The organism is Burkholderia sp. WSM2230, assembly GCF_000472445.1.
In the GTDB taxonomy this organism is placed as follows: Bacteria; Pseudomonadota; Gammaproteobacteria; order Burkholderiales; family Burkholderiaceae; genus Paraburkholderia.
On sequence record NZ_AXAJ01000001.1, the window covers coordinates 574,200 to 629,863 of the forward strand.

Below are 55,664 nucleotides of genomic sequence, written 5' to 3' on the forward strand. Positions count from 1 at the left end.
CGCGTTCATGCCGCTATTCGAATCGTCCTGATTGTAGGCAACGCGTGCGCCGCGGCATGAAGCGAGTGTATCGAACGGCGCGTCCGCGCGCGTGACGAGCACGCTCGCGTAATGTGCGCCCTCGCAGCCGGGAGCGTCGAAACGCGGCGTCGCGATCAACTGCACCTGTTCGCGCAGACCATGCATTAGCGGAAAGCCGCAGGTTTGCGACATCAGCAGATTCGGCCGGCGCCAGAAGCCGTGCAGTTCTTCGTCCGGCTCGACGATGCGGCACGCCGGCTTGACCATGCTCAGCACGTCCGCAAGCCACGCACGCCATTCGCTTTCGAGCGAGGGCGTGACGTTGTACATCGGCAGGGCGGCGATCCAGGTCATGATGCGAGGCTTGCATGTCTAATGGGCAGACTAATGCATGATCATACGGAATTCGTCGACGCCTAGCCGCACCGGCTCGGTCGGATGGAACGTCCACTTGCGCGCGGCCACCGTGAGAATCTCGCTTTGTGCGCCCTCGAACGCGAGCAACAGGTCTTTTTTGCGGGCGCTCGCCGCCCCGCAATAGGTGATGAGCGCGTCCGCGCTGACCTCGAAAATCTGTGCGCGGTCGTCGCAGCACACCCTGAACGCGACCGTTGCGCACTCCGTCACGCAGGGCCGGAACCCTTCGTCCACATAGACCGACATGGCGACCTCCTTTCGCGCGCGCGCCTGAGTCGTCAGCATGACAAACTGAAAGCCGCCGGTATGTGGGAGAGCCAGCATTCGCGAGAAATTGGCAGAGCACGCGCGGCCGCACGCCGCGGCGATGGTTTGCGCGAGACAAAATTTTGTAACCGAAGCGGCTTTTCTACCCGGTGCTCGACGGTTCGGGTCACGAGGCGGTGCCTACACTTGCCCTTGTTCTGAACCATCAAGACGGGAAGAAAGATGACCGAGACCAGTCAATTCAACAATGCGGTGCCTCGCAGAGCCCGGCAGTTTGCGCTCGCCGCCGCGGTGGTGGTGATGTTCAGTTTGCAGGGATGCGCGACTTCGCTCGAGACTTTCGGTCTTGGCGCGGGCGTTGGAATTGTCGGCGCATTCAGCCTGCTCGGTTGCGCAATAGGGTGCCATTGAAACGGACAGAGGCGCCAATTCCTTTCCGGGTATGTGAAATAACAATAGATGGAAATTCTGATTAATAGTTTGAAATAGAAAGGCTATGTAAAGCGAATCTGAAAAACATTCGGCAAGGAAACTCAATCGCCCGCCGCTTGACTTCGCGCCGTTGCGCTGGCTAAATCCACCGCGTTCGGTTCTTTCTTGATGCCTCCACGCAGGGAAAGTCGTTGCGCCGGACTCGGGGCTATGTGTTCGCACATAGCCCTTAATTATTTTGAGCATTAATTGGTAATAATTGGCTGTGTGGCGATTTGCAAACGCCTTTATTGAATTTTTTAATGATCAATGTATGCTGCGCATCCCTAAGGTCTTTTTAAACGCGAATAAAGGAACAAGGATGAAAAAAACAGCATTGACTTCGGCGTCTCTCGCGCTGCTGGTAGCGGCGGGGTCCGCGCATGCACAGAACAGCGTGACGTTGTATGGCGTGATCGACGCCGGCATCGGCTATGTGCATAACGCCAGTTCGAGCAGCAATCTCGCTGGCATGCTCAACGGCAATCTGAGCGGCGACCGCTGGGGCCTGAAGGGACAGGAAGATCTGGGCGGCGGCCTGAAGGCAATCTTCACGTTGGAAAACGGCTTCGACGTCGGCACCGGCAAGCTCGGGCAGGGCTCGCGCGAATTCGGCCGCCAGGCATTTGTCGGCCTGACGGGCGCTACGTGGGGCACGGTCACGGCCGGCCGCCAGTACGACCCGATCACGGACATGGTGCAAGGCGTCACGGCCGACAACTTCTTCGGCTCCGCATTCGCAACACCGGGCGACGTCGACAACAACGACAACAGCGCGCGCGTGTCGAACGCAGTCAAGTACGTGTCGCCGAATTACGCCGGCCTGCAATTCGAAGCGCTGTATGCATTCAGCGGCGTCGCGGGTCAGGCGGGCCAGGGCTATACGTACAGCGGCGCCGTGTCGTACTCGAACGGTCCGTTCTCGCTGGCGGGCGGCTACCTGCGCGCGACCAACGCATCGGCTACGGCCGCGCGTACGAGCTGGGCGAGCAGCACGACTGATTCGATCTTCGACAGCCACATCAACGACGGCTACGTCACGGCGAAATCGGTCAGCATCGCCCAGATCGGCGGCCAGTATGTGGTTGGTCCGGTCACGCTGGGCGCTTCGTATAGCAACACGCAATTGAAGAGCGACGGCTCGTCCACCTTCACGGGCACCGAGAAGTACAACAGCGGCAAGGCCTTCGTTGCCTATCAGGCGACGCCGGCACTGGTCGCGGGCCTGGGCTATGCGTACACCGCTGCATCGGGTGACACGTCGGCGCATTATCACCAGTTCAGCCTGGGTGCCGACTACAGCATCTCGAAGCGCACGGACTTCTACGCAGTTGCGGCTTACCAGCATGCGAGCGGCACGCAGCGTCTCGCGGATGGCACGACGCAGGACGCGCAGGCTTCGATCGGCTCGTATGGCTACAACGGTACCGATTCGCAAGCACTTGCAATCGTGGGCATCCGTCACAAGTTCTGATGCGACCAGTTCTGCTGTAGCTGCTGGCAAACGGATTTGTCAGCAGTGGAAAGAAACGACCCGGACGCATGCGCCCGGGTCGTTTTCATTGTGGCTACGAAAACTACAACGCCGCATCCGCACTCAAGCGCTCATTTCGCGGCGCAAGCAGATCGGGCAACTGCGCGAACGACTCGATTGACGCGGCGCATTGCAACGCCGCTGCGCCATCTGGTCCGCCATAGCCATAGCTCACGATAAACACTGGCATGCCCGCTGCGCGCGCCGCACAGACATCCACGGGCGAATCGCCGAGCAGAACGCTGCACTCGGTCTTTACGCCGAGCAGACGGCACGCATGCCACAGCGGTTGCGGCGCGGGCTTCATGCTGTCGATGGAATCGCCCGCGACCAGCACCTCCAGATAGCTCGCAAGCCCTGTCATGCGCAGCAGCGGCGCGGCCAGCGCCTCGGGTTTGTTGGTGACGCACGCGAGCCGGTAGCCGAGCCGCCGAAGCTCGCGAAGACCGGCGAGCACATCAGGATAGACGTGGCCGAAGCGCCCATTCGTTTCTTCATAGTGCCGATGAAATACCGCGAGCGCGGCTTCGCTGTTCACCTGTTCATCCAGTGTCGCCGCTTCTAGCGTGCGCCTGACCAGATTCGGCACGCCCTTGCCGATAAACCCGCTGACCGTGTCGAAGGGCAACGGCGCGTGGCCGAAATCGGCCAGCATGCGGCTCGCCGCTTCGACAATATCCGGCGCGGTGTGGACCATGGTGCCGTCAAGATCGATCAGCACAGCATGCGTTCGAGATCGCACCGACCCTTGCTCATGCGGCGAACCAGGCGGCTGCATGCTCATACTGCCGCCGCTTCGTGGGACCCATGGGACGCATGGCGATGCCAGCGGCGCAATGTGTCGAGGTCAACCCATGTCGGCCGTTTATTCGCGCTCGGGGAAGGGATAGGCGCGTCGGGATCGCCGAGATGAGGCAGCACGGCGAGCGCGCCCTCGAAAGAATGATGCGCTGTGTACGCTGTCGGCGTCACGACAGTCGGAACGAGTGCCGCACGCGCTGCGCTGAGCCCGTTGGCGGAGTCTTCGAACGCAATGCAGTCCGGGCCTTTCAGGCCGAGTTGCCGGAGCACGTCGAGGTGGACATCCGGCGCGGGCTTCTTTGCTTGCGTCGTGCCCGCATCGCAGATCGCGTTAAAACGGCTGCGCCAGGCCGGGCCGAATGGTCCGTGCAGCAGCGCGTCGAGATTCGCGGGCGTGGTGGTCGTCGCAATCGCCACGGGAATGGAGGCCATGCTCGCTTCGTCGAGCAGGCGCGCAATGCCCGGCCGCAACGGCAGGCCGCCGTCGCGCACGCGTGCCGCATAGTGACGGGTCTTGATCGCATGCACCGCGTCGATCACGCTGCTCACGCCGGGGCCCTCAGCTTCCTCCGGATCGGTGAGGCGCCAGTAATACAGCAAACGTTCCTTGCCGCCCGCCACCTCGAGCAGACGTGCGTACAGCGCTTCGTCCCATTGCCAGTCGAGCCCCGCCTCCGCGAACGCCATGTTGAACGCATGCAGGTGCGCGCTTTCGGTATCGGCAAGTGTGCCGTCGACGTCGAAGATCAGGGCTTGCATGGGCCGCTCCTCGTCCAGTTGAGCAGAGCCGGCTTCAGGCTCGTTGCCGGTGTGCAGTCACGATAGCGGAGCGGGTGTGCAATTTGAATTCAGAGATTCTTTGCGACTCGATAACGCATCGTTTAACGGTTCGATGAGCGCGGGCCGACCATGCCGGATCAATTCGGGAAAATCTCCCGCCGCTTGTCCGTTGTCAAACGAGCCCCCAATGAACTACTTTGCTTGAATGCCGGGCTTGCGCGGCGCAGCGCTTTCATAACGGAGTACAACAATGCTGGAGACACGGTTTCGGAACGCAACACGGGGACGTGCCATCGCTTCAGTCCGTATCGCGGCCGCCGTCACGGCGGCGCTCTGTGCGGGCTGGGCGCATGCCGCGGTGCCCATCGCCTATGTGACGAGCGAAAAGGCCGGCGTCGGTGTAATCGACCTCGACCAGATGACGCTGACACGAACCTTCGCGGTTGGCGCCGCGGGGCCGCGCGGCCTGAGTCTGAATGCGGACGGCTCGCGCCTGCTCGTGGCCAACAAGAACACCGGCGACCTTGCCGTGATCGACACGGCTTCGGGCGAAGTCGTGCAGCGTGTGAAGATCGGCAAGAACCCTGAGTTTGTGCGGGTGCACAACGGCTATGCGTATGTGACGTACGAGCCTGGTGAAGAGAGCGGCCCGCCCAGGGCGAACCCGCAGGCCGAAAAGCAGACGGGGCAGCAGCGCGACAAGCCGGCCAGTCCGGCCAACATGGCCAACAAGGCCGATCAGACCAACAAGGCCCATGCCGACGACGATGACGACGCCAGCAAGCCGCCTGCCGAGATCGCGCTCGTCGATATGAAAACCTGGCGCGTGGTGCGCTCGGTAACGAGCGGCCACGAAACCGAGGGCATCGAATTCTCGCGCGACGGCAAGCACATGCTCGTCACCAACGAAGGCGACGACACCGTCTCCGTCTATCACGCGCGCACGGGCGCGCCGATCCGGACCGTGAAGCTCGCGGCCGGTGGACGTCCGCGCGGCATACGGCTGTCGCCGGACGGCAAGGAATACGTGGTCACGCTGGAGTCGCTCAGCAAACTGGTCGTGATCGACGCGCACACGTTCAAGGTGCTGAAGACCGTCGATACCAGACTCGGCCCTTACGGCGTCGCGTATGCTCCGGACGGCAAGCGGCTTTTCGTGGCCGCGGCGCGCGACAAGACGGTGCAGGTATTCGACGGCCACAGCTACGAGCATCTCGCCGACTTGCCGGTCGGGCAGCGTTGCTGGCACTTCACCTTTACGCCGGACGGCGCGAAGCTGCTGGTTGCCTGCGGGCGTTCCGATTCCGTTTATGTGCTCGACGCGCGCAGCTATCAGCCGATCACACAAATCGGGCAATTGCCGCTGGCTTGGGGCATTGTCACTTATCCGCCTGGCGACGGCTCGATCGAATCGCGCTGACGGCTGTCGTTGCCGGTCATGCGCGACATGACCATGTATCGCTTCGTTGCATGACCGGCCTCATTTCCACGCATAGCGCAGACCAACCCAGAAACCGCGCGGCGCGCCCGGTCCGACGAACTGTTCGTTGCCCGGATTCGCGCCGTCGAAGGTATGGTTCGGGCCGTTGAAGAAGTTCTCTCCAAGCGTGCCGAAGCTCGCATAGCGCTTGTCGAGCAGATTGGTGACGCTTGCAAAGACCTGCAACTGTCTGGTGATCTGGTAGGACGTGTCGAGGTCGATCAGCAGATAGCCGGCAATCTTGCCGTTCACGTCCTGATTGTTCTCGTCGCCCTGTGCATAGATGCCGCCGCGCCAGGTGAGGTTCGCGCCGACCTTCCACTTCGCGGTGGCCGCATAGTCGAGCTGCAGCTTGACCGTATTCGCCGGAATGCCCGGAAGATGGTCGCCCGGCTTCACGCCGATGTTGCCGTTCGCACCCGCGCTCGAATTGCTCGGGCTGTTCTCGGTCCACGCGGACCGGTAGGTTGCGTCGATATAGCTGTAGCTCGCGGTCAGCGCGAGCGGACCGAGCTGGCTATGTCCCGACAGTTCGAAGCCTTGCCGGCGCGTACGCCCCACATTCTGAAAGAAGCCCCGATTGCTCGCCGCGCCATTGCTGGCGATGAACTCGATGTCGTTGTCGAGCGTGGTCCGGTAAACGGCGGCGCTCCAGGTCGTTGCCTGGCCGACCCGTCCGCGCGCGCCAATTTCAAAGGTCTTCGAGATCACCGGTTGCAGCGATGGGTCGGAAACGAAGTCGTTCGGCAGCGAGCAGGGCGCGGCGGGGTCCGCGCACGCGAGCTCGATTGCCGTTGGCGAGCGCATGCCTTCGTTGTACGTTGCGTAGGCAGTGAATGCCGAAGTCGGATTCCAGTTTATGCCGACAGCCGGATTGAAGCGCGAAAACGTATGGTGACCGTTCAGTTGCGGCTGGGTGCCGCTCGCGTCGCCGATGGTCGCATCAGCCCAGTTGTAGCGTCCCGCGAGCGTCAGCGACCATTGCTTCGTGAGCGATAACGTGTCCTGCAGATAGATGCCGTAGTTGCCGTTATGCGTTTTCGCCGCGGTTTGCTGCGTGAAACCGCCAATGCCGACTGTCGCGCGCGAAGCAGTAAAAACCGCGTCCTGCGACGATTCCGCGTAGCGCGAATTGGCAATGTCAGCCGACACCCCGGCGATGAACTGGTTCTCCATGCCGCCCAGTTTGCCGAGCAGCGTGAGCTGCAGACTCGCGCCGAAGCTGTCGGTGGAGACGACAGATTGCTCGTTGGTCGCCTGCGTGGTGTCGATGCCGCCGTTGTCGTCTATCGAGCCGAAGTTCGGGTTGACGTTGCTGCTCCGGTTGCTGTTGCGCAAGTGCCGGTAATACGCATTGCCGCTCAACTGGACGCTATCGTTGAAGTAATGTTCGCCTGAAAGCGTCACATAGCCCGCGCTGTTCAGGTTCTGGTCGGGATACGTATAAGGTTGCCTGGGATTGCCAAGGAATGAGCGCGGAATGGTCTGTGTGCCGTGCAGATCGTTATCCGCGCCGCCCGCCGACAACGACAGCGTGGTGTCCGCATCGGTATAGCGCAGCTTGCCGAAAATCTGCCGCACGCGGCTCGCATTCTGTTCGGCCCAGCCGTTGTCGTTCGCGACGTTGCCGGTCACGTAGTAATCCAGGTTCTGGCCGATCGTGCCACCCTGTTCGATCTGCGCCGTCTTGCGGCCCCATGAGCCGAGCGCCACTTCGGCCTCGCCGCCGGGGCTCGTCTTGCCGTTCTTCGTCGTGACAGCCAGCGCGCCGCCAAGCGTATTCAGGCCATAAGTCGGATTTGAGCCGGGGATCATCTGGAGCGTGTCGATGGCCTGTTGCGGCAGCACGTCCCAGTTGACCACGTCGCCGAAGGGCTCATTCACGCGCACGCCATCGACGAACACCGAAATGCCCTGCGGTGTGCCGAGTAGCGGCGACGCAGTGAAGCCGCGATAATTGACGTTCATCTGATACGGATTGCCCTGCGCATCGGCGATATCGACGCTCGGCAGATTCTTCGCCAGGTAGTCGGTCAGCGTATTGCGATGCTGCGCTTCGATGTCGCGCGCGCGAACGGTCTGCACATTGGCCGGCACCTGCGCGAGCGGCGTACCGACGCCGAGCAGCGGCGTCGTGCCGACAACGACCACGGGCGCAAGCGTGGTGGAGGGCGTGTCGTCGGTCGGCTGGGCGGCCTGGGCGGAGTTCGAAGCGGAAGCGGGGACCCCCGTTTCCACCTGCGCCCAGGCACCCGCCGAAACACTCGCGAGCGCGCTTCCCAGGCCGAGCATGATGCCTGCACGCCGCCGCAACCCGTATGCGCGGTTGCGTACGCCGCGCGCGCGTGACGAGATATTCATTTTTCTGTCTCCTGCCGCAAGTTCGACGCTTTATCCGCAGCGCAGCCGCGTGGCGGCATACGTAGCGCTTTCTTTCAAGGTGTGCAAAGCTTCGCATGCGCTGTGGCGAGAAGGCTCGGGAGCTTTTCCCGAAATCGCGAGGAAGCGTTCCCAAACTCGTTGCAGCGAAACTTCGTGTCCGATCGGCCTGAGTAGAATGCAAACGTGATGTCGAGCGAATCCAACCAACCTTCGTCAGCGCGTCGCGAGCCGCCGTATTCGGCGGTGGCGCGCGATCTCGCCTGCGTGTTCGCGCTCACGTTGCTCGCGGCCATGCTCGGCTCGCTGTTCGACGTAAGCGAGCGCGCGTATTGGTGGACGCGCGGGCTCGAGCGCTTTCAACTGGATGAATTGCCGCTCACGCTGTGCGTGCTGTCGCTGGGGCTTGCGTGGTTCGCGTGGCGCCGCTATCGCGACACGCGCCGTGAGCTAGCGCACCGCCGCATGCTCGAAAAAGAGGCCGAGCGCCTGCTCGCCGACAACCGGCGCCTCGCCAATCAGGCGTTGCAGGCAGAGGAGGTCGAGCGCCGCCATCTCGCGCGCGAACTGCACGACGAGCTCGGCCAGTATCTCAACGCAATTTCACTCGACGCAGCACGTATTCGCGACCTGTCCGCCGCGCGGGAGCCGGAGGTTCATCGCATATCGCTGGAATTGATGCAGAGCGCGAGTCATGTGTACCGGCAGATCGGCGGCATGATCCGCCGTTTGCGGCCCATCGGTCTGGACGAATTCGGCTTGCCGAGCGCACTTGAACATTGCGTCGACGGCTGGCGCGAGCGGCTGCCCGACGCGTCCTTTTCGCTGACGATAGAAGGCGATTACACGGGCCTGAGCGACGCGCTTACCATCACGCTGTACCGGCTCGTGCAGGAAGGGCTGACCAACGTCTCGAAGTTCGCGCGCAACTCGCGCGTGGAAGTGTTCATGGTGCGCGCGCCGCGCGACACGCATGCACCGGCCGAAAGCGCCCAGAAAAACGGGCCCATCGACGAAATCGTCGTGACGATGGCCGACGACGGCCCGGGCGTAGACCTCGATGCGCCGCGCGCGGGATTGGGTTTGATCGGCATGCGCGAGCGCGTCGAAGCGCTCGGCGGCGAGTTTCATGTCGCGAGCAGGCCCGAGGGCGGTTTCCTCTTTTGTGCGCGCGCGCCCGCTCACGCGGGACTGGCGGAACCGGTGAACTGAAGGCCGAGGCGGCTCGCCATTTGCGCGAGCTGCACGCCGTTGTCCGCGCCGAACTTCTGCCGGATCACGGACTGATGATTGGCCACTGTCTTTTGACTGAGGCCAAGCTTCTCCGCGATGCTCGGCAGCGTATAGCCTTGCACGAGCAGGCGCAGCACCTCGAATTCGCGTGCCGATAACTGCCGGCCCGGCGGACCTTCGCTGAACGCATTGCGCAGCGCGAGCGCCTGCGAAATGTCTGGGCTCAGATAACTCGCCCGTTTCGCGACAATGCGCACCGCTTCGACCAGCACGTCGGGCGCGCTCGCTTTGGTCACGTAGCCGAGCGCGCCTGCGTCGAGCGCGCGACGCACGAAAATCGCCTCTTCGTGGACGCTGAAAATCAGCACGCGCGCATCCGGCTCGCGCGCGAGCATGCGCCGCATCGCTTCGATACCGCTGGCGCCGGGCAGCGATACGTCCATCACCACGACATCGGGCCGCAGCGCGCAGAAGCGCTGATACGCCTCACCGGCGTCGGCCGCTTCGCCGCACACATGCACGTCGGCGTTCAGTTCGAGCAGACGCCGGTAGCCTTCGCGCACCACGGCGTGATCGTCGACGAGCAACACTGAGATGTCCGCCGCTGTCATTGCTCAGCCTCCGGTGTGACCGCCGTCGTTCGGCGCGTGATGTGGTGCGTCGTGCGGTAGCTCGTCAGCCGCGCGCGCGGCGCTCAGCTTGCGCGAGTTGGCGTCGTTGCGGAACACGATGGGTTGCTCGCGCGGCGCATGCGCCGCGGCCGCGAGACGCGTCACGTCGACCACCTTTTCATGCGACGGCGACTTGTCGCAAACCGGATCCGCATTGGCCGCGTCGCCGGTGAGCAGATACGCCTGGCAGCGGCAGCCGCCGAGGTCGCGTTCCTTTTCCTCGCAACTGCGGCACGGCTCCTTCATCCATTGCAGACCGCGAAAGCGGTTGAATGCGTCGCTCTCGTACCAGATCTCGCGCAGCGGCGTGTCTTTCACATTCGGCAGCACGAGTCCGGGCAACGCGCGCGCCGCGTGACAGGGCAGCGCGGCGCCATCCGGCGCGACACCGAGGAACACCGCGCCCCAGCCGTTCATGCAGCGCTTCGGGCGTCGCTCGAAATAGTCGGGGACGACAAAGAAAATCTTGCAGCGATCTCCATGTTCGCGGCGATAACGTTCGACCACCGCTTCCGCTTCGTCGAGCTGTTCGCGGGTCGGCATCAGTTGCGCCTGGTTGTGATGCGCCCAGCCGTAGTACTGCGTGTTCGCGAGTTCGAGATATTCGGCGCCCATCGCGAGCGCCATGTCAATGATCTTGTCGACGTGCGGCAGGTTATAGCGATGCAGCACGCAGTTGAGCACCATCGGAAAGCCATGCCGTTTGATGGATGCCGCGACGCGCTGCTTGAGGTCGAACGTGCGTGTGCTGCTGAGAAAGTCGTTGAGTTCCTGCGTCGAATCCTGAAACGACAACTGAATGTGATCGAGGCCGGCCGCCTTCAGTTCGCCGAGGCGCTGGTCCGTGAGGCCAATGCCCGACGTGATCAGATTCGTGTAGAAGCCAAGCGCGCGGGCTTCGCGGACCAGTACTTCGAGGTCGTCGCGCATCAGCGGCTCGCCGCCCGAAAAGCCCAGCTGCGCGGCGCCGAGCGCGCGCGCTTCACGCAGCACGCGCAGCCACTGTTCCGTGCTCAGCTCGCGATTGTGCTCCGTGTAGTCGACCGGGTTGTAGCAGAACGCGCAATGCAGCGGGCAGCGATACGTCAACTCCGCGAGCAGCCACAGCGGCGGCGGGACGCCGCCCGGCGCGGCTTCGCTCTGCGCGTTCGCAACGGGTTGCGAGAGATCGGTCATCGCGTTACTCCAGCCAGCCGCGCGAGTGCGCTTCGGTCACGAACGCGCGCACTTCGGGACCAAGCCCGGTCGTGCTGAACGCCTGCTCCAGATCGGCGATCAACGCCTCCATATCGCGCGTGCCGTCGCAACGTTTGAGGATTTCCGCCGCGCTCTGATTGAGCTTCACCATTCCTTCCGGATAGAGCAGCACGTGAGCATTCTGCGCGGGTTCCCATTGCAGCCGGAACAGCTTGTTGAGCGCGGGACGGTGGGCGTCGAGCATGTCGTTCATTGCGGAAAGGCCTTTTCGATCGAGTCCAGCATGGTCCACAGAATGTCGAGCTTGAACTGCAGAATCTCGAGCGCCCGTTCCTGCTGATCGCGCCGCGTGAAGTGATCGAGCGTGACTTCGAGGCCGTGCTCCACGTCGCGTTGCGCGAGCGTGATGCGCGAGCGGAAATAAGCAAGACCGGACGCTTCGATCCAAGGGTAATGTTCGGGCCAGCTCGCGAGCCGGTCGCGGTGCACTTGCGGCGCGAACATTTCCGTCAGCGACGAGCACACCGACTCCTGCCACGGCGCACGGCGCGCGAAATTCACGTAAGCGTCGACGGCAAAACGCACGCCGGGCGTCACGTGTTTGAGCGACCACAGTTCGTCGCGCGAGAGGCCGACTGCATCGCCAAGACGCGCCCATGTCTCTATGCCGCCTTCTTCGCCGCCGTAGCCGTCGTGATCGAGAATGCGCTGCACCCAGCGGCGGCGCGTTTCGCGATCGGGACAATTGGACAGCACGGCCGCGTCTTTCAGCGGAATGTTGATCTGATAGTAGAAGCGGTTTGCGACCCAGCCGCGGATCTGCTCGCGCGAGCAGCCGCCGCTATTCATCTTCACGTTGAACGGATGATGAATGTGATACGCCGTGCCCTTTGCGCGCAATTGCGCTTCGAATTCCTCGCGTGTCCAGGCCGGTTCCGCGGCGCGCTCGCCGCTTTGCGCACTGTACGATGCCGCTGTCCCCAAGGTGTCTTTCGCGTTCATGCAATCTCCAGTTCATGTGCGATCCAGGTGCGACTCATGTTCGACGCGCGCTGCATGGTCATGCCTCACAGTTCGAAGGTCATGCCGTCGTGAGCGACTTCAATTCCGTGTTCGGCAAGAATGCGCCGCTCGGGGCCGTCTTCGACGAGAATCGGATTCGTGTTGTTAATGTGGATCAGCACCTTGCGCGTGTCCTTTGCGCCGAGCGAATCGAGTACTTCAATCATGCCACCAGGCCCCGATTGCTGCAGATGACCCATATCCGCCGCGGTTTTCTGCGAGAGGCCGAGGCGGATCATTTCGTCGGCGGTCCACAGCGTGCCGTCGACGAGCAGCAGGTCCGCTTCGCGCATCGCGGCGAGCACATGGGCTTCGATTGCGCCCAGGCCCGGCGCGTAGAACATACGCTTGCCGCTCTGCAGGTTCGTGAAGACGAGCCCGATGTTGTCGCCGCGCTCCGGCGCGTTGCGATGCGGCGAGTAGGGCGGCGCCTTGCTGGAGAGCGGCAGCGCGTCGATGCGTACGCCGGGCAGCGCGTCGACGGCAAGCGGCGCGCCATCCAGCGCGATACGGCGATGTTCGACGCCACAGTAGTGCGAGAGGATCGGCGCAATCGGAAAGCCGGTCGACAGGTCCTGCCAGACAGCGTCGGTCGCGTGAAGCGGCAGCGGCGTGTTGCGCTCGCGCAGCATCAGAAGGCCGGTGACGTGATCGATCTGCGCGTCGATCACGAGCACCGCTGCGATGCCGCTGTCGCGCGCGCGGCGGGCCGGTTGCAGCTCAGGGTTGGCGGCGATCTGCGTGAGCAGGTCGGGCGACGCATTCACAAGAAGCCAGTCCTCACCGTTTGCGCTCACTGCAATCGACGATTGTGTGCGGCGCCTCGCCTTCAACGTGCCGCGCCGCACGCCGTCGCAATTGCGGCAGTTGCAGTTCCATTGCGGAAAGCCGCCGCCCGCCGATGAGCCGAGTACCTTGATTTTCATGCCGCGCGGCGCAGCGTGCGCCCCTCTTGAGTGGATGGAAGGAACATGGTTGCAAGCGCATGCGCCACGCGCGCATGCAAAGCCGGATCGCTTGCGAGATGGCCGGCGCGCACGCATTCGACGCGGGCAGCCGGAACCGCGCGCGCGAAGCGCTGCAGGTTGGCCGGCGGACACACCGGATCGCGCGAGCCGTGTACCGCGGCAAGCCGTACGCCCGCTGCGGCGGCGTGCCGCGCGAGCGACAGCACGCGCGTTTCTCCAAGCCAGCAGCGATGCATCAGGTAATGCGCCTGAATGCGGTACTTGTCGACGAGCTTGCGCGTCTCCTTGCGCGAGTGTCTGGCCGGCAGGAGCTGGCGCCGCGTGTCCGCACTCGCAAGCACTGCGTTTTCATAGCCGCGCCATGCGAGTGCGAGCGCGCGCTGTTGCGTCCCGCTCGCCAGGCCGGGTTGCAGCCGCGCGTGACAGCATGCGAGCAAAGCAGCGGGCCGCGTGCAATGCGCGGCGGCGCTCAGCTTTGTCCATGCGCGCGGCGCGCGCTTGCGTGAGCCGACGAACAGGCCGCGAACCTCGCGCATCGACGTGAGAAAGAGGCCGCGCAGGACTACGCCGGTCACCGCTTGCGGATGCCGTCCCGCATAGGCGAGTGCGAGCGCCGCGCCCCATGATCCGCCGAGCACGCCCCAGCGCTCGATGCCGAGCCGCATGCGCACCGCTTCGATGTCTTCGATCAGCCGGTCGGTGCGGTTGCGGCGCACGCCGCCGCGCGGCGCCGAGTGCCCGGTTCCGCGTTGGTCGATCAACACCACCTTGAAGCGCGTGAGATCGAAAAGCCGCGTTGCCCCCGGCTGGCTGCCGCTGCCTGGTCCGCCGTGCAGAACGACGACCGGCACGCCGTCGGCGGCGCCCGCAACCGTGAAGGACACGCGGTGCGCGTCGCGGGTGCGCAGCGTACGGCTTTTCTGCGTCGGCATGCCCGGCGTTTGCGGTACGCCGTGCGACGAGCCGGACCCCGAGCGTGAGAATGTGCGCGCGCGTCTCACGGCAGCATCCTCGCGAGCAGATTGTCGCGGTCGATCCACTGATGCTTCAGTGCGCCCGCCACATGCAGCACGATGAGCGCGATCAGCACATATGCTGTCACCTCATGAATGCCGAAGAAAAGTTCGCGCAGGCCCGCATCGTCCCAGCCCCACTTCGGCAGAGGCAGGCCCCAGAAGCGCGTGCCATAGCGGTTGAACGACGAACCCAGATAGCCCGACACGGGCATCGCCACCATTGCTACGTATAAAAGGCCCTGCGTAGTGCGCGCGGCGGCGCGTTGCCACGGTCGCATCGGCGGCAGCGGCGGCCGGTGAAAGGCCACACGCGCCGCGATGCGCAGAAGCACCAGCAGGAAAACCGTCAGTCCGATGGATTTGTGAATGCTCAGAAGCGTCGCCTTTACCGGCAAACCCTTCGGCAGTCCGACCATATAGAGCCCGAGCGCAAGCAGGCCGATGATGCCGAACGCAATTAGCCAGTGCAGCGCGATCAGCGAGCCGGCGTAGCGCGGCGTGGATGGGTCTGCGCTACGCGGTGCGGAAGTATGCGCGGTCGTCATCTCTGCCTCCCTGGTTAGCCCACCACGAGTATCTCGCCGCGCCCGTCGACGGCGGCGTCGCCTGTATAGCGGCGCGGCAGCGGAGCCGCGCGCCACTGCGAGAACGGCGCGATTTCGCCCGCAAGACTGCGCACGAGCAACGACCAGAACACGTCGAAGCCCCGGCCGCCGTCGGCGAAGGTCGGCGGCAGATAGGTGGGACGCTGCGCAAGCAGCAGGGTTCCGCGTCTCATACCGTATGCATAATGCGCGCCCACTTTGCCGGCAATGCCGACGGTGCCCGCCACCAGCCGCGACGCCGCGAAGTCGCCGGCATTGCCGCCCACCAGCACGAGCCCGCGACGCATCCTGTCGGCAAGCCGCGCGCCCGCATTGCCGTGGATGCTCAGCGTGCCGCCCGTCATTCCCTCCATGTCGCCGGCCAGCGCGCCCGCTGCGAAATCGCCGCAATCGCCCGCCACCGTGAGGCGTCCGCCGCGCATTTCGCAGGCGGTGAAGTGGCCGGCGTCGCCGTCGATACGCAACACGCCGCCTGCCATCTGGAAGCCGCTCTGATTGCCCGCTGAGCCGCGCACGATCAAATGCCCTTGCGTCATGCGCGCGCCGAGACGGTCGAGCCAGGGGACGGCGTCTTCAATGACGAGCGCGGGCTGCATGTCCATCGCGTCCATCGCATCCGTCGCGTCCGACGCTGCATTGCCGCTGCGCGACACGTCGAACACATCGGCGACGACGCAACGATCGTTGCCCGCGGGCAGCGCGAGGCGCTCGATCTGTGCGACTGCAAGCGTCGCTAGCGATGCGGGCAGCAGCGCCGATGCATCGACGCGAAAACCGGGCGCTGTGCGCACCCGCAACGTGGTCACGACGCTCATGCGATGCTCCCACCGAGGCCGGCCGCCAGTTGCCGAAGATGGAAGTGATAGGGGCCGAGCTTGCCGCCGTAATTGCCGGCGGAGATGCGCAGCAGGCCGCCCGCGCGCCCGAGGGCCGCCGCAGCGACAATGCCCGCCGTCATCGCCGCGCCGACGTCCGCTTCAGTGAGTCCGTCGATCACGATCTCGAGCACGCAGCCCACTTCGGAGCTGAGTTCGCTGCGCGCCGAGAGGCCGGTGAGTGTCGGGCAGAACGCGTCGTTGGTTGACGCGGTGGCGCCTTTGTACTTCGAGCCGACTTTCGATCCGGAACGCACGACGCCGCCCGGAAACGGCATGATCACGTTCGGCAGCCGGCGCATCGCGGCGACGGCGGCCTCCGCGGCGGCGAGCGCCGCGTCCATGTCGCGCGCGAGCAGGATCAGATTGCCGCCGCCCACGGCCTTCACCGTGGGCGCGGTTTCTTCGCAGACGAACTCGCCGTCCATCACCGGCACGCGCCAGTAACGCGTGTCGCCCAGCATCTTCGCAATCTGCCAGCCGTCGCCGAAAAAGCGCAGGTTCTTGCCGAGCGGCGCGAGATCGGACAGCGGCGCGCGGCTCGTTTGCGGGTCGATGCCGCGATACACAGCCGTAGTCGGACATGTGAGCACGCATTGCCCGACACGCCGTTCAATCTGCTTCGCCAGTTCCTTCGACGACACCGCGAACAGCAGCACCGCAACGCCAGGCCGGCCGTCCGGCGTTTGCTCGCGCTCGAGCGTGCATTCGACGCCGGCCTCGCAGCCGCAGCCGATCACCGAGGTCGCGAAGCCGGTCAGCGAGTGCGCGGCGTGCATCGCCCACGCCGCCGTATGCGCGGTGATGACGAGCCGCGTCGCCTTCATTGGAAACGCTTCCGCGAACGTGGCGTCGATCGTGGTGCCGTTGATCAGGAGGGGCGACGTGTCGATCATCGTGTGCGGGTCACCGTTCGGGGCAGCGATGTCAGCCATATGAGCCATGTCAGCCGTGCGCGAAACATTCGACGGGCAGGAGCCTGCCGCCGCGGCAGCAGTTGCAGACCTCGTCGTCGCTGATCGCGGCGTGCGCGAAGTTGCTCGCGAGATTCGCTTCGCTGTACGCGCGCACGCGCTTCTCGATGCCTCGGTCGAACTCGGGCGAGACGAAGTGAATGCCGCCCGTCGGCGTCGAGACGAGCGTGCCGTCGCGCGCCACCAGATGGCCGTCCTTGAACACATACGCGGGCGACGTGAACATCCGCTCGCGGTCGGGATCGTCGCGATACACGGCGATGTCCGCCGCCGCGCCCACGCCCAGATGGCCGCGGTCGCGCAGGCCGAGCAGACGCGCCGGTCCCGCGCGCGTGATGATCGCGATCTCGTACAGCGAGAACTCGCGCGTCAATTGCGGCAATGCACTCGCCACCTGTGCGTCGGCATGCAGCTTTGCGAGCTGCTCGTCGCGAAACGATTTGTCCATCAGCAGACGAATCAGATGCGGGTAGCTCGTGAACGGGCCGCCGTTCGGATGATCGGTGGTCATCGCGACGCGCCATGGGTCGTCCACCAGCAGAAAAATTTCTAGCCCGATGATCCACTGCAACGCATTCACATAACTCTGCTCGCGATAGCGGAACGGCACGACGCCGCAGCCCGCGTCGCATTCGATATCGCCGAGCACCCACTTGTGCGGCCGCGCGAACGGCGCATTGCGGAACTGCATCATGGTGTCGCCTGAAGCGGTGACGGTCTGTCCGAAGATGATCTGGCCGACGTCGATCGACACATTCGGCCGCGCGTTCACGGCTTCCGCGATGCGCCGCGCGCCCGACGAAAACTTGAGCGGCCCCTCGGTGCCGTAGCTGTGAAACTGGATATGCGTGAGATGGACGGGCAAGCCGTCGGCGGCGTCCATGGTCGCGATGGTCGAATCGATGTTGCCCGGCACGCCGAGATTGCTCGCGTGCACATGCAGCGGATGCGGCACGCGCAGCTCGGTGAGCGCGCGCGTCAGCGTGTGCAGCACCTCGCGCGGCGTGATGCCGTAGTGAGCGTGCGGTTCGTCGACATCGAGCGAGCGCTGGTTGAACTTGAACGCCGAGATGCCGCCCGGGTTCACCACCTTCACGCCGAGCGCCTTGCTCGCATGAATCGTCCAGCCGACGTAGTCGCGCAGACGCTCGAAGTCGTCGCGCGCGGCGAGCATTTGCAGGAAGAGCTCATCATTGCCGAGCATCACGTACGCGCCGTGATCGATGATCGGCGTGTCGCCCATTTCGAGGTGCGTATGGCGAGCGTTGGACGCAATCATCGCCGGTTCGAACGCCGCCGTGTAGCCCATTTCGGCGTAGCGGTAGCCGGTTGCGAGCGTGCCCGGCGTGCAGACGCCGCAAGAGGGTAGGCGCAGATAGCGGCCGTTCGGATCCTGCACGGATTCGTAAGCCGCGTCGCGCACCGGATCGTCGCGATGGTCTTCGGGCAACAGCAGCCGCGACAGATTCGTCTTGCCGCCGCCAATATGCGAATGCATGTCGATGCCGCCCGCCATCACGATCATGCCGGAGGCGTCGTACTCGCAATCCGCCGGAACATTCGCGGGGACGTCGACGATGCGGCCGTCGCGGATCGCGAGGTCGCGGCGCTCGCCGTCGACGTTATTGGCCGGGTCGAAGATGGTGCCGCCTTTGAGCCGGATGAGCGTCATGGCCGCGCCTGCGGGGAAGAGGCGGACGGAGTGGCTGGCTGGATGTCCGGCCCGGCATCACTTCCAGGCGCGCAGAGCAGCGCCGCAAGTTGCGCGGCGACCGTCGCCACTGACGGAATCCCGGTGCCGCGCGCGGCCGCGAGCGGCATCACCACCGAACTGTCGACCCTGAACAGATGTCCGCCGCTGTCGACACCGGGCGTCGCAACCGGAATGAACACGGTGTCTTTACCGCGTGCCGCCGCCATTTGCGCCAGAGCCGGGTGGCCGAGCACGATGGCCGGCACATCGTCGGCAAGCGCTTGCGGCCACGCGGGCGGCGCGAAACTCGCGACCCACAGCAGCGCGTCGATCTCGCCGTCAGCGAGCAGGCTTTCGGTGCGATAGCGATATGGATCGTAATCGAGCGGCGCGCTGCCCGCCCTGCGCGCCGGCCCCGACACGCGAGTGCGAAGCGGCAATCCCGACAGCCAGGTCACCGTCTGATTGACGGTCAATGCGCCGTCATCGCCGCCGAGCGCGAGGCCGCCCGCGCGCGCGCTCAGATTCGACGCCTTGACGATGCGGTTCAACGCTTCAATCAGCAGTGCCGCATGCGGGGCCGGCAACGCAGCGGGCTCGTAGACGAGCACTGTGTAGCGCGCTGCGTCGATGCGAGCCTGAAGCGCCTGCAATACGGCAAGCGTCTCTTTCACCTCCGCTGCATTGGCCACGTCCTGATGCAACGCGGTCGGCGGACGCCTGTCGCTGATCGTGGACCACAGCGCGAGCGTATCGAACGGATCGAACGCATCGGCGTCGGCGAGAATCGATTCGACACGCACGTTCTCAAGGCGGCTTGCCGCCGGATCCGCTTCGCAGCCGATGAACACGAGTTCGCGCGGCGTCGGCATTCCTTCAACCGTGCGTGTGAAAAAGCGCGGATAGCGCCGCGACGGCTGACAGCCGAAAAACAGCAACAGATCCGCCCGCGAGCGCACTTCGGAAAGCGTCGTAAAAAACGAGCCGCGGTCCTGAAGCGCAAGCGTCGCCGCGCTCAGCGCGTCGCCATGCTGGTGATCGAGGATCGCGCCGCAGCCCGCGGCCAGCGTGTACAGCGCGCGAGCGCCGGCCACGTCGGTGGCGAGGCCGCCGAACAAAGGCCGCCGCGCCGTCGAAAGAATATGCGCGGCCCGCGCGAGCGCCGCGTCGAAGTCCGCGTCGTGTCCGTCGATGCTCGCACGGCATCGCGCATCGTCAGCGCCATAACAGGCGAGCGCTTGCATGAGGCGCGGGCAGTCGGTGTTCTGCGCGACAAGCGTGGCGTCGCCATGCGACTCCATTGCAAGGTCATCGCAGAGCAGCGGGCAGAACGGGCAGGTCCAGTCGCGTGCGATCGACGAGGCGGGCGCGTGGGCCGCGCCCGAGGGGCTGGTCGTCGACGGATCGGTGGGCGAGAGGTGCATGGGCCGACTTTTAGCAAGCTCCATGCCGATGCGTTTCGTCATGCCGCGACAGCGTGCGTTGCAACGCATCGCGTATGTCATGTCCCACTTAAACCATCGCATGGCCGGGGCATCGCGCGGCTGGCCACATTCACGGTACGCCGCGCTATTGCGTCACTCTGGCGCAACGCACAGGTTGTGTGTCGTTCTGGAGCAGAGTGTCACCCGCGGCTCGTCAAAGCGCGATAAAGCTTGCCGATTGTTTACCGCCACACCCTTTCCGCCGATTGGCATAGAACTTGTTTTGCTGCCCTACGTCGACGCGGCGAGCGGCATGCCGATGCGGCGGTCGTGCAGCGCGGATGCGACAAGCCACGCACCGGCGCCCGTGCGAGCCGCGGCCGCCATGTCGTCGCGGTCGCGAATGCCGCCGGCGCCGATCACCTCCGTACCGGCAGGAGCGTCCGCACGGATGCGTTCGAAGGTGGCGAGATCCGGGCCGTCGTAGCTGCCGACCTGATCGAGCGTCATCGCGATGACTCTGCGCGGCCACCAGGAGCGCGCGGGCTGTGGGCCTTCGCGAACGGCAGCAGCGCCGAGCAGCTGGCCGGCGCGGTGGTCGAGCGAGAGGATCGGCGCGAACCCGTCTGCTTCGGCGGCGCGCAGTGCACGAATGTCTTGCAGTGATTCCGTGCCGAACACCGGCACGAGCGTCGCGGCAAACTGCGGCTTGGGCTGGCCGCTTGCGTCGATGCGCGCGAACAGCGCAAGCATCGACGCGCAGTCGGCATAACCCGCGTCGAGCCAGATGTCGATGCCGGGCAGCGCGGCGCGCAACGCGGCAAGCGTCTCGACGTGAGCGCGCTGCTGAAGGATCGCGCCGAGGTCGGCTATATAGAGCGTGCGCGCGCCGCTTGCAGCAAGCAGCGCGCGGGCGATGTCAAGCGGCTCGCTGGTGGCGGCCAGCGACGAACGTATTGGCAGATAGGCGGTCCGTTCGCCGCGCACCGCGCGCACGACGTAGCCGTCGAGCAGATCGAGAACCGGTATCACCTGCATAGGGGCGCATCCTTTGACCAAGATCTTTGTCTTCGAGTATCTCACCGGCGGCGGTATCGACCCCGCGCTGGCCGGTGCCGCGAGCCTCGCGGACCTGAGCGCGTTGGTCGTCGAAGGCCGCGTGATGCGCGATGCACTGGCCGCGGACCTGCGCAAGCTCGACGGTGTGCAGGTGAGCATTGCGAGCTCGCGCTTCGAAACTGTGGACCCCGCGCTCGCTCATTGTATGGCTGCGCCGGGCGAATCGATGACGGCCTTCGTCGCGCGTGCGGCCCGCGAGCACGACTACGCGTGGATCATCGCGCCCGAGTGCGACGGTTTGCTGCTGCATCTGTACGACGCGGTCGGCGCGGCGCGCTGGCTCGGCTGCGCGAAGGAAGCGATCCGGGTCGCGTCGAGCAAGAGCGCGACCGCCGCGTGCCTCGCGGCACACGGCATTGCGACGACGCCGGCCATCGAGCCAGGCGAGGCGGCTGAACACGCGGGCAGCAAGTGGGTCGTCAAACCGGACGACGGCGCCGGCGGACTCGACACCTTCGTGTTCGACGACTTCACCCAGGCTTGCGCCGAATACGACGCGCGCGCGGCCGCGGCGCGCAATCCGGTGCTGCAGGAGTGGGTGGACGGCGAGCCGCTGAGCCTTTCGCTGATCTGCGACGGCGCGCGCGTCGAACTCGTCAGCATCAACCGGCAGCGCATTGGTCTGCGCGAGAGCAAGGCGCCGGGGCAGCACGCGAGCATCGTCGAATTCGACGGCGTGACGGTCAATCAGATCGACGCGGCCAGCGACGAAGGCAACGCGCTGCGCGAACTCGCGGAGCGCGTCGCGAAGGCGATACCGGGGTTGCGCGGCTTTGCCGGGATCGACGTGGTGTGGCATCCGTCGCGCGGACCTGTCGTGATTGAAGTCAATCCGCGCCTGACCGTGGCTTATGCGGGGCTGACGGCCGCGCTTGGGCGCAATCTGTCGGCGGCATTGCTGGCGGCGCATGGCGTGCGGATTCACGCGCACGAGTCCAGCGAAACAAATGCATTGAGTGAGGCGGCCCCAGCTACCGCGGGCTCGTTCGACGCTCACTCTGTTTGCGGAGCACAGCCATGAACACACCACGCATGGAGTCCGTGGGCCGCGCGCCGGTGTTCGGCTGGGACGTCGGCGGCGCGCACGTCAAAGTGTCGATGAGCGGTGCCGGCGGCGTGCTGCTCGACGTCGGGCAATGGGCCTGTCCGTTGTGGCAGGGGCTCGAACATCTCGAACGTACGATCGACCTGGTGTTCGAGCGCTGGCCGGTCGCGAAGACCTACGCCGCGCTCCACGCGGTGACGATGACCGGCGAGATGGTCGACCTGTTCGAGGACCGCGCGCAGGGCGTGCGCGCGATTGCCGCCGCGCTGGCGCAGCGGCTCGGGCCGCGCGTCGCCTTTTACGCGGGCGAGGCCGGCTGGTTGACGCGCGAGACATGCGCGGCCGGCTGGCGCAGCGTCGCGTCGGCGAACTGGCTGGCGACCGCGCGCTGGATCGCGACGCGTGTGCCGAATGCGCTGCTGGTCGACATCGGCAGTACCACTACCGACATCATTCCGGTCGCAAACGGGCGCGTGGTCGCGCGCGCATCGACGGATGCCGGGCGGCTCGCGACCGGCGAACTCGTGTATCAGGGCGTGGTGCGCACGCCGCTGTGCGGGATTGCGGGGCGTGTCGAATTCGGCGGCGCGGCCGTCAACGTAATGAACGAATGGTTCGCGACCACCGCCGACGTCTACCGGCTCACAGGCGAACTCGCGCCGCAATACGACCTGTACCCGAGCGCCGACAACGGTCCGAAGACCGAATTGGCGAGCCGCAGACGGATCGCGCGGATGATTGGCCGCGACGCGCATGAAGCGAGTCCCGCCGAATGGCGCGCGTTTGCGTTGCGCTGGCGTGAACTGCAACTGCGCGAGATCGGCGCGAACCTGATGCGCGTGACGGCTGTGCATCCCGAACTGGCGGCTGCGCCGCTCATCGGCGCCGGCTGCGGACGATTTCTCGCGGCAGCGCTCGCGCGGGAGGAAGCGCGCGGCTATATAGATTTCGGCACGCTCGCGGGCGGCACGGCCGATCAGGCCGAGTGGGCCGCGACCTGCGCGCCGAGCGTGGCCGTGGGGCTGCTTGCGTCGGCGCGCGATGTCGCGGCGGGTGAGGGCGCTTACGATGCCGACGCGGCGTTTCGGGCAGCGTGAGGAGTTGACCGACGGGCAACGGGCGCGGCGACTGCCGCGCGCGAAACAAGCGGCAGCAGCGGCAGAAGCTGCGCCAACATCACAACCCAGACTCGCCAACCCGGCGACCCAGGCTCAGGAGGCCAGCACACGAGCAAACCAGCAGCACAGCGGACAAGGAAACGAGGTTAATCGCAAACGAGGACAACGATCATGTGGGTGGTCAAGATCGGGGGCAGCCTGAGTCACGAGCCGGCGCTGCGCCAGTGGCTCATGGAGCTATGCGAGGTGGGGGGCGGGCGCATCGTCATCGTTCCCGGCGGCGGCGATTTCGCGGACAAGGTGCGGCAATACCAGAGCGAATGGTGTTTCGACGATCTCGCCGCGCACAACATGTGTCTGCTCGCGATGACCCAGTACGCACTCCTCATGCAAGGCGTGCTGCCCGAACTCGTGCTTGCATCGAGCGAGGCGAAGATCCGCCGCGCGCTGCGCGACGGCCATGTCGCCGTGTGGGTGCCGACCGCGTTGATGCGCGACACGCCCGACGCAATGAGCAACTGGGACACGACCTCGGACAGCCTCGCCGCGTGGCTCTCGACGATGCTCAACGCCGAGCGGCTGATCGTCGTGAAGTCCTGCCCGATAGCGGGAAACGAGCGGCTCGACACACTCGCGGCCTCGGGCGTGGTGGACCGCCGCTTCGTCGATTACGTGAACGAAGCCAACTATGTGGTGGAGTTGTTCAACAAGGACAACGTCGAATTGATGCGCGACCGGTTGTTGAATACGCCGGTGATCTGAATGCGAGCTTGCGCCTGCTATAAACGGCGGCGCACGCAACGGCATGGCGGCGCGGGCGCTGCTGCCGCGCTGCGCGCCCAGCAGACCTTCCGCGCTGTTCACACGCGGACTGCTCCCGCTGCGGTGGAATCCGCCGCGAAGCCCGCAGCACGAACGCTACCCGAGCGGCTGTGCAGCGCCTCAGCCCATTGTGCGACGCGTTGCGGATCGAGCCGCGAGCGTCGGCCATCGACGCACAATGCCGTGCGAAAACCCGCCACGTCCGGCGAGAGCGCGTGAATCTGCTCGAGCTCCGGCCAGCCGAGCGAGCCGGCGAGCCCGCAGATCGCGCCTCGTTCGCGGGTGAGCCGCAGCCACCGTGCGAGCGAATCGCTGTCCACGTGATCGAATAGCGTGCTGCCGTCCTTGGCCGATGTGTCGAACATCACTCCGGCAAAGCCGAGCGACGCGGCGTGCACGACCAGTTCGTCGTCCATGCCGCCGTCGCACAGCAGAACCGGCACCACTGCGGCGGGCAGATTCGCCAACTGTTCGACGCAGCGCCATGCCGCCGGGCCAGGCGTCACGCCCACTTTCACGTAATCGACGCCCGTATCGCTCACTTCGATCACGCGTGCGGCGATTTCATCGAGCGCTTCGGGCGGCTGGTCGCCAATCGTCGCGCTGATCGGCCTGACCGGATAGCGGGCGCGAAGCTCGCGGACAATCCGCGCGATGTCGCCAATCGACAAACCGCCCAGCGCGCCCATGTTCGGCTCCTTGAGGTCGATCAGGTCGGCGCCGGCGCGGGCGGCGTCCAATGCTTCGTCGTGCGAGCGGACGCTCGCAAGCAATGCCGTCATCGGTGTTCTCCGAAAAAAGCGGAAACAGCGGGAGAGATAGCGACTACGCAGCGAATCATGCAGCGGATCAAGCGGATTCAGCGGATTCAGCGGATTCAGCGGATTCAGCGGGTTCAGCGGGTTCAGCGGGTTAGCGGATCAAGCGGCCCGCCCGCCGGGCGCCGCAAGCCGCTCGCGGTGCCGCGCGATAGCCGACGTGAGCCAGCCCCACGCGGTGCGCTCGGCCTCGCCGGCGGTTTTGTCTATGGCGATCTGCAGATAGGCCATCTCGCGATCGACCTTGTCGGCCGGCAGCATGAAGAGCCGGCTCACGAGAATCGCGCCTTCCACGACCGCTGCCTGCGCGCGGTTGAAACCCGCAAACGGCGCATGCGTTTCGCGGTGCACGCATTTCATTCGCAGCACTGGGCGCTCGTTGTCGTCGCGCAATTCGTGCAGTTCCAGCTCCGCATGCGCGAGCGATTCGGCGAGTCTCACGCTCGCGACGCGGCTCGCGGCGAGCGTCGGCCATTCGGTTGCGCAATGCGTGACGCAGCCCGCGAACACGCGGACGTCGGTGGTGAAATTCAGAACCGCCGCACGCGTGGCGACGATATTGTCCAATGTAACGGACGGACGAAAGGGCGACAGGATGACAAAGTCGCCCTCATAACGGGCTCCCATCGGCGCGACATGAGGACGGCCATCGCACGCTGCGGTAGTGACGATCGTTTCGTGGATCATGGATGGGAACGCGTGTCGTGGCAGCGCTTCGGGCCGCCCGTGTTGCTGACGATTAACAATCGATCCGCAGAGGGGCCGCATTACGCGGCCCATGCGGGCTTAACGCGTAGCGATATACATCGTGATTTCGAAACCAAAACGCATATCGGTGTAGCTCGGAGTCGTCCATTGCATAGGTGCTTCCTCCATCGGTTGAAACAGCGTCATGCCGTCGGCCCGGCAGGGTGCCGGACTTCATGGGCATGATCGGCGACGCAAGGTCCGTGCCGGACCGGCGACGGCAACTTGTGCGGCCAATGCCCCGCCGCGCTCCGGTTTTCGCCGGATAGCGCAAGGGGGCTAGCCCGCGCGCCGCGCGAAGCCGGGACGGCATTTCGTGCGGCGCACTGTTCCGATAATGCAGCAAAGTGTGCCACCAGGGATGAAAGACCCTGGTGCGGGTGTCGTTACATGTCGGATTCAAAAGGACGCGCCGCTCCTTTTTCAGGGACGGGTCGTCGCTCGCCATCAAAATTTACAGTTTGCTTTAGCTCTCAAGGTAGGTTTCCAGGTCCTCCTTTAAGGATTGCGAAACGCAAGAAATCAACCATGACTGAGACACGTCCAGGCTGCGACAACGCTCGTTGTCCCATCTGTTACCCGAACTGGAAGGAGAAGGAAGAAGTCGCAAGGCGCAGGGCCTCAGACGATAGGCAGGACTGCATTGACTGCTGGCTCAATCTGCAAAAGCGTGCGGAGGCGATAGCGTCCAGCCCTGATCCGATAGCGCGCAACAGGCGCATCAATGCCGCCTACGCTCAGCTATGGTGGGACGACCGCCGCTTTCAATGGGCGGGTCTCGCAGCGTTCGCCTCAAAGCAGGTCGGATGTGGCCTGCTCAATGCAGCCGAAATGATCAAAACGTCGAATCGGCAGCGCGACGCATACCAGCGCTGGGAGCGGGATGCATCACCGCTCGAAAGAATGTCACCTTACGGCAGTCCGCGCATGCCGATACCGGATCAGGTGTCGGGCGAAGCCGCGGCGAAGGTGTACCAGATGCTCGGCAAGGGCAACACGGCCTTGTTTCTCGACATCTGGCCGTTGCACATGTTCTACAAGCAGTTCGGGCTTGCGCGCTTGAAGCGCTGCCTGCCGGAGAGACCATTGATCAAACATTCCGTGCGCTGGCCGATTGGCGAGTCTGTTCCGTTCGGTACGCCGCGCAAGGAAATAGAAGACGGGTTCGCTGCAATCGACCGTGGCGATCTCAAGCGAAGCGTCGCGTCTCTCGCACGTCACGAGCAACTCAATATCTTGCAACCGGCCATGTCCAACGATCCGATGTTCGTCAATCTGTTGCGCGCAAATCAGCTTGCGTGGGCATTAAATATTCCGACCGGCTCTGCACAGCAGATCCAGTTGACTCTCGCGAATAAATGCACCGTAACTGGCGCAAACGCGCAGATCGAGATGTTCAGCAAGCTGCCGCTCGCCAACCTGGCCGACCCCGCCCAAAGAATGGCCTTTGTCTTGCGCGCCGCTGACCGATTTGACGAATTGCTTCACCAGCCACTGGAAAAGCACGACGTGGCAAATTCCATCTACCTGATAGCCCACATGAAATGAACATGCGAAAACGATGCCTTGCATCATTCATCGGGGCTTGCGGTGTTCTGCTCGCGGCTATGGTGTGCTGGATCGCATATCGCTTTGCTAATCCTGCCGACGAGGTCATGCTGATGCTCGGCGAGCCCTATGAGCAGGTGCGCAAGCACTCGCGTTCGACGTTACCGCCCGTTCAGGCCGGGATAAGCTGGATGGGGGCGTTGACGCGTCCCGGACGATTGCGGTTCAGCGACCCGCAGTACGGCTTCACGACGCCACCGTCCCGTTTTTTTTCAGTCCGATACGATGAGGAGGGAAAGGTTGAGGGCGTAATCCTGTCGCCCCAGACGGAGGCGTTGCCCCTCGACGAATCCCTTGCCATCGTTATGAACTTGCAAGACCAGTTGCGGCGCGCGGGCTGGACGGCATTTCAGGCTAGCCGCTGGCGTCCCATGGCTGATACCGCTGAATTTCGTCGGTCCATTCGAAACTGCGACGATCCGACTTCGTATTGGAACGGTGGTGCCGCTTATCAGATTGGACTGGATATCAGATGCTTCCGGCCTGAGGCGGAGAACAAGGAGCGTTTTCTCGTCACGCTAGATCTGACTCCAACCTGGATGAACGACCGCCCCGGCGAATGATGCCGATTGACCGGGCATCGAAGCCGCGTTCAGCCCACGTGTCAAAACCGCATTCCACCATACGCGACAGATAACGGATCGATTAAGTCTGCCAAATAAAATCGTGAATTCCCGTTGATGACGGCCTTGCCTACAGTGCACACAAGCGCTTCGTTCTTCCGGCAGCGCGCCTGTCCACCATCGAGGAAACGTCATGAACGATTTCAGTCAACCGGCGATCGAGTCCCTCCACAAGCCGCGCAATGCGGGCGATCCCCGCGAGCGTTATGCCGCGGGCGTCATGAAGTACCGCGAGATGGGCTACTGGCAGCCGGATTACACGCCGAAAGACACGGACGTGATCGCGCTTTTTCGCATCACGCCGCAGCCGGGCGTCGAGCCCGAGGAAGCGGCCGCTGCGGTGGCCGGCGAATCGTCGACGGCGACGTGGACCGTGGTGTGGACCGACCGCCTGACCGCATGCGACATGTACCGCGCAAAAGCCTATCGCGTCGATCCGGTGCCTGCGTCCAACCCGAGTGAGCCGCAGTACTTTGCGTACATCGCGTACGAACTCGATCTGTTCGAGGAAGGCTCGGTCGCGAACCTGACCGCGTCGATCATCGGCAATGTGTTCGGCTTCAAACCGCTCAAAGCGTTGCGCCTCGAAGACATGCGCATACCTGTTGCTTATCTGAAGACGTTTCAGGGACCGCCGACGGGAATCGTCGTCGAGCGCGAGAGGCTCGACAAGTATGGCCGCCCTCTGCTTGGCGCAACCGTCAAGCCGAAACTCGGGCTGTCGGGGAAGAACTATGGGCGAGTCGTCTATGAAGGTTTGCGCGGCGGCCTCGATTTCCTGAAGGACGACGAGAACATCAACTCGCAGGCTTTCATGCACTGGCGCGACCGTTTTCTCTTCTCGATGGAAGCGGTGAACCGTGCGCAGGCCGAAACCGGCGAGGTGAAAGGCCACTACCTGAACGTGACCGCGGGCACGATGGAGGACATGTATGAGCGCGCCGAATTCGCGAAGGAACTCGGTTCATGCATCGTCATGATCGATCTGGTGATCGGCTGGACCGCGATCCAGTCGATGGGACGCTGGGCGCGCAAGAACGACATGATTCTCCATCTGCATCGCGCGGGACACAGCACGTACACGCGTCAGCGCAATCACGGCATTTCGTTTCGCGTGATCGCGAAGTGGCTGCGCATGGCGGGCGTCGATCACGCGCATGCGGGTACGGCGGTCGGCAAACTCGAGGGCGATCCGCTGACGGTGCAGGGCTTTTACAACGTGTGCCGCGAGGCGCGCAACGAAGTCGATCTGTCGCGCGGCATTTTCTTCGACCAGCCGTGGGCCGGCTTGCGCAAGGTGATGCCGGTGGCCTCGGGCGGCATTCACGCGGGGCAGATGCATCAACTGCTCGATCTGTTCGGCGACGACGCGATCCTGCAGTTCGGCGGCGGCACCATCGGTCATCCGGGCGGCATTCAGGCGGGCGCCGTGGCCAATCGCGTCGCCCTCGAAGCGATGGTGAAGGCGCGTAACGAAGGGCGCGACATCCGTCAGGAAGGGCCGGACATTCTCGAAGCCGCGGCGCGCTGGTGCGGGCCGCTCAAGCAGGCGCTCGACACGTGGCGCGACGTGACCTTCAACTACGCGTCGACAGATTCTCCGGATTTCGCCGCCACGCCGACGGCGGCTTGAGTAGCTCGAGTGGCTTGCGTGGCTCAAGTGGCTTACGTGGCCGAAGCGGCCGAAGCGGCCCACGCGCCTTAAGCGGCGCATCGAAACATTCATGATGCGGATTCGCAGCAGTGCCGCCGCACTGCGCGTGAGACCGTGTCTGCCGGCTGAACGTTGCAGTCAATCAATCGCGAGGTACGTCATGCGTATTACACAGGGCACCTTTTCCTTCCTGCCGGAATTGACCGACGAGGAAATCAGTTTGCAGATCGGCTATGCGTTGAGCCAGGGCTGGGCCTGCTCCGTCGAATTCACGGACGACCCGCATCCGCGCAACACGTATTGGGAAATGTGGGGGCTTCCGATGTTCGACCTTCACGACGCGGCCGGTGTGCTCCAGGAAGTGAAGGCGTGCCGCTCGGCGCGTCCCGATCACTACATCAAGGTCAACGCGTTCGACTCGGTGCGCGGCTTCGAGACGATGCGGCTGTCGTTCATCGTGAACCGGCCGGATGAGGAGCCGGGCTTCCGCCTCACGCGCGAGGACGGGCCAGCACGCGTGCAACATTACGGGCTCGCGGGCTACGCGAGCGACCGGCCTTCCGGCGCACGCTACGGTACGGAGCGCTGAGCCATGAACCTCGCGCTGCCGCCGAACATCGATCTCGCCGCGCTCTATCGCGACTCGGGCATCGGCGAAGTGCTCGCGGAACTCGACCGCGATCTCGTCGGCCTCGCGCCGGTCAAGACGCGGATTCGCGAGATCGCCGCGCATCTGCTTGTCGAGCGCGCGCGCGAATCGCTGGGTCTCGCGAGCGGTGCGCCGACGCTGCATATGTGTTTCTCGGGCAATCCGGGCACCGGCAAGACCACGGTTGCATTGCGCATGGCCGAGGTGCTGTACCGGCTCGGCTACATTCGCCGCAATCATCTGGTATCCGTCACGCGCGACGATCTGGTCGGCCAGTACATCGGCCATACCGCGCCGAAAACGCGTGACGTGCTCAAGCGTGCGATGGGCGGCGTGCTCTTTATCGACGAAGCGTATTACCTGTACCGTCCGGAGAATGAGCGCGATTATGGTCAGGAAGCCATAGAAATTCTGCTGCAGACCATGGAAAACCAGCGCGACGATCTTGTTGTGATTCTCGCCGGATACGCGTCGCGAATGGAAGTGTTCTTCGAGAGCAATCCCGGTTTTCGCTCGCGTATCGCGCATCACATTACGTTTCCCGATTACGGCGACGCCGAATTGCTCGACATCGCCGAGCGCATGCTCGCGACCATGCATTACCGCTTCGACGCCGACTCGCGGCGCGCTTTCGCGGACTACCTCGCGTTGCGCACACGTCAGCCGAATTTTGCCAATGCGCGCTCGGTGCGCAATGCGCTCGACCGCTCGCGGCTGCGCCAGGCCAATCGTCTTTTCGCGAGAGCGATGGAGGGCGCCGCGCCCATCGACGCCGCCGCGCTGACGCTGATCGCTGCGGCGGATATTCGCGCGAGCCGCGTGTTTGGCGAGCCGCTTGCACCAACTGACGAACGCGCTGCGTCCACCGCTGCGTCGAACACCCGCGCGCCCGACACGCCCGACACGCCCGACGCGCAACGCCCGGCCACCGCACCGCCAGGCTGAAACAGAACAACCTCAGGAGATCGCCATGCAAGACGGACGCACGACCCTTTCGAAGTTTCTCATCGACACACTCGACCGCCAGCCTTGCACGGCAGGAGGGGTGCAGAACGCGGGCCTCTCCGCGCTCCTGATCGACGTAGCCGCGGCCATCAAGTCGATTTCGGCGATGCTCACCAAGGGCGCGCTCGGCGGCCATTACGGCTCGGCGCACAGCATCAACACACATGGCGAGGAGCAGAAGAAACTCGACGTGGCCACGAACGAAATCTTCGTGCAGCACTGCGAGTGGGATGGACTTCTCGCCGCAATGGCCTCCGAGGAAATGGAGCATGTCTACACGATTCCGCAAGCCTATCCGCGCGGCGACTATCTGCTTGCGTTTGATCCGCTCGACGGTTCGTCGAACATCGACATCAACGGCGTGGTCGGCTCGATCTTCTCGGTGCTGCGCAATGTGGACGAAGCTTGCCCCGATACGCATGAGCCCGTCAGCGAGTCTTCCTTCCTGAGGCCAGGCCGCGAGCAGGTGGCGGCGGGTTATGCGATCTACGGTCCTTCGACCATGCTCGTGCTCTCGGTAGGCAGCGGCACGCATGGCTTCACGCTCGAGCGCGACATCGGCAATTTCGTGCTCACGCATTCGAATATCCGCATTCCCGCGGATACGGCGGAGTTCGCGATCAACGCGTCGAACGAGCGCTTCTGGGAGCCGCCGGTGCGCCGCTACGTGCAGGAGTGCAAGGACGGACGAACCGGCTGCCGTGCCGAGGACTTCAACATGCGCTGGATCGCCTCGATGGTCGCGGAGGTGCATCGCATCCTGATGCGCGGCGGCGTGTTCATGTATCCGCGCGACTCCAGAACGCCGGGTATGGAAGGGCGCCTGCGGCTTCTGTATGAAGCGAACCCAATGAGCTTTCTGGTCGAGCAGGCGGGCGGCCTTTCGATTACGGGCCGCGAGCGCATTCTCGACGTCGTGCCCCCTGCGCTGCATGGCCGCGTGCCGGTGATTCTCGGCTCGCGCAACGAAGTGGAGCGCATCGGCCGCTATCACGGCGAATACGACCGTGGCGAGGATCAGCCTTTTACGTCGCCGCTCTTTGGCCGACGCTCGCTTTTCCTGCCGGGTTTTACGGCCTGATTGCGCGACCCGGGTTCGCGTTAGCGGTTGACAACCCGGCCGAACACAACACCACTATCCGGAGACAAGCGCATGTCAGTCAAACACCCGATTATCGCGGTGACCGGTTCCAGCGGCGCCGGCACCACGACTGTGATGAAGAGTTTTACCCATATTTTCAGGCGCGAAAAGATCAACGCGCAGATTGTCGAAGGCGACGCATTTCATCGCTACGACCGTAACGGTATGCGCGAGGCCATGAAGCAGCACGAGCGCGACGGCGTGCCGAACTTCAGCCACTTCGGGCCGCAAGCGAATCTGCTGGAAGAACTGGAGGCGCTGTTCGCAAGCTATGGAGAGTGCGGCACCGGCAAGTTTCGCCACTACGTGCACGACGAAACGGAAACCCGTCTCTACAAACAGGACGCCGGCACCTTCACGCCGTGGGAAGACGTGCAGCCCGGCACCGACCTGATGTTCTACGAAGGACTGCACGGCGCGGCCGTGACCGAGCGCATCGACATTGCGCGGCATGCGGATCTGCTGATAGGCGTCGTGCCGATCATCAATCTCGAATGGATCCAGAAACTGCATCGCGATCAGACCATGCGCGGCTACTCGCACGAGGCAGTGGTCGACACGATCCTGCGGCGCATGCCCGATTACGTGAACTACATCTGTCCGCAATTTTCCCGCACGCATGTGAACTTCCAGCGCGTACCGACCGTGGATACGTCGAATCCGTTCATTGCGCGCGAGATTCCGCAGCCGGACGAGAGCTTTGTCGTGATCCGCTTCGCACGGCCCAAAGGCATCGATTTCCAGTATCTGCTGACCATGCTGCACGACTCCTTCATGTCGCGCCCCAATGTGATTGTGGTGCCGGGCGGCAAGATGGGCCTCGCGATGCAACTGATCTTCACGCCGATGATTCTGCAACTGATCGACCGGCGCTCGCGAGTGTGAGCTTGACGGCTTCACGCGAGACAACTGCTTTTCGTTTTTGAAGGAGAGATTCGATGAGCGCCGTCGCACAGTCGCCTGAAAAACCTCAAATCCGCCTGATGGCCGACGCGCTGCGCATGCTCGCCATCGACGCGGTCGAAGCGGCGAAGTCGGGCCACCCCGGCATGCCGCTCGGCATGGCCGAGATCGCCGTCGCCCTATGGGGCCGGCATCTCAAGCACAATCCGCGCAATCCGGCATGGCCCGACCGCGACCGTTTTGTTCTGTCGAACGGACACGGCTCGATGCTGTTGTACGGCCTGCTGCATCTCACCGGCTACGATCTGCCGATCGACGAGTTGAAGCGCTTTCGTCAACTGCACAGCAAAACGCCGGGGCATCCCGAGGTCGGCGTGACGCCAGGCGTCGAGACGACCACCGGTCCGCTGGGCCAGGGGCTCGCCAACGCGGTCGGCATGGCGCTCGCGGAGGCACTGCTCGCGCGCGAGTTCAATCGTCCCGGCCATATGATTGTCGATCACCGCACGTATGTGTTCGCCGGCGACGGCTGTCTGATGGAAGGCATCTCGCACGAGGCCGCATCGCTCGCTGGCACGCTCAATCTCGACAAGCTCACAGTGCTTTACGACGACAACGGCATTTCCATCGACGGTCATGTCGCGCAATGGTTCAACGACGACACGCCGGCGCGTTTTACCGCATATGGCTGGCACGTGGTGCGCGACGTGGACGGCCACAATGCCGACGCGGTCGACCGCGCGCTTCAGGACGCGCGCGGCGCGGGCCGGCCCACGCTGATCTGCTGCCGCACGGTGATCGGCAAAGGCTCGCCTGGCAAAGCCGGCACGCACGATGTGCACGGTGCGCCGCTCGGTGCCGACGAGGTCGCGAATACCCGGCGCGCGCTCGGCTGGCCGCACCCGCCGTTCGTCGTTCCCGAAGACGTCCGCTCGCAGTGGGATGCGAGTGCGCGCGGCGCAGCGGCCGAAGCGGACTGGAGACGCCGCTTCGAAGCTTATCGTCAGCATTATCCGCATGAAGCCGCCGAATTTGAACGCAGGACGCGCGGCACGCTGCCTGCCCATTGGCGCGATACGGTTCACGCCATGCTGCGCGACGCCGACAACGCGGCGCAATCCATCGCCACGCGCAAGGCCTCGCAGCAGACCATCGCTGTGCTCGCTCGCGCGCTGCCGGAATTGCTCGGCGGCTCTGCGGATCTGACCGGCTCGAATCTCACCGACTGGCAGGCCGCAATCGACGTGTACGCCGATGACACGGGCCTGCAAGGCGGCAACTATCTGCACTACGGCGTGCGCGAGTTCGGCATGAGCGCGATGATCAACGGCATTGCGCTGCATCGCGGGCATATTGCCTTCGGCGGCACGTTCCTCACGTTTTCCGACTACTCGCGCAACGCGCTGCGCATGGCCGCGTTGATGAAGACGCGCTCGATCTTCGTGTTCACGCACGATTCGATAGGGCTTGGTGAAGACGGGCCGACGCATCAATCGGTGGAGCATGCGGCGAGCCTGAGGCTGATTCCCGGGCTCGACGTCTGGCGCCCCTGCGATACCGTGGAAACGGCCCGCGCATGGGCGAGCGCAATAGAACGCGATGGGCCGTCGTGCCTGTTGCTGAGCCGCCAGAGCCTGCCGTTCGTCACGCGCGACGGCGCGCAGATCGACGCGATAGAGCGAGGCGGCTATGTGCTGCGCGATTGGCCCGATCCTTCCGCGCCAGGCAGTTCAGACGCGCGCCACCGCGTCGTACTGATTGCTACGGGATCCGAAATATCGATCGCACTCGAAGCGCTTGCGCTGCTCGCCGACGCGGGCATCGCCGCACGCGTCGTCTCCATGCCGTCGACGAGCGTATTCGACCGGCAGCCGGACACATGGCGCGCGGCGGTGCTGCCGCCAGGCGTCCCGCGCGTTGCCGTAGAGGCCGGCGTGCGCGCGTTCTGGCGGCAGTACGTGGGGCTGGAAGGCGGCGTCGTGGGTATCGACACGTTTGGCGAGTCCGCGCCCGCCGCTGCGCTGTTCGAACATTTCGCGCTGACCGCGCAGGCCGTGGCGGACGAAGCGCGCCGCGTCGCGCGGCGCGTCGCATGAGCGGCACAACAGAATCCGATTCGTCTTTGAGGAGTTTGCAATGTCCTTCATCGCACTGCGTCAACTTTTGGATCACGCTGCCGAACACGGCTACGGCGTGCCCGCGTTCAACGTGAACAACATGGAGCAGATTCACGCGATCATGCAGGCCGCGGAGGAAACCGCGAGCCCAGTGATCCTGCAGGCGTCGGCGGGGGCGCGCAAGTATGCGGGCGAGCCTTATCTGCGCCATCTCGTGCTGGCCGCGCTCGAGGCGCATCCGGACATTCCGCTCGTGCTGCATCAGGACCACGGCGCGAGCCCGGCGGTGTGTCAGCAGGCGATTCGCTCCGGCTTCACGTCGGTCATGATGGACGGCTCCTTGCTGCCCGATCAGAAAACGCCCGCCACATACGACTACAACGTCGACGTGAGCCGCCGGGTGGTTGAGGCGGCGCACGCGGTTGGCGTTTCTGTGGAAGGCGAATTGGGTTGTCTGGGTTCGCTCGAAACAGGCGCGGCCGGCGAGGAGGACGGCGTCGGCGCGCAAGGTCAGCTCGCGCGCGACGACTTGCTGACCGACCCTGAAGAAGCCCGGATTTTCGTCGAGGCAACCGGTGTCGATGCGCTCGCAATCGCCATTGGCACATCGCATGGTGCGTACAAGTTCAGCCGCCAGCCTACCGGCGATATTCTCGCGATCGACCGGATCGTCGAGATACATGAACGGATTCCGAACACGCATCTTGTGATGCATGGGTCGTCTTCGGTGCCGCAGGAATGGCTCGCGGTGATCCGCGAATACGGCGGCGAGATACCCACGACCTATGGCGTGCCGGTGGAGGAAATCCAGCGCGGCATCGCTCATGGTGTGCGCAAGGTCAATATCGACACCGACATCCGGCTCGCGATGAGCGGTGCGATGCGCAAGTCGATGGGGAACGCGCGCGCCGAATTCGATCCGCGGGCCGCGTTGAAGGCGGCCACGGCGGCCGCGCGCAGCGTTTGTGTCGAGCGCTTCGAGGCTTTCGGCTGCGCGGGGCAGGCGCCGCGCATCAAGCCGTTGCCGCTCGAGGCGATGGCGCGCCGCTATCACTGAGCGCAAGGAGAGACCTATGCGTGACTTTCTGATTGCTCCTTCGCTGCTGTCGGCGGATTTTGCGCGCCTCGCGGACGAGATTCGCGACGTCACGGCGGCCGGCGCGGACTGGATTCATCTGGACGTGATGGACAACCACTACGTGCCGAATCTGACGGTCGGGCCGCTCGTCTGCTCCGCAATCCGGCCGCATACGCGCGTGCCCATCGACGTGCACTTGATGACCATGCCCGTCGATCCGCTTGTCATCGCCTTTGCCGAGGCGGGCGCGAACACAATCAGCTTTCATCCGGAGGCATCGCTGCACGTGCACCGCACCATCGAACTGATCAGGACGCAGGGCGCGCGCGTCGGCCTCGCGCTCAATCCGGCCACGCCGCTTGCAGTGCTCGATCATGTGATCGAGCGGCTCGACGTGGTGCTGCTGATGTCGGTGAATCCAGGCTTCGGCGGCCAGGCTTTCATACCCGAGACGCTGGCGAAGCTGAGCGCGCTGCGCGAACGCGTCGACGCCACGATGCAGCGCACAGGCCGTGCGCTGCTGATCGAAGTGGACGGCGGCGTGAAGGCGTCGAACATCGCAAAGATCGCTGCGGCGGGCGCGGATGTGTTCGTGGCGGGTTCGGCGGTGTTCGGCGCGACTGACTATGCGCAGGCAATCGGCGAAATGCGCGATGAACTCGCGCGGGTCAACGAGTGCGGCGAGGGAGCTTTGGCCGACGCGCGCTAAAGAGGCCCGCAGGTTCCGGCAGCTTCACGTGAAGCGCTTCAGCGTTTTTTCATGGTCTCGCCGGGCGCGCACCATGCCGACAGGTCCTGTTCCGGCCGCTCGACGGCGCAGCCCCAGTCGAGCGGCTGGTCCTGATCGAAGCGCTTGCCGAGGCGCCATGCAATCTCGGCGCGCGCGAGCTGCACGCCCATATAGAACGCGTGACCGCCGTCGGCTTCGAGATGAAGCTGCGGATAGAGCTCGAACGGATCGCCGGCTCTCAGGTGACCGTCGCGGTTATACACGTGGATGCCATCGGCGCTGACCTGCACGCGAAAGTTAGGATCGCGAACATCGTTGGCGAACTCGTCTATTTCAGCCGGGCTGTATGGAAAGGGGCGCTTCGCGTGAACGGTCGCAAGATCGCCATTGATGCCCTTGGGCAACACTTGCGCCTCGCGCGCGGCGTGCATCACCCGGCGCGCGACATCGGCTTCGCGCACCGCACGTCGCGCGTGCAGGCTCACGGACGTGGTCAGCACGGCGCTCACGCGGAGCTCCGCCGCCATGCCGAGCAGTACCGCATTGATGCCGCTCGTGTCCGCCTCGGTCAGCTCGGTCACGTTGCCGATGCCCATCATGATGGCCACGTCCGGATAGCGTTCGCGCAGCCCCACATAACGTGAGATCGACGTCGCGAGACCGAACGGAATCGGATCGAGAATCGGGTCGGCGAGAAATGCGCGGCCTCGCGCGGCGAACAGTTCGATGGCCGCATCGAGCGACGCGGGCTCGCGCGGATCGCGGGCGACGAGAATCGGGGTGGAGGGCACTTCGTCGGCGATCCACAGCGTGTCGAGGTTCAGGCTCATCAGATAGTCCGCGCCCGCGCGGCCGCCGCGCAATAGCTCTTCGGTGCGCATCGAATCGACGCTGACCCGATAGCCGTCGGCCTTCAGGCGGCGCACGGCATCCTCGAGATGCGGAAACGGCGTTTCCGGCAGGCAGCCAATGTCGATTACGTCCGCGCCCTGAGCAGCGTAGTCGCGAGCACGCGCGGCGATGCCGTCGAGATCGAGGCGCGGCGCATCGACGATCTCCGCGAAGATCTCCGTTTCATAGCGCGACAGGTCGACGGGCTTGGCCTCGCGGCCGAAGAATTGCGGCAGATCTTTCACTTCTTCCGGGCCGCGTTCGAACGGCACGCCGTAGAACTCAGTCAGCGCGGCAAGGTCGCCACGGCAGCGCCCCGGCACGATCACGCGCTGCGCGGCGAGCGGAGCGGGCACGCGGCGGCGGATCATGTCGGCGGTCATGAGGGCGGCGACCTGCAGGCCGATTTCGCGGATCTCCCAACTGAACGGCGTTGGCGCCATGCTTTCAAGCACGCGCGCGAGACTCTTTTCGGCGAGCCGGCCCGTCAGGAAGACGATGTGGTCCATGTCAGTACGGAGAAGGCCGCGAGCGCAGCGAGCATGGAGATGGTTTCATATCGGTAGGCGGCGGTGCGCGGCGGTGCGCCCAAGGTGTGAGCCAATGTCATGCGAGGTGGAGCGTTGCGAGCCGTTGATCGAGCGCCGTCTTCAGTTCATCCAGCGAGCGCACGACGGTCGTGTATTCGAAGCGCGAAAGGCGCTCCACATTGTCTAGTTCGATTGCCCGCGGCCGCAGCTCGACCCATTCATTGGGACTTTGTGTGACCACGGTCGGCTCCGTATCGCATGCAAAGACGATGCCCGGAATGCATTGCTTGCCCGCCTGCGCGTACATGTTGGTGGGCAGCGTATCGGAGATGCCGAACGCGCACTTGGCCACCGTATTGCTGGTGGCCGGCGCGATGATGACAGTGTGATACATGCCGTGATACAGCATGCCTACCGGCACGCCGCTCGCGCTCTTGTCGCGGAACACGTTGAAGCGTTCGCGCAGCCTCGGCAGCTTCCAGCCGTAGAGTGGCAGCACTTCCTCGGCGGCGGCGGAGAGAAAGAGGTCCGTGCGCGGCAACGCAAGCGCGAGTTCGATTGACTCCTCGAGCAGATGGCCGGAGCCGGTCACGCACCACGCGAAGCGCGCATCAGGCTTGAAGTCCGCAAGATTGCGAGCGGGCGCCTGGGTCATGCGTGATGGGTGTGAGGCGAGGCGTCCCCCGGGAATGCTTCGCCTGCTGCTGTGTCCGGTGCCTGTTCGTCGGCTCCGTCTTCGGCTTCGACACCGTCGTTGCCCGAGCCGTCGTGCGACAGACGGATATGCAGCCGCCGCATCTTCCGGTACAGCGTGTTGCGGCTGATGCCGAGCGCCTTCGCCACGTTGCTGACGTTCCAGCGATTCTCCTCGAGCAGCGTAAGCACCGTCTCGCGCTCATTCAACTGGATCGCGTTCAGCGCGGAAAGATCGGCGTCGTCGTCGGCATGCGGGGCAGACTGCGCCGCTGCGTGCGACGCTGCATGTGACCCGGCCGGCGGCGGCATTTCCGGCGCGCGCTGCGTGACCTCCGCCGGCAGGTCGTCGCAGCGGATGGGTTGCCCGTCGCAAAGCGCGATCGCCATCTGCAACACGTGCCGCAACTGACGGATATTGCCGGGCCATGAATAGCTCAGCAACGCCTGCTCGGCTTCCTTCGTGAGCTCGGGCGGATCGCCGTCGGTTTCGGCTTCGAGCAGATGATGAATCAGCGGAAGTTTGTCGACCCGCTCCGCGAGTGGCGGCAAATTCAGCTCGACGCCCTTGAGCCGGTAATACAGATCCTCGCGGAACTGGCCGGTGTGCACGAGTTCGAGCAGATTGCGGTGACTCGCGCTGATCAACTGGAAGTTGACCTTGACGGTTGTCTCCGCGCCGAGCGGCGTGACCTCGTGTTCTTCTATCACGCGTAAGAGCCGTGCCTGCAACGCGAGCGGCATGTCGCCGATTTCGTCGAGAAACAGCGTGCCGCCGTTGGCCTGCACGATCCTGCCGCGCCGTCCCTCGCGCTGTGCGCCGGTAAATGCGCCGGCCCGATAGCCGAACAGCTCGCTTTCTATCAGATTCTCCGGCAGCGACGCGCAATTGACCGGCACGAACGGCCCCGACGAAAGCGGGCTGATGCTGTGCAGCGCCTGCGCAAACACTTCCTTGCCGGTGCCCGTTTGTCCTCTGAGGATGATCGGAATCTTGCGTTGCACGACGCGCGCGCCGAGTTGAATTTGCGAGGCCATGCGCGGGTCGCCGAATTCCAGATGCGCGATCTCGTCGAGCCGCGCCGCGGACGCGCGCTTTTCCGGCGCGCTCGTGCGCGGCACAGGCGCCGCGACCGCAACGCGCGCACCGCGTCCGGCGGCATTTTGCGCGGTCTGCGCAATCAGGAAGAAACGGTTGGTCGCGTTCGCGCTGTACACGGTGACCGGGTGGAACGAGCCGCGAATGCTGCGCGCGATCATGTCCTCCAGCGACGCGTTGAACGCTTCCTCGATACGCCGTCCGCGCAATTCGCCAAGCGAGCGGAAGCCGAGCTGGAACAGCGCACTGCGGTTCGCGGCGAGCACGGTGCTGTCGTCGGCGACCGCGAGCTTGCCGCCATGCAGCGTGCCGACGAATTCTGGGCGGCTGTGGAAATGAATCATGTTCGCGTGCCGGTAGCGCGCGTCGATCAGCCGGTTTTCGATCATCTGCCGCGACATGCCGACGAGCACCAGCGAGTGTTGCTGCAACAGCTTCGAGCGGCTCGTCACGTCCAGTACGCCCGCTATTTCGCCGCTGTCGTCGAAGATCGGCGCGGCCGAGCAGGTTAGCGACGTATAGCGTGGATAGAAATGCTCGTGCTGGCACACGGCAATGCATTCGCGCTCGGCGAGACACGTGCCCATTCCGTTGGTGCCGGCTTCGCGCTCGCTCCACAGGGCGCCGACGCGAAAGCCGTCGGAGGCCACCGCCTCGGCAAACGGCACCGACGAAACCTGATGCACGATCACGCCGCCCGCATCGACTAGCACCACCGCGAGCTCCGGGTCGGCCAACTGTTGATAGAGCGTGGTCATTTCCAGCTTCGAACACGCGATCAGATCGCCCATTGCCTCGCGGCGCGCGCTTAGTTCGTACTCCGTCAGGATGGGTGGCGTGACGAAACGGGAAGGATCGAGCTGGAATTCATTCACGCAGCGCGCCCACGACTGAGCGACGGGCTCGCTCGTCGGCCGCGTCGCCAATTGATGATTGACGACGTTGAAGATTTCACGGACGTGCATGGAGCTGTCAGCGAGCAACGACATGGGGTTCGTCTCCGTTGCGGCACATTCATGCGCGCCTTGCGTTGCCTTGCGTGGTACTGCCCTCGCGTGGCTTTGCAGTGCGCGTCTACGCGTGCCGCTTTATCGATAATGTCATCCCCTCGCGCCGCGGCTTCTGGGTCCGTATGCGCACTGAGTAATCCGCCTGCTATGTGTATTACCTGTGCCTGCGCGTGTGCATGTTGTCAGGCGTTGGCTTAAAACTCTACGCCCGATGTCGTTCGTGTTCAATACGAAGTCGCATCAATAGTACAGCGTGTGCCCGTTTTTTGCTTTTATGGAGGGCACGCCATATCCAGCCGCGCCTTGGGCTTTGGCGACGCACAGTGCTCTGCGCGCGGCTCATCCTGTACTACCTGCGTTTACCCGGGTTGCGTCTTTTAACTTGTTGCCGCTATGCGGCGGAGTACACCATGGACCGTATCGACACCGTTCGCCTCGCCAGCTTTTCCGTTGCCGCCGATGCCGGCGCGCCCCGCGCGAGCGCGCCGTGGGGTGTACCCTCCGAAGCACCGCCGGCGGGATTGTCCGCGGAGAAGCCGGCGGGCCCCATGGACATCGTGTTTATCGAAAACTTTATCGGTCAGACGATTATAGGGATCGACAGCAGCGAGCTCCATGTGCCGCAACCGGTGCGGATGAATCTGTCCATCGGCGTGCCCGCGATCCGCGCGTGCGCAACCGATCGCATCGAGGACACCATCAACTATGCGGCGGTACGCGCCGCGCTGCACACGCTGCTCGAGTCGCACGGCGTGCGTCTTCTCGAAGCGCTGGCTGAAGCGGTGGCGCGTCTCCTGATCAATGATTTCGGCGCCCACTGGGTGCGCGTGGCGCTGGCCAAGCCGGCCAAATTCGACGACGTGGCGGCCGTCGGCGTGCAGATCGAACGGCAACGCAGCGACATGCCGAAGGCTGCAAATGCGCAAAACGGTCTCGCGGATTATGCGTCGCTTGGCGAAGGGCTGGTCCCGAACTGACGCGGGACGGAACCCCAGGGACGGAACCCCAGGGACCGAACCGCAGACCCGGTTCCGCGCCCCAGGCGGCGGCAAGCACTGCGTGCGCGCCGCCCGCCGCGTCGGTCGCTATTTCGATGCCGCGGTCTTGTCGCTGCCAAGCCCGCAACTGCGGTAAGCGTCAGCCTGCAACGTGCGGAAATTCTTCGTTTGCGCCTTCGCATGATCGACGCGAAACTCGGCGCCGCCTTCGCCGCCCAGCGTTGCGTAGCGGGAGAACGTGGACTGGTCGACGAACTCCTCATAGGGCAGCGCGGTCGCCATCCTGTCGATCACGCACGAGCATTTGTAGACGTTCGCGAAGTCGTGTCCGTTTTCGTCCATGCAGGTGAGCACGTATTCGACGCGGCCCGCGGTGGGGTAGTTGTAACCGCCCGCCGGGGCCGGCGCGGCCGGCGCCTCGCCGTCCGCCCAGGCGAGCGGCGCGGCGAGCGCAATGCAGGCCAAAGCCGCGAGCGCGCGACATCGTAGGGTCATCTCATGCCTCTTCACAGCAATGGCACCGTGGCTCAACGTGAAGGCCCGCGCGCGGCGCGGGCCCTGCGCCATCAGTTCGGTGCAAACGGGTGGGCGACGCTGCTCTTCTTCGACACGACCTCGGCCGCCGTCGGCTCGCCTCTAACCGCGCGTTGAATCGCCTCGCGCGTGGCCTTGTAGTTGTACTCCTGAATCTTCTTGTCGTCTTCCGCCTGCCAGTGAATGAAGACGCCGACGCACAGGAACAGGTCGTCGGCTTCGTCTGCCGGGATCGTGCCGTCCTCGACGCTGTCCGCGACCGCGAGGGCCACCGCATGCTGCGCGGGCCCGAACATCTGCACGGCCTGCTTCGCGCCCTTGATCGTCACCTTGTTGAACAGGATCGTGTTCGGCTTCGCGATCAGGTTCGGCGCGACCACCGCGAGCAGCGATGTGAAGCCGTCCTTATTGTTCGTGAGCGCATTGCAGAATGCGGTTTCCGCAGCGGAACCTCGCGGTCCCATCAGCAAGTCGATGTGTGCGACCTCGTTGCCGTCGCCGACGAGCGACTCTCCTATCAGGACGCGGTTGATCTTGGCCATGCTGTTCCTCCGATGAGTGATGGGGACTTGCCGACGGACTGACATGCCGCCTGTCACGCTCCTGGTCCGCGAGCGCGCGGCGGCGGTTGATGCACGATGGCACTCACTAACAGAATCCGTGCCAATGCGCGGCGCGTTCGCGCTTATGGCGCGTATCGCAAGCCGCTTGCGTGGCCCGGCTCGTCAAGACATAGCGCGACGAACAGCGTGGCCACCGTCAGGTCCGCGCTCGTGCCGGGGTTGATGGCGGCGGCTTTGAGCTCGGCGTCCCAGGCATCGAGCGGCACACCGGCAGCGGCGCTGCCCGCTTCGCCGAGCGTGCGCAGCCATTGCGCGTGCCGGGCGCGTGCCGCAAGCGTGACACTCTGCGCCACGGCCACGCCGTGCTTACGCACAATGTGCGAGTCGGGCCACGCGCCGAGGAACGTGAGGAACACGTTGAGTGCCATAGTGCGCGGGGACGCAGCGGGAAGTTCGCGCAAGGCGGCGAGGCCGGTTTCGAAGATGTCGCGAAAGCCCTCGGCATATTGACGGGCGATGCTGTCGCGCGCCGCGGCGAGCGCCATTGCGTCGCGCAGGCCGACAGTCGGCGCATCGTGCACCGATTGCTCCGGGGCGTCGCCCAGGCCGCCGGGATTGGCGAGAGCAATTGCGCGATATGCGAGGCGCGCGTCGTCGATGTCAAGCCGCGTGAGCACTTGTTCGGTGGCTGCCTGCCATGCTTGCGCCGACAGCGGACGCTCGGCTTGTTCGAGCGCGGCCACGAGCGGCGCGACCAGCAGCAGAATGCCGAGGTTCGTATTGCAGCCGACGGCCGCGCGCGTGCGCGTGACGGCATCGAGAACGCGCTGGCCCACTGGCGCGCCGCGCGCGAGCAGCGCGGCGGCGGCGGCGTCGGCACTCGCGATGAACTGCGCCGCGCTCATGCCGTGGCCTTCGCTGTCCATGCTGACGTTGCCGGGCTTAGGCGTTTCGACGTCGAGGCGGCAGGCGTTCAGGAAGGCGGTGCGAATACACTGGTCGGCGGTGATGGGTTGAACACCGCCTGAGACGCCCGAATTCGCCGGACGCATTTGACCGCCTGAGGCGCCCGGATCCACGGTACGCATCCGGCCGCCTGAGGCGCCCGAATCCGCGGGACGCATCGAGCCGTCCGGCTCGTCCGATGCGGCTCCCGGCTCAGCCATGGCGTCCATGCAGCGCCAGCACGGACGCCTCGCCGCTTGCCGCAAGCGCAGGCGCGCCGCGCTGCGCCGGCAGCTTGCGAAACAGCAGATCGTCGACGAGCGCGGCCGCCACATCGATCGGCGTGACCGATTGCAGGCCGCGCCAGGCCGCCACGCCGTTCACCTCCAGCACGAGCGGCCGGGCGGCGTCCTGTGGATCCTGAATCAGGTCGACGCCCGCATAGTCGAGCCCGAGCGCCCCGGTAGCCCGCACGGCGGTTTGCGCGAGCGGCGCGTCCAGTTCCGCGGCTTCGCACGTCGCGCCTTGCGCGAAGTTATGAATCCACCCTTTGCCGCCGACCCGCCGCATCGCCGCCACCGCACGTCCGCCGATCACCAGCACGCGCCAGTCGAAGCCCGCACGGCCGCCGTCGATATAACGCTGCAGGTACGCCACCTCGTTATACCGTTTCAGCGAAGGCAGCGGCGCGAGCAGAGCAGGCGCCGCGCGGCGCGCGCCGAGCCGTTTGAGCCCGTGGCCCTGCGAGCCGAACAGCGGTTTGAGCACGACCTGGCGGCCGGCCGCGGCCTCGCGCATCAGCACGCGCTGCGCGACTGCCGCCGATTCGCCGGCCCATGTGGCGGGCGTCGGCACGCCGTGGCGATGCAGCAAAAAGCTCGTCATCGATTTGTCGACGCTGCGTTCAATCGCGCGCGCGTCGTTGTACACCGGCACGCCCAATTCGCGCAGCGCGTGCAGAATGCCCAGGCGCAGCGTGACCTGCTCGAAGGTGCCCCCGGCAATGCCGCGCACGAACACCGCGTCGGGCAGCGTATGGCCGAAGCCAGGCAGCACCAGCCCATGCGGCTGCCATGTGGTATCGATCCGGCAGTCGGCGAGATCGACGCAACGCGCCTCGGCGCCGCGCGCGCGAAACGCTTTTTTCAGGCGTCCGGTGTGCCAGCCGGTTTCGTCGGTCATGATCGCGATGCGCAGCGGGCTCTGCGCGCCCGCTGCGTTGGTGTCGCCGCCGTCCGGTTCGGCACTAGCGAGCGGCAACGGCGGGCTCATGGCTTGCCGCTCCACTGAGCATGCAGCAGATCCGCGTCGACGGCGCCGCCGTGATACGTCGCGCCGCTTTCAAGGCTGCTCACCCACACTTCGGCAGGAGCGAACAGCGCGGGGTCGATCTGATAGAAGTCGTAGTTGAACGACGTGAAGATGTCCGCGAACGGGCGGCCATAATCGCGCGAGTTCGAGGCCGGCAGTTCCGCGGCGAGCTGTCTTGCCACCGCGTCGTGCTTGACCGTGAGATGCACGCGGCCGCCGTACAGGATCGCGTCGTTGGTGCGGCCCATTGCCTGAATGCCGTCCGGCGCGGGCGGCGGCAACGGCGCCGAGCCGCCGGCCTCGACCACTTCGTCGAGCGCGATGCCCAGCACGTGCGTCTTGTGCAACGCAACTTCCACCACGCGCGCCACCACCTGCACCGTTCCCGCCACAGAGTGTGTCGGCGTGATGACAAGTGTCAGTTGCTGCGGGGCGAGAGCGCAGTCGTTGAGCACCTTGTCGATGATCACCTGCGGCGGCAAGCGGTCAACTTCGAGCACCAGCGCGCCGCGCTCATGACGGTCGCGATAGCCGAGCTCCGCAAAAAGCGGCTCCTTGACGGCGAGCGCTCGCGCCGGGCCGGAGCCGAGCGAGAAGAACTTCTTGCCGCCGGTCTGCTCCCTGGTGGCGGCGAGGCTCCATCCCGCGTACTGGCTGCCGAGGCAGGCGAGCACGGGCCACGAGGTGCGCACTTCGATCGTGCTCGGCCACAGCGGCCTCGCGTCCAGGCTCTCGCGCACGGTCACGTGGCCGAGGCCGCCCATGCAGATGCGTGCGATCAGCACGCCCGCCGCGACGCTGCCCGGCGCGTCCACGCCGGCGTCGACGAGCAGCGTGCCGTTCTCCGTGCGACTGACGGCGGCGCCAAAGCGCGGCGCATCGTCGACGAGGCGCGTGACGAGACGCTCGCTGAGCGCGTTGACGCTCAGCGCGGCGGCGTCCGCGAGCGGCGGGCGGGCAGGGTCAGGAGTCGCAGTGGATGAAGTCACGGTCGGGCTCATGAAAGGACGCTTGTAGGGGCGCTTGAAAGGGCACTTGCAGGACCGCTTGCAGCGGCTCCCGGCAGCTTTCGATACGTTGCAGAACCAGCGCGTGCTGCGCGTCCAGTTCGTGCCTAACCGCATCCACGGAAGGAGCGCGCACGAGCAGCGTGCAGACCGGCTGGCCGGCTTCGATCCACGTGCCGGGCATCGGCACGTCGCGGCAGCGCGGATCGCGCACACAGGCGTCGCTGAAGGCTTGCGACACCGCAAACGGATGCGGCGCGAACAGCACCCGCTGGCCGGCACGGCACGTCGCCGGCGCGGGCTCGGGCGGCAGGCGGCCGCGGCGGCACGCGTCGATATGCGAGGCGACGAGTCCGCGAGGCCATGCATCGGGCGAGGCGGTCTCGTAGAGCGTCATCGTCGACGACGGACGCGTGTTGATTTCGAGCACTTCGAACGACTCGCCGTCGAGCAGAAAGTCGCAGCTATTGATGCCGGCGAGTCCGACACGCGCGCAAAGCGCGGCAATCGCCGCGCGCACACGTATCTCCACGGCGGGCGGCAAGTCGACCGGGCCGATCGATCCGGCATGCACGAAGGGCAGCGTGCCCACGCGGCAGGTAAGTTGTTGCGCGAAGCCGATCACGCGAGCGCTGCCGCGCGCGGCCAGAAAAAGCGCCGACATCGCGCGGCCGCGGCTATGCCGCTGGAAATACGCTTGCGCCGGAATCTCGCGGCCAGCGAGCGTGACGAGCGGCTCCACGTGCGTGCCGCCGCAACCGTCCGCGCGCTTCAGCAGCCAGCCCGGCGCTGCGGCCGGCAAAGTGAAGGCGACCGGCGGATGCGGAATATCCAGCTCGTCGAGCAGCGCAAAAAAGCGCCGCGGATCGCGCACCTGAGCGCCTGCCTCGACAGACTTGCCGATGAAGCGCGGCAGGCCGGGCGCGCCGCACAAGCGCGCGACGAACGGCTCGAGCCCGCTGCCGTCGATCCAGCCGATCAGGCCCGGCAGGCGCGCGCTGCGCCCGAGCGCCTCTGCGAGCCGCGCGGGGTCGATCGACAAGGGACCGCCGCCAATGTCGAACCACAACGCGGCGGCCTCGCGCGTATCGCGGTCGCCGAACACGTCGAGCGCGACGACGCGCAAGCCCGCGCGCACGGCGGACTGCGCGAGCATCCGCGCGGACAGTCCCGCCACCGCGACAAAAGGCGCACGCGCTGCAGATGGACGCGAACTCATGGTTGCTCCGGCAATACCGTGATGCTGCTTTTGTGGTCCGTCACGCGCGACATGCAATGAACCTTTCGCATGGCGCACCGCTCAACCGAGGCCGGCCGCGACGGCGCGGGCCTCGTCGAACGCCTGCGGAAAACTCAGGTACATGGGCTTGCCGCCGGTGCGCATCCGCGTGAAGAGCCGGTGCTCGACCTGATATTTGACATTGCCGATGGCGAGCGCGCCGATGCCGATTGCGCCCGCCGCCGTCGACACGCCGTCGATCGGCTTGCCGTCGTTCATCACGTTCACGCCGGCAATGCCTTCGGGCGGGACCGCGTTGACATCGGCGGCAATCAGCAACTGGCGCGCATGGGCGAGGTCGTCGCGGCTCACCACCTGCACGCCGGCGACGGCGGTCGCAAGCACGATCTCGGCCTCGGCGAGCATCGCGCGCAGTTCCGCGGAACTCGTGGTGCCCACGCCTTTGGTGACGATCTGGAAGCGCTGATTGAGCTCTTCGCTCACGCGCGCGGCGCGCGCCGCGTCGGTGTGGCTCGCAATCGACACGTCCGCGCCGAGCGAAGCGGCCATCGCCGCCGCGATGCGCCCGACCGCGCCCGTGCCGCCGAGAATCAGCACGCGCTTGCCGCCCAGTTCCATGCCGTATGCCTTCGCGAGATGCCGCTCGGCGAGCGCGACGAGCGCGGCGGCGGTCGTGTAGGCGCCGCTCGGGTCCGCGAACACGGAGACTTCGAACGGCGGCACCATCGCCTTGCGGGCCGTGTCGAGCATGTCGGCGGCGAGCATCACATCGCGTCCGCCAATGAAGATGCCGGTGCGCGCCACGCCTTTCGGCCCACGCGAAAAGATCGCGTCCTGCGTGAGGTTGCCGACCATGCCCGCGTCGACGTTGCAATACGGCACGATGACCTGGTAGCCGGCATCGGCGGCCATGTTGACGTCGAATGGACTCATCTGCGGCGTGGCCGTGAACATGTGCAGAATGTACGGCCTTTCCGCGGGTTTTTCCGCGAGTTTTTCAGTGGTGTCGGACATGGCAGGGGGCTCGTTTCAGTGTCGATGTCGTGGACTGCGCGAGGGAAGAGCCGACACGCGCCGCGCCGAAGCACAGGTCGCGCAAGTCGCGTGAATAGTGTGAATGGCGCCAATGGTGTGAATGGCGCCGGCGGGCAGGCCGCGTTTGCGGCGCGGCGCGCCGAGTGGCCGTCTCGCCAAACACATTGGCGGGCCATTCGTGAGCGGCCCGATGCACGCGCTGCGGCGCGGAGTAAAAGCACTTCATGCCGCGTCGATGCATCGATGCTGCCGCGCCTCGTCCGAGCGCACGGTCGCGCCGCGATTGCGTCCGCTCACGACCGTGCATTCGATATGCGGCATGCCGCGCGTCGCCTCGCGTGCCGTGGCGAGCGCGCCTTCGGCGTCGCGCGCGCTGCCGACGATCGCAAAGCCCGTCGGTCCCCACGAACTCTGGCCGATGCCCGCGGTGCGCTGCGCGGCCACGGCGCGCAGCGCCCGCTCCACGCCCGGGCTCGTGAACACGCCGCCCTGCACGGGCGCGAAATATTCGCCGATGGTCTGCTGCATCTCCGTCAAGCCGTGCGCGAACGGCACGATGTTGCGCTCGGCGGCGCCCGGCAGGATTTTCATCAGCACGAGGTGGCACAGATGCGCGGCGAGCCTCTGCGGAAACGGCGAGAGGGCCGCAAGGCTGCGCCGCTCCTGTGAGCCGTGCAGACCTTCGCGGGCAGTGTCGCTGACGAGCAGCACGCGCCAGTTCTCCGGAAACGGCTGGCGCGCAAGCAGCGGCGGCACGCCTTGACGCAGATCGCCGGAAGGTCCGCCGTCCACCAGCAGGCCGCCGGAATCGAAGCCGAGCACGCCGATTCCCGAGCGCGCGCCGCGGCCGAGCAGGCCTGCCAGTTCGGCGGTCGTCGCGACATGGCCGAGCAGCCGTACGAACGACATGCCGACTGCGAGCGAGAGTTGCGTGCCCGAGCCGAGCCCGCAGTGCGCGCGCGGTGTCTGCGTGACCTCGATCGCGACGGGCGTGGGATCGTAAGCAGCATGCAGTTGCGCGAGACAGACCGCGATGCGCTCGCGTTCCGCATCCGTTATTACGCCGCCGATGGTGTCGCGCTCGGCGAGCCGCGCTTCGACACGAGTGCCGCTGCCGTCGATCACGAGTCCGACACTGCCGAATGCGCGCCCGAGCGACGCGTTCGGATCGAGAAAGCCAAGATGCAGGCGCGCGGGGGCATCGACGGTTACCGCGGCGTCAGACGGAAGGCGGCGAACGTGAAGCTGCATCGCGAGTGTCCTTGTTCGTGCGTGACTCGATGTGGCTCGCGCAGGATGAGCCGCAAGCACCGCACCGCCGGCGGATGTGCGATCACGCGGCAGGCGGCGCACGACGTCAAGCGAAAGCCGTACCAGGGCCGTCGCGCGATGCGCCGCGTCAGCCGTTCTCCGCTGCCTGCGACGGCTTCGCCGCGTCGTACTTGATATAGCGGAAACGCTGGTCGTCGCCCGGCGTGCCTTCCAGTGGACTGCCTTCCGCCGCCGGCTGCCACTGGATAAACGACTCTATCTTGCTGGCGAGCGCGAAGTCCTTGTCGGTGATGCCCTTTGCCGAATGCGTCTTGAGCTTCACGATCACAAATGCATAGGAGACCGTCAGATCGGGGTGATGCCACGCGGCCTCCGCGAGATGGCCCACTGCGTTCACCACCATCAAGGTTCCTTTCCAGCCTTCCGTGCGGTATTTGCGCCGCAGCCAGCCGTCCTCGAGATACCAGTGCTGTAGCGGACCGACGAGACGCTGCTGGATCTCGTCGTCGGAATAGACCTTTTCTGTGCTTGCCATGATCGCTGCTCCGCGAATGTTGGATCGATCGGGAAACCTCATGTTGCGCTGCAATTGATGCACCACGCGACTGGCCCGGGCCTCAGTCTCGCGGCGCAGCGGCCGGTACGCGGCGTGCCTCGGGACGGACACGCTTCGTATCGGACCATGACACAGTATGTTCCACATGCCGCGATTGCGTGGTGTCACGGCGTGACACCGTTGCTTCGCAACGCTCGTCATGACCGTTCGATGTACGCGCCATGCGTCGATGCCGGTCGTGCCCGGCGCGCGGCGCGCGGCGCGGTGCGCCGTGTCCACGCGGCGTTTGCCTGCCGTGTTGTGGCGGCGGGGCGGGCTGCGCCGCTGCCCCACCGGCATGGAATATGCGTTGGCCGACATGCGCCGCGAAACCCGACAACGATTGGGAATGGCGCTGATCGTTACCCTGCTCCGTGGAGGCGCGCCCGGTGCGACGAGGTAGCGTGGGTCATTCGTGAGTTGAACAGCAAGACCATTCTGGAGGAGACATGAACTTACGCACCACGGTTCTTGGGCTCGCGATCCTCGCGTCGGCAGCCTTGAGCTCTATCGTTGCACAGGCCGATTCGCAGCTCGACGGGCTCATGAAAAGTCCGTCGAACTGGGCGGCGCAGGCGGGCGACTATGCGAATCACCGCTACAGTCCACTCAAGCAGATCAACGAAAACAACGTCGGCAAACTTCAGGTCGCATGGACCATGTCGACCGGCGTGCTGCGCGGCCATGAAGGCGCGCCGCTCGTGATCGGCGACACCATGTATATCCACTCGCCGTTCCCTAACAAGGTGATAGCGATCAACCTCAAGGATCAGACTTTCATCTGGCAGTACCAGCCGAAGCAGGACGATTCGGTTGTCTCCGTGATGTGCTGCGACACGGTCAATCGCGGGCTGGCTTATGGCGACGGCAAGATCTTCCTGCAACAGGCCGACACCAAACTCGTCGCGTTGGACGCAAAAACAGGCGACGTGGTGTGGAGCGCGCAGAACGGCAATCCGAAGGCCGGCGAAACCAACACGAATGCGCCGCACGTATTCGGCGACAAGGTGCTGACCGGCATCTCGGGCGGCGAGTTCGGCGTGCGTGGACGCCTGATCGCCTATGACATCAAGACCGGCAAGCCGGTCTGGACCGCCTACAGCACCGGTCCGGACAAGGACATGCTGATGGACCCCGACAAGACGACGACCTACGCCGACGGCAAGATGGTGCCGGTGGGCGCGGACTCGTCGCTGAAGTCGTGGAAGGGCGATCAGTGGAAGCTGGGCGGCGGCACCACGTGGGGCTGGTATGCGTGGGATCCGAAGCTCAACCTTGTCTACTACGGCACGGGCAATCCGGGCACGTGGAACCCGACGCAACGTCCGGGCGACAACAAGTGGTCGATGTCGATCTTCGCGCGCGATCTGAATACCGGCATGGCGAAGTGGGTCTATCAGATGACGCCGCATGACGAGTGGGACTACGACGGCGTCAACGAAATGATCCTGTCGGACCTGACGATCGACGGCAAGAAGGTGCCCGCCATCGTTCACTTCGACCGCAACGGTTTCGGCTACACGTTGAACCGCGAGAGCGGCCAACTGCTGGTTGCGCAGAAGTACGATCCGGCCGTGAACTGGGCCGACAGCGTCGACCTGAAGAGCGGCAAGCCGATTCGCAACGCGGCGTATTCGACGCAGGCAGCGGGCTCGGATCACAACGTGAAGGGCATCTGTCCGGCGGCGCTCGGCTCGAAGGATCAGCAGCCCGCGGCGTTCGACCCGAACTCGAGCCTCTTCCTCGTGCCGACCAATCACGTCTGCATGGACTACGAGCCGTTCGATGTCGACTACGTGTCGGGTCAGCCGTATGTGGGCGCGACGCTGTCCATGTATCCGGGTCCGAACGAGAACAAGGCGATGGGCAATTTCATCGCGTGGGATGCGGCCAAAGGCAAGATCGTCTGGTCCAAGCCGGAGAAGTTCTCGGTGTGGTCGGGCGCACTCGCCACCGCCGGCGGCATCGCGTTCTACGGCACGCTCGAAGGCTACCTGAAGGCAGTCCGAATCAAGGACGGCAAGGAACTGTGGCGCTTCAAGACGCCGTCCGGGATTATCGGCAACGTGTTCACGTATCAGTATCAGGGTAAGCAGTACGTGGGCGTGTACTCGGGCATTGGCGGCTGGGCCGGCATCGGCATGGCGGCAGGACTCGAGAAGTCGACGGAAGGTCTGGGCGCGGTGGGCGGTTATCGCGAGCTCGCCAAGTACACGGCGCTCGGCGGCACGCTGTTCGTGTTCGCCATTCCGGGTGGCAACGGCTAACAGCCAATTTTGGAGTCATGGGATCCGCGCCCTCGCCATGCGTCGACGAAACGCAGCGAGGCGCGGCCCTACCTTGAGGAGACATCTGCATATGAAAGGCCGATCATTCTTGTTGCGGGCGGCGCTGCCCGTCCTTTTTGTCGTGCTGCCTGTCACGTACGCCCAGACCAATCCCGCGATTGCCCAGGTGGCGTACAAGGTGGTCGACGGCAGCAAGGTGGACAGCAACACGTTGCAAGGGTGGAAGACCTGGCGCGCGCTTGCCTGTGAGCGCTGCCACGGCGCGCAGCAGCAGGGCATGGTGGGACCGTCGCTCGTCGAGGCGTTCAAGACGCTCGACAAGAACGAGTTCCATCGCACGGTATTCGGCGGGCGGGTCGACAAGGGCATGCCCGACTTCAGTTCCAGCCAGATGATGCAAAAGAACTGGGAGAACCTTTACGCCTATCTGAAAGGGCGTTCGGACGGGCAGATCAAGCCCGGCGATCTGCAGGCCATCGACGCGAAATAACGGCGGCGGCTCTACTTCAGGAGGTGCTCGATGCGTCATCGCAAATCAATGCACGCGCATGCCGCGCTGGTGACAGGCGCGCTGTGCTACGCGGCGCTCGCAAGCGGCGCGGTACGCGCCCAGGGTGAGGTGCTGCCCAACAACGACGGCGCCGACGGCGTGCTGCGGGTCTGCGCGGACCCGAACAACATGCCGCTCTCGAACAACAAGGGCGAGGGCTACGAGAACCGCATCGCGAGCCAGATGGCGAGCGACTTCGGCTACAAGCTCGAATACACCTATTTTCCGCAGCGCATGGGCTTCGTGCGCCACACGCTGCGCGAGAAGGTGCCTGAGACGGGCGCTTATAAATGCGATCTGATCATCGGCGTGCCGAAAGGCTACGACCTGACCTCGACCACGCAGCCGTATCTGCGCTCCACTTATGCGATGGTGTTCAAGAAGCGGCCCGAGCTTGCCGGCATCAACACGCCGGACGATCTGCTCAAGCTGCCGCCGGACCAGTTGCACAAGCTGCGCTTTGGCATCTTCACGCAGACACCTGCTGTCGACTGGCTGCTCGGTCATAACCTGATCGATCAGGCCGTGTCGTATCAGGTGCAAAGCGGCGATCCGCAGGAATATCCCGGCCAGATGATCGAACGCGATCTGCAGGCGGGCAATGTCGACGTGGTGTTCCTGTGGGGGCCGATTGCCGGCTACTTCGCAAAGCGCTCGGGCGATTCGGTGAAGCTCGTGCCGTTCCCGGCTACGCCTGGCATCCGTTTCGACTATACGATTTCGATGGGCGTGCGCTACGGCGAGAAAGCGTGGAAGGACAAGGTCGATCAATGGATCGGCGCGAATCACGACAAGATCGACCGCATTCTCACCAGCTATGAAGTGCCGCTTCTGAAACCCGTCGACGCACCGGCGGGCAAACCCGCGGACGCTTCGCCATGACGGCATTGCGCGGCGATTCGGGCCGCGGAGGGCGGCGCATGCTCGCGGCGTGCGCCGCGAGCTTCGCATGCGTGACAGGCGGTGCGCGCGTGGTGGGCGCGATTGGCGCTGTGGCCGTAACAGGCGTGATCGGCGTGATGGGCGTAATGGGCCTGATCGGCATGAGCGGAGTCGCGGCCAATGTGCAGGCGGCCGCGCCCGCGCCAGGCACCGGCGATATTTCGCCCGCCGAACGGCTCATCTTTACGACAGACCATCTGCACGGCATCGCGCAGCAAACCGAGCTCGACTACGCGCTGCTGAGTTCGGACCCGCCCGCGCACGGCAGCGATACCGTCAAGGTTCTGGTGACGAGTCCCGACAACGCAAAAGGCGACGCCCAGGTGTCCGATCACACCGGCGCGGTGCCGTTGCCGAACGGCGGCTTGCAGTGCAATCCCGTGATCATCTACTTTCTCGAGCGCGACATTGCAGAGATGGAGCAGTTGACGGGCGGCAAGCGCCGCTATTTCCAGCAGCGTGTGCGGCTCGCGCTCGCTGCCGGGCCGAAGATCGAAACGGTGACGAGCCAGATCGACGGCAAGCCGGTGAAAGCGCAGCAGATCGTCGTGCAGCCGTTTCTCGACGATCCCAACGCCGAGCGTTTTGCGCAGTACACAGGCAAGCGTTATACGTTTGTGATTGCGAATACGGTGCCGGGCCAGGTCGCGCTGATCCGCACCGACGTGCCGGGCGCGAACAACGATTTCGCGCATCCGCTGCAAAGCCGCACGCTCAGCTTTCAGGCGGTGTTGCGCAAGCTGCCCCCGGGGAATGCACCGAACGCGCCGCCTTCGCCGAACGAGCCCGTCAAGCCTTCCAACGCGCCGCGCGCGAGCCGGTAGCGGGCGCGGCCGTGAATTTCGTCCGCTCGCTCACGCTGCGTCAGTTGCAGATCTTCGTCGTGGCGTGCCGCTATACGAGCTTCGCACGCGCCGCCGAGGAATTGCATCTGACGCAGCCGGCCGTGTCGATGCAGATTCATCAACTCGAGGAGGCCGTGGGCCTGCGTCTTTTCGAGCGCATTTCGCGCAAGCTCGCGTTGACCGAGGCGGGCGAGAAGTTCAGCCATCACGCGAGCCGGATTCTCGGCGAAATCAAGGACGCCGAAGACGCGATGACGTCGCTCAAGCAGGC

At 64.9% G+C, this 55,664-nt stretch carries 55 protein-coding genes (2 of these 55 cut by a window edge); 23 read left to right on the forward strand and 32 right to left on the reverse strand.

The window, feature by feature from the left end:
• Both A3AC_RS0102610 and A3AC_RS0102615 read right to left on the reverse strand, forming a co-directional pair.
• Positions 1–375 carry the start of a phosphate/phosphite/phosphonate ABC transporter substrate-binding protein gene (locus A3AC_RS0102610; RefSeq protein ID WP_025597023.1) on the reverse strand. Its footprint begins 417 nt before the window's first position, so the window shows 375 of its 792 coding nt (coding positions 1–375); it begins with the start codon at positions 373–375; its stop codon lies beyond the left edge, outside the window.
• Between the two features lie 30 nt (positions 376–405).
• On the reverse strand, positions 406–684 hold the full coding sequence (locus A3AC_RS0102615) for a DUF1488 family protein (RefSeq protein ID WP_025597025.1): 279 nt from the start codon (positions 682–684) through the stop codon (positions 406–408).
• A 243-nt stretch (positions 685–927) separates the two neighbouring features.
• Here A3AC_RS0102615 and A3AC_RS0102620 point away from each other — a divergent pair, with 243 nt between their 5' ends.
• A complete protein-coding gene (locus tag A3AC_RS0102620) occupies positions 928–1,116 on the forward strand; it encodes a hypothetical protein (RefSeq protein ID WP_025597027.1) in 189 nt (62 codons plus the stop codon).
• Positions 1,117–1,498: 382 nt separating this feature from the next.
• Positions 1,499–2,650: a porin gene (locus A3AC_RS0102625; protein ID WP_025597029.1), complete on the forward strand. Its 1,152-nt coding sequence runs from the start codon at positions 1,499–1,501 to the stop codon at positions 2,648–2,650.
• 103 nt (positions 2,651–2,753) lie between these two features.
• Here the strand turns inward: A3AC_RS0102625 and gph are convergent, their stop codons facing one another.
• Both gph and A3AC_RS0102635 read right to left on the reverse strand, forming a co-directional pair.
• A complete protein-coding gene (gene gph / locus A3AC_RS28960) occupies positions 2,754–3,494 on the reverse strand; it encodes a phosphoglycolate phosphatase (RefSeq protein WP_051361553.1) in 741 nt (246 codons plus the stop codon).
• Positions 3,491–4,270 carry an HAD-IA family hydrolase gene (locus A3AC_RS0102635; RefSeq protein WP_025597031.1) on the reverse strand — a complete coding sequence of 260 codons (780 nt, stop codon included), beginning with the start codon at positions 4,268–4,270 and terminating at the stop codon, positions 3,491–3,493. The genes gph and A3AC_RS0102635 overlap by 4 nt, the downstream gene beginning before the upstream one ends.
• Before the next feature lie 271 nt (positions 4,271–4,541).
• On the opposite strand from A3AC_RS0102635, the gene A3AC_RS0102640 reads away from it, so the two are divergent.
• Positions 4,542–5,711 carry a YVTN family beta-propeller repeat protein gene (locus A3AC_RS0102640; RefSeq protein ID WP_025597033.1) on the forward strand — a complete coding sequence of 390 codons (1,170 nt, stop codon included), beginning with the start codon at positions 4,542–4,544 and terminating at the stop codon, positions 5,709–5,711.
• A gap of 60 nt (positions 5,712–5,771) precedes the next feature.
• On the opposite strand, the gene A3AC_RS0102645 is transcribed toward A3AC_RS0102640, so the two are convergent.
• On the reverse strand, positions 5,772–8,132 hold the full coding sequence (locus tag A3AC_RS0102645) for a TonB-dependent receptor (RefSeq protein ID WP_025597035.1): 2,361 nt from the start codon (positions 8,130–8,132) through the stop codon (positions 5,772–5,774).
• A 207-nt stretch (positions 8,133–8,339) separates the two neighbouring features.
• Here A3AC_RS0102645 and A3AC_RS0102650 point away from each other — a divergent pair, with 207 nt between their 5' ends.
• Positions 8,340–9,362, forward strand: a complete 1,023-nt coding sequence (locus tag A3AC_RS0102650; RefSeq protein ID WP_025597036.1) for a histidine kinase — start codon at positions 8,340–8,342, stop codon at positions 9,360–9,362.
• On the opposite strand, the gene A3AC_RS0102655 is transcribed toward A3AC_RS0102650, so the two are convergent.
• The 12 genes from A3AC_RS0102655 to A3AC_RS0102710 form a co-directional block, all read right to left on the reverse strand.
• Positions 9,332–9,994 (reverse strand): response regulator, encoded by a 663-nt coding sequence (locus A3AC_RS0102655; RefSeq protein WP_025597037.1) that lies wholly within the window; start codon positions 9,992–9,994, stop codon positions 9,332–9,334. The two genes, A3AC_RS0102650 and A3AC_RS0102655, sit on opposite strands and share 31 nt — an antisense overlap.
• A 3-nt stretch (positions 9,995–9,997) precedes the next feature.
• The gene (gene pqqE / locus A3AC_RS0102660; RefSeq protein ID WP_025597038.1) at positions 9,998–11,230 is read right to left on the reverse strand and encodes a pyrroloquinoline quinone biosynthesis protein PqqE; all 1,233 of its coding nucleotides are present in this window, start codon (positions 11,228–11,230) and stop codon (positions 9,998–10,000) included.
• A 4-nt stretch (positions 11,231–11,234) separates the two neighbouring features.
• On the reverse strand, positions 11,235–11,504 hold the full coding sequence (gene pqqD / locus A3AC_RS0102665; RefSeq protein ID WP_025597040.1) for a pyrroloquinoline quinone biosynthesis peptide chaperone PqqD: 270 nt from the start codon (positions 11,502–11,504) through the stop codon (positions 11,235–11,237).
• Positions 11,501–12,253, reverse strand: a complete 753-nt coding sequence (gene pqqC / locus A3AC_RS0102670; RefSeq protein WP_025597043.1) for a pyrroloquinoline-quinone synthase PqqC — start codon at positions 12,251–12,253, stop codon at positions 11,501–11,503. The genes pqqD and pqqC overlap by 4 nt, the downstream gene beginning before the upstream one ends.
• Positions 12,254–12,318: 65 nt before the next feature.
• The gene (pqqB, locus tag A3AC_RS0102675; RefSeq protein WP_025597045.1) at positions 12,319–13,239 is read right to left on the reverse strand and encodes a pyrroloquinoline quinone biosynthesis protein PqqB; all 921 of its coding nucleotides are present in this window, start codon (positions 13,237–13,239) and stop codon (positions 12,319–12,321) included.
• Positions 13,236–14,213 carry an alpha/beta fold hydrolase gene (locus tag A3AC_RS0102680; RefSeq protein WP_051361577.1) on the reverse strand — a complete coding sequence of 326 codons (978 nt, stop codon included), beginning with the start codon at positions 14,211–14,213 and terminating at the stop codon, positions 13,236–13,238. The genes pqqB and A3AC_RS0102680 overlap by 4 nt, the downstream gene beginning before the upstream one ends.
• Before the next feature lie 65 nt (positions 14,214–14,278).
• Positions 14,279–14,842 (reverse strand): cytochrome b, encoded by a 564-nt coding sequence (locus tag A3AC_RS0102685; RefSeq protein ID WP_025597049.1) that lies wholly within the window; start codon positions 14,840–14,842, stop codon positions 14,279–14,281.
• Positions 14,843–14,856: 14 nt separating this feature from the next.
• The gene (locus A3AC_RS0102690; protein ID WP_025597051.1) at positions 14,857–15,717 is read right to left on the reverse strand and encodes a formylmethanofuran dehydrogenase subunit C; all 861 of its coding nucleotides are present in this window, start codon (positions 15,715–15,717) and stop codon (positions 14,857–14,859) included.
• Entirely contained in the window at positions 15,714–16,673 is a 960-nt protein-coding gene (gene fhcD, locus A3AC_RS0102695) for a formylmethanofuran--tetrahydromethanopterin N-formyltransferase (RefSeq protein WP_025597053.1), read from the reverse strand. The genes A3AC_RS0102690 and fhcD overlap by 4 nt, the downstream gene beginning before the upstream one ends.
• A gap of 49 nt (positions 16,674–16,722) precedes the next feature.
• Positions 16,723–18,423, reverse strand: coding sequence for a formylmethanofuran dehydrogenase subunit A (locus tag A3AC_RS0102700; RefSeq protein ID WP_025597054.1), 1,701 nt, complete (start codon positions 18,421–18,423; stop codon positions 16,723–16,725).
• Entirely contained in the window at positions 18,420–19,868 is a 1,449-nt protein-coding gene (locus tag A3AC_RS0102705) for a formylmethanofuran dehydrogenase (protein ID WP_025597055.1), read from the reverse strand. Before A3AC_RS0102705 ends, A3AC_RS0102700 begins: the two co-directional genes overlap by 4 nt.
• A 291-nt stretch (positions 19,869–20,159) precedes the next feature.
• A complete protein-coding gene (locus A3AC_RS0102710; protein WP_025597057.1) occupies positions 20,160–20,906 on the reverse strand; it encodes a HisA/HisF-related TIM barrel protein in 747 nt (248 codons plus the stop codon).
• Between the two features lie 13 nt (positions 20,907–20,919).
• Here A3AC_RS0102710 and A3AC_RS0102715 point away from each other — a divergent pair, with 13 nt between their 5' ends.
• The 3 genes from A3AC_RS0102715 to A3AC_RS0102725 all read left to right on the forward strand — a co-directional run bounded on the left by A3AC_RS0102715 (position 20,920) and on the right by A3AC_RS0102725 (position 23,912).
• Complete coding sequence (locus tag A3AC_RS0102715) at positions 20,920–22,008, forward strand: ATP-grasp domain-containing protein (RefSeq protein ID WP_025597059.1); 1,089 nt, start codon at positions 20,920–20,922, stop codon at positions 22,006–22,008.
• Positions 22,005–23,129, forward strand: a complete 1,125-nt coding sequence (locus A3AC_RS0102720; protein WP_025597061.1) for a hydantoinase/oxoprolinase family protein — start codon at positions 22,005–22,007, stop codon at positions 23,127–23,129. The genes A3AC_RS0102715 and A3AC_RS0102720 overlap by 4 nt, the downstream gene beginning before the upstream one ends.
• A 192-nt stretch (positions 23,130–23,321) precedes the next feature.
• A complete protein-coding gene (locus A3AC_RS0102725; protein ID WP_025597063.1) occupies positions 23,322–23,912 on the forward strand; it encodes an amino acid kinase family protein in 591 nt (196 codons plus the stop codon).
• A gap of 98 nt (positions 23,913–24,010) precedes the next feature.
• Here the strand turns inward: A3AC_RS0102725 and A3AC_RS0102730 are convergent, their stop codons facing one another.
• The 3 genes from A3AC_RS0102730 to pqqA all read right to left on the reverse strand — a co-directional run bounded on the left by A3AC_RS0102730 (position 24,011) and on the right by pqqA (position 25,651).
• Positions 24,011–24,754, reverse strand: coding sequence for a (5-formylfuran-3-yl)methyl phosphate synthase (locus A3AC_RS0102730; RefSeq protein WP_025597065.1), 744 nt, complete (start codon positions 24,752–24,754; stop codon positions 24,011–24,013).
• A gap of 138 nt (positions 24,755–24,892) precedes the next feature.
• On the reverse strand, positions 24,893–25,477 hold the full coding sequence (locus tag A3AC_RS0102735) for a DUF447 domain-containing protein (protein WP_025597067.1): 585 nt from the start codon (positions 25,475–25,477) through the stop codon (positions 24,893–24,895).
• Positions 25,478–25,576: 99 nt separating this feature from the next.
• The gene (gene pqqA, locus A3AC_RS31150; protein WP_013342881.1) at positions 25,577–25,651 is read right to left on the reverse strand and encodes a pyrroloquinoline quinone precursor peptide PqqA; all 75 of its coding nucleotides are present in this window, start codon (positions 25,649–25,651) and stop codon (positions 25,577–25,579) included.
• Between the two features lie 276 nt (positions 25,652–25,927).
• On the opposite strand from pqqA, the gene A3AC_RS0102745 reads away from it, so the two are divergent.
• The 10 genes from A3AC_RS0102745 (at position 25,928) to rpe (ending at position 37,024) form a co-directional block, all read left to right on the forward strand.
• Entirely contained in the window at positions 25,928–27,085 is a 1,158-nt protein-coding gene (locus A3AC_RS0102745) for a DUF2515 family protein (protein ID WP_232231881.1), read from the forward strand.
• A gap of 2 nt (positions 27,086–27,087) precedes the next feature.
• Positions 27,088–27,708, forward strand: coding sequence for a hypothetical protein (locus tag A3AC_RS0102750; protein ID WP_084515383.1), 621 nt, complete (start codon positions 27,088–27,090; stop codon positions 27,706–27,708).
• A gap of 193 nt (positions 27,709–27,901) precedes the next feature.
• Complete coding sequence (locus tag A3AC_RS0102755; RefSeq protein WP_025597073.1) at positions 27,902–29,401, forward strand: ribulose-bisphosphate carboxylase large subunit; 1,500 nt, start codon at positions 27,902–27,904, stop codon at positions 29,399–29,401.
• Positions 29,402–29,582: 181 nt separating this feature from the next.
• Positions 29,583–30,011, forward strand: a complete 429-nt coding sequence (locus tag A3AC_RS0102760; protein ID WP_025597075.1) for a ribulose bisphosphate carboxylase small subunit — start codon at positions 29,583–29,585, stop codon at positions 30,009–30,011.
• A gap of 3 nt (positions 30,012–30,014) precedes the next feature.
• A complete protein-coding gene (gene cbbX / locus A3AC_RS0102765) occupies positions 30,015–31,016 on the forward strand; it encodes a CbbX protein (RefSeq protein WP_025597077.1) in 1,002 nt (333 codons plus the stop codon).
• Between the two features lie 25 nt (positions 31,017–31,041).
• Positions 31,042–32,157 carry a class 1 fructose-bisphosphatase gene (locus tag A3AC_RS0102770; RefSeq protein ID WP_025597079.1) on the forward strand — a complete coding sequence of 372 codons (1,116 nt, stop codon included), beginning with the start codon at positions 31,042–31,044 and terminating at the stop codon, positions 32,155–32,157.
• 72 nt (positions 32,158–32,229) lie between these two features.
• Positions 32,230–33,102 carry a phosphoribulokinase gene (locus A3AC_RS0102775; protein ID WP_025597081.1) on the forward strand — a complete coding sequence of 291 codons (873 nt, stop codon included), beginning with the start codon at positions 32,230–32,232 and terminating at the stop codon, positions 33,100–33,102.
• A 53-nt stretch (positions 33,103–33,155) separates the two neighbouring features.
• The gene (gene tkt, locus A3AC_RS0102780; RefSeq protein ID WP_025597083.1) at positions 33,156–35,216 is read left to right on the forward strand and encodes a transketolase; all 2,061 of its coding nucleotides are present in this window, start codon (positions 33,156–33,158) and stop codon (positions 35,214–35,216) included.
• A gap of 40 nt (positions 35,217–35,256) precedes the next feature.
• Entirely contained in the window at positions 35,257–36,294 is a 1,038-nt protein-coding gene (gene fba, locus A3AC_RS0102785; RefSeq protein ID WP_025597085.1) for a class II fructose-bisphosphate aldolase, read from the forward strand.
• A gap of 16 nt (positions 36,295–36,310) precedes the next feature.
• On the forward strand, positions 36,311–37,024 hold the full coding sequence (gene rpe, locus A3AC_RS0102790) for a ribulose-phosphate 3-epimerase (protein ID WP_025597086.1): 714 nt from the start codon (positions 36,311–36,313) through the stop codon (positions 37,022–37,024).
• Positions 37,025–37,062: 38 nt separating this feature from the next.
• Here rpe and A3AC_RS0102795 read toward each other — a convergent pair whose 3' ends face one another.
• The 3 genes from A3AC_RS0102795 to A3AC_RS0102805 form a co-directional block, all read right to left on the reverse strand.
• A complete protein-coding gene (locus A3AC_RS0102795) occupies positions 37,063–38,445 on the reverse strand; it encodes a DUF6513 domain-containing protein (protein ID WP_025597088.1) in 1,383 nt (460 codons plus the stop codon).
• 97 nt (positions 38,446–38,542) lie between these two features.
• Complete coding sequence (locus tag A3AC_RS0102800) at positions 38,543–39,121, reverse strand: flavoprotein (protein WP_025597090.1); 579 nt, start codon at positions 39,119–39,121, stop codon at positions 38,543–38,545.
• Positions 39,118–41,247 (reverse strand): sigma-54-dependent Fis family transcriptional regulator, encoded by a 2,130-nt coding sequence (locus tag A3AC_RS0102805; protein ID WP_025597092.1) that lies wholly within the window; start codon positions 41,245–41,247, stop codon positions 39,118–39,120. Before A3AC_RS0102805 ends, A3AC_RS0102800 begins: the two co-directional genes overlap by 4 nt.
• Before the next feature lie 431 nt (positions 41,248–41,678).
• Here A3AC_RS0102805 and A3AC_RS0102810 point away from each other — a divergent pair, with 431 nt between their 5' ends.
• Complete coding sequence (locus A3AC_RS0102810; protein ID WP_025597094.1) at positions 41,679–42,245, forward strand: dihydroneopterin aldolase; 567 nt, start codon at positions 41,679–41,681, stop codon at positions 42,243–42,245.
• Between the two features lie 108 nt (positions 42,246–42,353).
• Here the strand turns inward: A3AC_RS0102810 and A3AC_RS0102815 are convergent, their stop codons facing one another.
• The 9 genes from A3AC_RS0102815 to A3AC_RS0102855 all read right to left on the reverse strand — a co-directional run bounded on the left by A3AC_RS0102815 (position 42,354) and on the right by A3AC_RS0102855 (position 50,708).
• Positions 42,354–42,761 carry a hypothetical protein gene (locus tag A3AC_RS0102815; protein ID WP_025597096.1) on the reverse strand — a complete coding sequence of 136 codons (408 nt, stop codon included), beginning with the start codon at positions 42,759–42,761 and terminating at the stop codon, positions 42,354–42,356.
• A 71-nt stretch (positions 42,762–42,832) separates the two neighbouring features.
• Positions 42,833–43,342 carry a formaldehyde-activating enzyme gene (gene fae / locus A3AC_RS0102820; protein ID WP_025597098.1) on the reverse strand — a complete coding sequence of 170 codons (510 nt, stop codon included), beginning with the start codon at positions 43,340–43,342 and terminating at the stop codon, positions 42,833–42,835.
• A gap of 143 nt (positions 43,343–43,485) precedes the next feature.
• Positions 43,486–44,415: a triphosphoribosyl-dephospho-CoA synthase gene (locus A3AC_RS0102825; protein WP_051361579.1), complete on the reverse strand. Its 930-nt coding sequence runs from the start codon at positions 44,413–44,415 to the stop codon at positions 43,486–43,488.
• A gap of 106 nt (positions 44,416–44,521) precedes the next feature.
• Positions 44,522–45,580, reverse strand: a complete 1,059-nt coding sequence (locus tag A3AC_RS0102830) for an ATP-grasp domain-containing protein (protein WP_025597102.1) — start codon at positions 45,578–45,580, stop codon at positions 44,522–44,524.
• Entirely contained in the window at positions 45,577–46,608 is a 1,032-nt protein-coding gene (gene mch, locus A3AC_RS0102835) for a methenyltetrahydromethanopterin cyclohydrolase (protein WP_025597103.1), read from the reverse strand. The genes A3AC_RS0102830 and mch overlap by 4 nt, the downstream gene beginning before the upstream one ends.
• Positions 46,583–47,845, reverse strand: a complete 1,263-nt coding sequence (locus A3AC_RS0102840) for an ATP-grasp domain-containing protein (protein ID WP_025597105.1) — start codon at positions 47,843–47,845, stop codon at positions 46,583–46,585. The genes mch and A3AC_RS0102840 overlap by 26 nt, the downstream gene beginning before the upstream one ends.
• Positions 47,846–47,926: 81 nt before the next feature.
• Positions 47,927–48,880, reverse strand: a complete 954-nt coding sequence (locus A3AC_RS0102845; RefSeq protein ID WP_025597107.1) for an NAD(P)-dependent methylenetetrahydromethanopterin dehydrogenase — start codon at positions 48,878–48,880, stop codon at positions 47,927–47,929.
• A 243-nt stretch (positions 48,881–49,123) separates the two neighbouring features.
• Positions 49,124–50,152 (reverse strand): beta-ribofuranosylaminobenzene 5'-phosphate synthase family protein, encoded by a 1,029-nt coding sequence (locus A3AC_RS0102850; protein ID WP_025597109.1) that lies wholly within the window; start codon positions 50,150–50,152, stop codon positions 49,124–49,126.
• 148 nt (positions 50,153–50,300) lie between these two features.
• Positions 50,301–50,708 (reverse strand): 4a-hydroxytetrahydrobiopterin dehydratase, encoded by a 408-nt coding sequence (locus A3AC_RS0102855; RefSeq protein WP_025597111.1) that lies wholly within the window; start codon positions 50,706–50,708, stop codon positions 50,301–50,303.
• A gap of 509 nt (positions 50,709–51,217) precedes the next feature.
• Here A3AC_RS0102855 and A3AC_RS0102860 point away from each other — a divergent pair.
• The 5 genes from A3AC_RS0102860 to A3AC_RS0102880 all read left to right on the forward strand — a co-directional run.
• Positions 51,218–53,035 carry a methanol/ethanol family PQQ-dependent dehydrogenase gene (locus tag A3AC_RS0102860; protein WP_025597112.1) on the forward strand — a complete coding sequence of 606 codons (1,818 nt, stop codon included), beginning with the start codon at positions 51,218–51,220 and terminating at the stop codon, positions 53,033–53,035.
• 91 nt (positions 53,036–53,126) lie between these two features.
• The gene (locus A3AC_RS0102865; RefSeq protein WP_025597114.1) at positions 53,127–53,546 is read left to right on the forward strand and encodes a c-type cytochrome; all 420 of its coding nucleotides are present in this window, start codon (positions 53,127–53,129) and stop codon (positions 53,544–53,546) included.
• Between the two features lie 30 nt (positions 53,547–53,576).
• The gene (locus A3AC_RS0102870) at positions 53,577–54,488 is read left to right on the forward strand and encodes a substrate-binding domain-containing protein (protein WP_025597116.1); all 912 of its coding nucleotides are present in this window, start codon (positions 53,577–53,579) and stop codon (positions 54,486–54,488) included.
• A gap of 137 nt (positions 54,489–54,625) precedes the next feature.
• A complete protein-coding gene (locus tag A3AC_RS0102875) occupies positions 54,626–55,372 on the forward strand; it encodes a hypothetical protein (RefSeq protein WP_442856461.1) in 747 nt (248 codons plus the stop codon).
• Positions 55,373–55,383: 11 nt separating this feature from the next.
• On the forward strand, positions 55,384–55,664 hold the 5' end (the start) of the coding sequence (locus A3AC_RS0102880) for a LysR family transcriptional regulator (protein ID WP_025597119.1). The gene runs 709 nt beyond the window's last position; 281 of the gene's 990 nt are visible here — the first part of the coding sequence; its start codon is at positions 55,384–55,386; its stop codon lies beyond the right edge, outside the window.

Excerpts from the sequence above, each read along its gene's own strand:
- A3AC_RS0102870 (WP_025597116.1), top strand. The coding sequence starts at position 53,577 with ATGCGTCATCGCAAATCAATGCACGCGCATGCCGCGCTGGTGACAGGC.
- A3AC_RS0102875 (WP_442856461.1), top strand. The coding sequence starts at position 54,626 with ATGGGCGTAATGGGCCTGATCGGCATGAGCGGAGTCGCGGCCAATGTG.
- A3AC_RS0102655 (WP_025597037.1), bottom strand. The coding sequence starts at position 9,994 with ATGACAGCGGCGGACATCTCAGTGTTGCTCGTCGACGATCACGCCGTG.
- A3AC_RS0102845 (WP_025597107.1), bottom strand. The coding sequence starts at position 48,880 with ATGTCCGACACCACTGAAAAACTCGCGGAAAAACCCGCGGAAAGGCCG.
- A3AC_RS0102810 (WP_025597094.1), top strand. The coding sequence starts at position 41,679 with ATGGACCGTATCGACACCGTTCGCCTCGCCAGCTTTTCCGTTGCCGCC.
- A3AC_RS0102640 (WP_025597033.1), top strand. The coding sequence starts at position 4,542 with ATGCTGGAGACACGGTTTCGGAACGCAACACGGGGACGTGCCATCGCT.
- pqqE (WP_025597038.1), bottom strand. The coding sequence starts at position 11,230 with ATGACCGATCTCTCGCAACCCGTTGCGAACGCGCAGAGCGAAGCCGCG.
- pqqB (WP_025597045.1), bottom strand. The coding sequence starts at position 13,239 with ATGAAAATCAAGGTACTCGGCTCATCGGCGGGCGGCGGCTTTCCGCAA.
- A3AC_RS0102745 (WP_232231881.1), top strand. The coding sequence starts at position 25,928 with ATGTCGGATTCAAAAGGACGCGCCGCTCCTTTTTCAGGGACGGGTCGT.
- cbbX (WP_025597077.1), top strand. The coding sequence starts at position 30,015 with ATGAACCTCGCGCTGCCGCCGAACATCGATCTCGCCGCGCTCTATCGC.
- A3AC_RS0102775 (WP_025597081.1), top strand. The coding sequence starts at position 32,230 with ATGTCAGTCAAACACCCGATTATCGCGGTGACCGGTTCCAGCGGCGCC.
- A3AC_RS0102705 (WP_025597055.1), bottom strand. The coding sequence starts at position 19,868 with ATGCACCTCTCGCCCACCGATCCGTCGACGACCAGCCCCTCGGGCGCG.
- A3AC_RS0102680 (WP_051361577.1), bottom strand. The coding sequence starts at position 14,213 with ATGCCGACGCAGAAAAGCCGTACGCTGCGCACCCGCGACGCGCACCGC.
- A3AC_RS0102725 (WP_025597063.1), top strand. The coding sequence starts at position 23,322 with ATGTGGGTGGTCAAGATCGGGGGCAGCCTGAGTCACGAGCCGGCGCTG.
- A3AC_RS0102685 (WP_025597049.1), bottom strand. The coding sequence starts at position 14,842 with ATGACGACCGCGCATACTTCCGCACCGCGTAGCGCAGACCCATCCACG.
- A3AC_RS0102855 (WP_025597111.1), bottom strand. The coding sequence starts at position 50,708 with ATGGCAAGCACAGAAAAGGTCTATTCCGACGACGAGATCCAGCAGCGT.
- A3AC_RS0102645 (WP_025597035.1), bottom strand. The coding sequence starts at position 8,132 with ATGAATATCTCGTCACGCGCGCGCGGCGTACGCAACCGCGCATACGGG.
- A3AC_RS0102755 (WP_025597073.1), top strand. The coding sequence starts at position 27,902 with ATGAACGATTTCAGTCAACCGGCGATCGAGTCCCTCCACAAGCCGCGC.
- A3AC_RS0102770 (WP_025597079.1), top strand. The coding sequence starts at position 31,042 with ATGCAAGACGGACGCACGACCCTTTCGAAGTTTCTCATCGACACACTC.
- A3AC_RS0102720 (WP_025597061.1), top strand. The coding sequence starts at position 22,005 with ATGAACACACCACGCATGGAGTCCGTGGGCCGCGCGCCGGTGTTCGGC.
- A3AC_RS0102690 (WP_025597051.1), bottom strand. The coding sequence starts at position 15,717 with ATGAGCGTCGTGACCACGTTGCGGGTGCGCACAGCGCCCGGTTTTCGC.
- A3AC_RS0102840 (WP_025597105.1), bottom strand. The coding sequence starts at position 47,845 with ATGAGTTCGCGTCCATCTGCAGCGCGTGCGCCTTTTGTCGCGGTGGCG.
- A3AC_RS0102635 (WP_025597031.1), bottom strand. The coding sequence starts at position 4,270 with ATGCAAGCCCTGATCTTCGACGTCGACGGCACACTTGCCGATACCGAA.
- fae (WP_025597098.1), bottom strand. The coding sequence starts at position 43,342 with ATGGCCAAGATCAACCGCGTCCTGATAGGAGAGTCGCTCGTCGGCGAC.
- fhcD (WP_025597053.1), bottom strand. The coding sequence starts at position 16,673 with ATGATCGACACGTCGCCCCTCCTGATCAACGGCACCACGATCGACGCC.
- A3AC_RS0102625 (WP_025597029.1), top strand. The coding sequence starts at position 1,499 with ATGAAAAAAACAGCATTGACTTCGGCGTCTCTCGCGCTGCTGGTAGCG.
- pqqD (WP_025597040.1), bottom strand. The coding sequence starts at position 11,504 with ATGAACGACATGCTCGACGCCCACCGTCCCGCGCTCAACAAGCTGTTC.
- gph (WP_051361553.1), bottom strand. The coding sequence starts at position 3,494 with ATGAGCATGCAGCCGCCTGGTTCGCCGCATGAGCAAGGGTCGGTGCGA.
- A3AC_RS0102800 (WP_025597090.1), bottom strand. The coding sequence starts at position 39,121 with ATGACCCAGGCGCCCGCTCGCAATCTTGCGGACTTCAAGCCTGATGCG.
- pqqC (WP_025597043.1), bottom strand. The coding sequence starts at position 12,253 with ATGAACGCGAAAGACACCTTGGGGACAGCGGCATCGTACAGTGCGCAA.
- A3AC_RS0102710 (WP_025597057.1), bottom strand. The coding sequence starts at position 20,906 with ATGCAGGTGATACCGGTTCTCGATCTGCTCGACGGCTACGTCGTGCGC.
- A3AC_RS0102865 (WP_025597114.1), top strand. The coding sequence starts at position 53,127 with ATGAAAGGCCGATCATTCTTGTTGCGGGCGGCGCTGCCCGTCCTTTTT.
- fba (WP_025597085.1), top strand. The coding sequence starts at position 35,257 with ATGTCCTTCATCGCACTGCGTCAACTTTTGGATCACGCTGCCGAACAC.
- A3AC_RS0102830 (WP_025597102.1), bottom strand. The coding sequence starts at position 45,580 with ATGAGCCCGCCGTTGCCGCTCGCTAGTGCCGAACCGGACGGCGGCGAC.
- A3AC_RS0102700 (WP_025597054.1), bottom strand. The coding sequence starts at position 18,423 with ATGACGCTCATCCGGCTCAAAGGCGGCACCATCTTCGACCCGGCCAAT.
- A3AC_RS0102795 (WP_025597088.1), bottom strand. The coding sequence starts at position 38,445 with ATGGACCACATCGTCTTCCTGACGGGCCGGCTCGCCGAAAAGAGTCTC.
- A3AC_RS0102805 (WP_025597092.1), bottom strand. The coding sequence starts at position 41,247 with ATGTCGTTGCTCGCTGACAGCTCCATGCACGTCCGTGAAATCTTCAAC.
- A3AC_RS0102815 (WP_025597096.1), bottom strand. The coding sequence starts at position 42,761 with ATGACCCTACGATGTCGCGCGCTCGCGGCTTTGGCCTGCATTGCGCTC.
- rpe (WP_025597086.1), top strand. The coding sequence starts at position 36,311 with ATGCGTGACTTTCTGATTGCTCCTTCGCTGCTGTCGGCGGATTTTGCG.
- A3AC_RS0102825 (WP_051361579.1), bottom strand. The coding sequence starts at position 44,415 with ATGCGTCCGGCGAATTCGGGCGTCTCAGGCGGTGTTCAACCCATCACC.
- A3AC_RS0102730 (WP_025597065.1), bottom strand. The coding sequence starts at position 24,754 with ATGACGGCATTGCTTGCGAGCGTCCGCTCGCACGACGAAGCATTGGAC.
- A3AC_RS0102735 (WP_025597067.1), bottom strand. The coding sequence starts at position 25,477 with ATGATCCACGAAACGATCGTCACTACCGCAGCGTGCGATGGCCGTCCT.
- A3AC_RS0102850 (WP_025597109.1), bottom strand. The coding sequence starts at position 50,152 with ATGCAGCTTCACGTTCGCCGCCTTCCGTCTGACGCCGCGGTAACCGTC.
- A3AC_RS0102650 (WP_025597036.1), top strand. The coding sequence starts at position 8,340 with ATGTCGAGCGAATCCAACCAACCTTCGTCAGCGCGTCGCGAGCCGCCG.
- tkt (WP_025597083.1), top strand. The coding sequence starts at position 33,156 with ATGAGCGCCGTCGCACAGTCGCCTGAAAAACCTCAAATCCGCCTGATG.
- A3AC_RS0102615 (WP_025597025.1), bottom strand. The coding sequence starts at position 684 with ATGTCGGTCTATGTGGACGAAGGGTTCCGGCCCTGCGTGACGGAGTGC.
- A3AC_RS0102750 (WP_084515383.1), top strand. The coding sequence starts at position 27,088 with ATGCGAAAACGATGCCTTGCATCATTCATCGGGGCTTGCGGTGTTCTG.
- A3AC_RS0102860 (WP_025597112.1), top strand. The coding sequence starts at position 51,218 with ATGAACTTACGCACCACGGTTCTTGGGCTCGCGATCCTCGCGTCGGCA.
- A3AC_RS0102620 (WP_025597027.1), top strand. The coding sequence starts at position 928 with ATGACCGAGACCAGTCAATTCAACAATGCGGTGCCTCGCAGAGCCCGG.
- A3AC_RS0102760 (WP_025597075.1), top strand. The coding sequence starts at position 29,583 with ATGCGTATTACACAGGGCACCTTTTCCTTCCTGCCGGAATTGACCGAC.